Below are 48,332 nucleotides of genomic sequence, written 5' to 3'. Positions count from 1 at the left end.
TTGCCGTCAAGGAGCGGCGTCCGGTGCGTGCTCTCGGCGTGCCGGCCGGAAGCCCTCGTACTGGGTGTACTTGGGTTTTCGGCCGGTGCGGCGAGAGTGGGTGCCGGGCGTCGCGACGGGCGAAGGTTGCCTGACGCGGCACTAGGATGCGGGCAGCCGCGCCGGCGGCCAGCGGCTGGGCGGCGGGGCCGCGGACGTCGGGTTCCAGGCCGTAGGCCCAGCCGCCGCCGGGGGCGCAGTGGGCGTCCAGGGCGGCGAGGACGCCGACCGGGTCGGGGGCGGGGCCGAAGTGGTGGGCGAAGCGCCGCTGTTCGAGGACGCGGCCGGCCGTCCACAGGTAGGTAGCGGCCCGTTCGATCATGCTGTCGTCGATCCATGCCATGCCCCGACGGTAGGCCGTCGGAGCACGGCCGGCGCCGAGCGGACCGGCCCGCCGGGGAAGTCGGCGGAAAAAGTTCGGCGGGCACCGATGAGTCCGGTCGGCGGGGCCCGTCCACCCTTGTGAGGACGCACCGGGACGACACACCGGGACGACAGACCGAACGCACCTGTGGAGCGAACACCATGACCACCCCCGTCAAGGGCCCGGCCAGCTACTTCCCGTCGATCGAGCAGAAGTACGGCCGGCCGATCGCCGAGTGGCAGCAGCTGATCGCCGAATCGCCGCTGAGCAAGCACATGGAGCTGGTGGCCTGGCTGAAGGCCGAGCACGGCCTGGGCCACGGCCACGCCAACGCGCTCGTCGCGCACACCCTGGCCACCACCGGGAAGGGCAACTGAGATGACCGACTTCATGATCTCCGCCGACGGCACCGCGCTCGCCTACGAGGCGGTCGGCGAGGGCCCGGCCCTGGTGGTCGTGGACGGCGCGCTGTGCCGGATGGAGTTCGGCCCCTCGGCCGGGCTGTCTGCCCAACTCGCGGACGACTACCGGGTGTTCCACTACGACCGGCGCGGCCGGGGCGGGAGCGGGGCGGGCGGCCCGTACGCGGTGGAGCGGGAGGTGGAGGACCTGGCGGCGGTGATCGCGGCGGCCGGCGGCGCCGCGACGGTGCTGGGCCTGTCCTCCGGCGCGGCGCTGACGCTGCGGGCCGCGGGGGCGGGCGTCGGGGTGTCCCGGGTGGTGGCGTACGAGCCGCCGTTCAGCACCTCGGAGGAGCAGCGCGCCGCGTTCGAGGACTACCGGGCGGGAGTCGAACAGGACGTCGCCGCTGGGGAGTTCGGCGCTGCGGTGGCCCGGTTCATGGCCTTCGTCGGGTCGCCCGCGCCGATGCTGGAGCAGCTCCGGCAGTCGCCGGTGTGGCCGCTCTTCGAGGCGGTGGCGCCGACCCTGGTGCACGACGCGGACGTGTTGGACGGGGCGGAGGGCGCGCCGGTGCCGGTGGAGCGGCTGGCGGCGCTGGACGTGCCGGTGCTGGTGCTGGACGGCGGGCTCAGCCCGCGACTGCTGCGCGATGCGGCGGCCGCGGCGGCGGCCGCGGTGCCCGGGGCGGAGTACCGGACGCTGGCGGGCCAGACCCACGAGGTCGACCCCGGGGTGCTGGCCGCCGAGCTGCGGGCCTGGCCGGCCTGACGACGCGGCCCGACGGTGCGCTCCGACGCGGCGGCCCGACGCGTCCTCAGCCCTGCCGGCCGCCCCCGGCCAGGCGGCGCAGCAGGGTGCTGAGCGCGGGGCCGTCGAGGGCGGGTTCGCCGGTGGCGGCGCGGGCGAAGAAGGCACGGTCGACCGCTTCGACGGCGGGGATCGCGGTGCGGGCGAGGTCGATGCCGCGCGGGGTGATCCGCAGGCGGCGGGACCGGGTGTCCTCGGGGTCGGTGGTGCGGTCGAGCAGGCCCTTGGCCTCCAGCTTGCGGACCACCTGGGAGGTGGTCCGCACGTCGGTGCCGGCCTGCCGGGAGAGTTCCTGCTGGTTGGGCGCCTTGCCCTGCTCGTTGAGCCACCAGGCGCAGGAGAGCAGGACGAACTGCGGGTGCGTCAGGTCGAGCGGGGCGAGCGCGGCGGTGACCTCGCGCTGCCAGCGCAGGGTGGTGTGCCACAGCCAGAAGCCGGGGCTGTTCGCCGGGCCGTCGGTCAGTCCGTCCATGGGAGCCACCCTCTCACGCGCCGTCAGGCGTCCCGGTCGTCCTGCCCGTCCCGCCCGGCCCGCCCGGCCCGCCCGGCGCGTGCGGCCCGCCCGGCCCGCCCGGCCCGCTCGGCGTGCGCGAGCAGGCCGGCCATCGCCGCCGGGAAGTCCTCGGTGATCATCGGCCCGAGTTCGGGGGCGAGCCGCCCGGCCTCCGGGCCGTCGATCTCCAGGCGGTGCACCACCCGGGTGCCGCCGCACGGGAGTTCGGTGAGGGTGTGCGAGAAGCGCAGGGTGACGCCGCCGAACTCGGTCGCGTCGGCGTAGGCGCGGTCCTCCTCGATCCGGGTGATGACGGAGACGATCGGGTCCTGGCCGGTGGGCGTCATGGTGACGGTGCCGCCGACCTCGAACGGGCCGTCCAGGGCGACGGACTCCATCGAGGTGTCCCAGTCGGTCCAGCGGTCGAGGTCGGCGAGCACGGCCCAGACGGCGTGCGGCGCGGCGGTGGTCTCGGCGGTGTGCTCGTGCTCCCACATGGCGGGTCCCCTCGTTCGGCGGTGCGCTCCGATTTGCTCTATGCAGAGATTATCTATGAACAGAGCATCTGGCAAGGAGCGCTCCCGCACGCCGTCACCCCCACGGGGAAAGGCGCTGCACCGCGTTCTGCGGCTTTGCTACCGTCGGGACACATTCCACCCTTGGCAGTACCGAGGAGAGCAGACTCCGATGCATGATGCCCGCGTCCTGATCGACCTGGGGGACGAAGCCGTCCGGCTTCTCGCACGTCGCGGCTACCGGCTGGACCTGTCCGCGCTGGAGTCGCTGCAGTCCCGCCGCAACAGCGGCATCCAGGCCGGCGACGAGCTGCGGGCCCGCGCCAAGCAGGTCGCCCAGGAGGTGCAGCGCACCGCCAAGCAGGGCGGCGACGTCACCGAGCTGAAGGAGACCGCCCGTGCGCTCAAGGAGCAGGTGCAGCAGAACGAGGCCGAGCTGGAGCAGGTCCAGCAGGAGCTGACCGACCTGCTGCTGACCATCCCGAACCTGCCCTCGGACGACGCCCCCGACGGCTTCTCCGACGCGGACGCCCGCGAGGTGCACCGGGTCGGCGAGGTGCCGCGCTTCGACTTCGCGCCGAAGGACCACGTCGACCTCGGCGAGGCCATGGGCATCATGGACTTCGGCCGGGCCACCAAGCTCTCCGGCTCGCGGTTCAGCGTGCTGCGCGGCGCGGGCGCGGCCCTGGAGCGGGCGATCACCGCCCTGCTGCTGGACCTGCACACCCGCCGGCACGGGTACGTCGAGCACGCGGTGCCGTACCTGGTGAACCGCCGCACCATGACCGGCACCGGGCAGCTGCCGAAGTTCGAGGAGGACCTGTTCCGGACGGGCGTCGCCGACCGCGACCTGTTCCTGATCCCGACCGCCGAGGTCCCGCTCACCAACCTGTACGCGGACGAGATCGTGCCGCCCGCCGAGCTGCCGCTGGCGCTCACCGCGCACACCCCGTGCTTCCGCTCGGAGGCCGGCTCGTACGGACGCGACACCCGCGGGCTGATCCGGCTGCACCAGTTCTCCAAGGTCGAGATGGTCCGGATCTGCGCGCCCGAGCAGGCCCGGGAGCAGATGCTGCTGATGGTCCAGCACGCCGAGACCTGCCTGCAGGAGCTCGAACTCGCCTACCGCGTCGTCACGTTGGCGGCCGGCGACACCGGATTCTCGGCGCGGCTGACGTACGACCTGGAGGTCTGGCTGCCCAGCCAGGACACCTATCGGGAGATCTCCTCGGTCTCGGACTTCGGCACCTTCCAGGGCCGCCGGGCCGGCATCCGGACCCGCGACGAGAACGGGAAGCCGACCCCGGCCGCCACCGTCAACGGCTCCGGCCTGCCGCTGGGCCGCACCATCGCGGCCGTCCTGGAGCAGCACCAGCAGGCCGACGGCTCGGTGCTGCTGCCCAAGGCGCTGCGCCCGTACCTGGGCTTCGCCCGGATCGCCGCCGACGGCACCCCCGCGGACGAGTAGCCGAGGCGTAGGAACCGCCCGCCCGGGAAGGCGTGCGGCGACCCCCGACCGGGGCCGCCGTGCGCCTTCGTGCTGTCGGCGGTCCGGACGGGCGGGATCGCTGACGGAGCGTTACCTTCGGGGCATGGGAGTGGCGGTGCGGACGAAATGGCTGGCGCGGGCCTCGATCGGCTGCGGCCTGGCGGCGGTCGCGCTGCTGGCCGCGGGCGCGGGGCTGCGCGGGGCGCTGGTGGTGGCGGTCGGGCTGGTGGCGCTGGTGCTGATGGGCGCCGGTGCCTGGTGGGCGCTGTCGCGGCGCGGGCCGCTGCGCTGGCTGGGCGTGCTGCTGGCGGTGGCCGCGCCGGTCGCGGCCGTGGTGCTGTACATCAGCGCCGGGACGTGGCCGTGGGTGCTCAGCGCGGTGGCGCTCTGGGCGGCCGGGCTGGCACTGGCCCGCGCGGCGCTGCGGGCGGCCGGACCGCCCCGGCCGATGCCGGAGCGCGAGGTCGACCCGCCGCGCAAACCGGTGCTGATCATGAACCCGAAGTCGGGCGGCGGCAAGGTCGAGAAGTTCGACCTGGCCGCGAAGGCCCGGGCGCTCGGCGCCGAGGTGGTGCTGCTCGACCCGACGGAGCACCAGGACGTGGCCGCGCTGGCCGAACGGGCCGTCGCCGAGGGCGCGGACCTGCTCGGCGTGGCGGGCGGCGACGGAACCCAGGCACTGGTGGCCCAGGTCGCGGCCCGGCACGGGCTGCCGTTCCTGGTGGTCTCGGCCGGCACCCGCAACCACTTCGCGCTCGACCTCGGCCTGGACCGCGCCGACCCCGCCCGCTGCCTGGACGCGCTCACCGACGGCGTCGAACTCCGGGTCGACCTCGGCGAGGTGGACGGCCGGGCCTTCGTCAACAACGTCTCCTTCGGGACGTACGCGGAGATCGTGCAGAACCCCGAGTACCGGGACGCCAAGACCTCCACCGTGCTCACCATGCTGCCGGACCTGCTGGTCGGCTACGCGGGCGCGAAGCTCGCCGCCGAGACCGCCGGGGAGCGGCTGGAGCAGCCGCAGGCCGTCCTGGTCAGCAACAACCCGTACGACGCGGGCGACCTGCTCGACCCCGGCCGCCGCTCCCGGATGGACCGGGGCCGACTGGGCGTGCTCGGGATCCGGGTCGACGGCGCGGCGCAGGCCGCCGACCTGGCCCTGCGGGGGACGAGCGCCGAGGCGGTGCGCCTGCTGATCGGCCGCGAGGTGGTGGTGACGGCCGACCTGCCGCGGATCCCGGTCGCGGTGGACGGCGAGGCGCTGGAACTGGACGTCCCGGTGCGGTGCGTGATCCACCCCGGGGCGCTGCGGGTCCGGGTGCCCCGGGACCGCCCCGGCACGGTGCAGCCCGCGCCGCCCGTGAAGTGGAGTCGACTGGCCCGGCTGGCGGCCAACGGAGGAGCACAGCGGTGAAGAACTGGACGCAGTGGGTGCGGGACGGCCGGGAGACGGTGGCCGACCTGTCGGCCATAGACCTCGCGGTGTACACGGCCGTGGCGGCCACGCCCACCCCGACCCTGGACGCGAACCTGCGGCGGCTGTCCACGGCCGCCAACCACTCGAAGATCTCGATCGCGATCGCCTGCGGGCTGGCCCTGGTGCCGGGGCGGCCGCGGCGGGCCGCGCTGCTCGGCCTGGGCTCGGTGGCGCTGGCCTCGGCCAGCGCCAACCTGCTCGGCAAGCGGCTGGCCCGGCGGGCCCGCCCCGACCGGGTGGCCGGCAAGGTCCCCGAGGCCCGGCACGTCCCGATGCCCGCCTCGGCCTCCTTCCCCTCCGGCCACACCGCCTCCGCGTTCGCCTTCGCCACCGGCGTCTCCGCCCAACTCCCCTGGGCTGCCGCCCCCTTGGGCGCGCTCGCGCTCTCCGTCGGCTACTCCCGGGTGCACACCGGCGTCCACTACCCGGGCGACGTGCTGGCCGGGGCCTTCCTCGGCACCGTCGCCGGCAGCCTGGTCGCCGGCCTGGAGGAGTGGCGCCCCGACCTCTTCCGCTGACGTTCCGTCACTTCAGTGCTGCCACCGCTTGGTTGAGGGTGACGACGTTGACGCCGGGCTGTCCGAGGAAGCCGAGCGAGCGGCTGTCGGTGTGCTTGGCGATCAGCTGCTTCAGCGTGTCGGTGGACAGGCCGCGTTCCTTCGCGACCCGGGCAACCTGCTCCTTCGCATAGGCGACGGAGATGTGCGGGTCGAGGCCGGAGCCGGAGGCGGTGAGCGCGTCGGCGGGGACGCTCGCCGGGTCGACGCCGTCGAAGGCGGCGACGGCGGCCCGGCGGTCGTTGACGGCCTGGGTCAGCTTCTCGTCGTTGGGGCCGAGGTTGGAGGCGCCGGAGGCTTTCGGGTCGTAGCCGCCCGCGGAGGGGCGGGGCTGGAAGAACTTCGGGTCCGGCCGGGCCTGTTCGTCGGCGTTGTTCGGGTCCTGCTTGGGGAGGTTGTAGTTCTGGCCGAGCAGGCTGGATCCGACCTCCTTGCCGTCGGACCTCACGATCGAGCCGTTGGCCTTGTCGGCGAGGGCGAGTTGGCCGATGCCGGTGACCAGCAGCGGGTAGGCAACGCCGAGGATCACGGTCAGCACCAGCAGCATCCGCAGGGCGGTGAGGTGGGTGCGCAGAACGGTGGGCATGATGGCCTCTCTCAGCTCAGGCCGGGAATGCTGAGCTGACTAACTGCGTGGACGACCAGGTCGATCGCCTTGATGCCGATGAACGGCACGATCAGGCCGCCGATGCCGTAGATCCCGATGTTCCGGGCCAGCAGCGAACCGGCGTCGGTGGGGCGGTACTTGACGCCGCGCAGGGCGAGCGGGATCAGGCCGACGATGACCAGGGCGTTGAAGACGATCGCCGAGGTGATCGCGGAGGTCGGGCTGTGCAGGCCCATGATGTTGAGGTGGCGCAGGCCCGGGTAGACGCCCGCGAACATCGCCGGGATGATCGCGAAGTACTTGGCGACGTCGTTGGCGATCGAGAAGGTCGTCAACGCGCCCCGGGTGATCAGGAGTTGCTTGCCGATCTCGACGATCTCGATCAGCTTGGTGGGGTTGGAGTCGAGGTCGACCATGTTGCCGGCCTCCTTGGCCGCCATGGTGCCGGTGTTCATCGCCACGCCGACGTCGGCCTGGGCGAGGGCGGGGGCGTCGTTGGTGCCGTCGCCGGTCATCGCGACCAGCTTGCCGCCCTCCTGCTCCTTCCTGATCAGGGCCATCTTGTCCTCGGGGGTGGCCTCGGCGAGGAAGTCGTCCACGCCCGCCTCCTCCGCGATCGCCTTGGCGGTCAGCGGGTTGTCGCCCGTGATCATCACGGTCCTGATGCCCATCCGGCGCAGCTCGTCGAAGCGCTCGCGCATGCCCTCCTTGACCACGTCCTTGAGGTGGATGACGCCCAGCACCCGGGCCGCTCCCCCGTCCTGCCGGTCCGCCACCACCAGCGGGGTGCCGCCGGCCGCCGAGATGCCGTCGACCAGCTCGGCGACGTCCGCACCGACCGAACCGCCGTTCTCCGTCACCCAGTTGGCGACCGAGGCGGCCGCACCCTTGCGGACCTCGCGGCCGTCCACGTCGACGCCGGACATCCGGGTCTGGGCGGTGAACGGCACCCAGGTGGCGTGCGCCAACTCGCCCTGGGCGCGGGCCCGCAGGCCGTACCCGGTCTTGGCGAGGACGACGATGGAGCGGCCCTCGGGGGTCTCGTCCGCGAGCGAGGAGAGCTGGGCGGCGTCGGCCAGTTCGGCCACGGTGACGCCGGTGGCGGGCCGGAACTCGGCGGCCTGCCGGTTGCCGAGTGTGATGGTGCCGGTCTTGTCGAGCAGCAGGGTGTTCACGTCGCCCGCCGCCTCGACCGCGCGGCCGGACATGGCCAGCACGTTGCGCTGCACCAGCCGGTCCATGCCCGCGATGCCGATCGCCGAGAGCAGGGCGCCGATGGTGGTCGGGATGAGCGCCACGATCAGCGCGACCAGCACGATCATCGACTGCGGGGCACCCGCATAGGTGGCCATCGGCTGCAGGGTGACCACCGCGATCAGGAACACGATCGTCAGCGACGCCAGCAGGATGTTCAGCGCGATCTCGTTCGGCGTCTTCTGCCGGGCCGCGCCCTCCACCAGGGCGATCATCCGGTCGATGAAGGTCTTGCCGGGCTCCGAGGAGATCCTGACGACGATCCGGTCGGAGAGGACCTTGGTGCCGCCGGTCACCGCGCTGCGGTCGCCGCCGGACTCGCGGATCACCGGCGCGGACTCGCCCGTGATCGCCGACTCGTCCACCGACGCGACGCCCTCGACGACATCGCCGTCACCGGGGATGACCTGCCCGGCCTCGACCACCACGTGGTCGCCCAACCGCAGTGCGGTGCCCGGGACTTCCTCCTCGGCCCGCGAGGCGGGCCAGTCGGTGAGGCGGCGGGCCACCGACTCGGTCCTGGCCTTGCGCAGGGTGTCGGCCTGCGCCTTGCCGCGGCCCTCGGCGACGGCCTCGGCCAGGTTGGCGAAGACCGTGGTCAGCCAGAGCCAGACGGTGATCGCCCAGGCGAACACGCTCGGGTCGGCGATCGCGGCGACCGTGGTGACGACCGAGCCGACCTCGACCACGAACATCACCGGGTTCTTCACCATCACCCGGGGGTCGAGCTTGCGCACCGCGTCCGGCAGCGCGGCCAGCAGCAGTTTCGGGTCGAGCAGGCCACCGGCGGACCGGGGCGGCGGAGCCGGTTGCGGGGCCGCGGGTCCGGCCGGGTCGGCGGGTTCAAGGGTGCTGGTGGACATCAGTGGAGACCTTCTGCGATCGGCCCGAGGGCCAGGGCCGGGAAGTAGGTGAGGCCGACGACGATCAGGATCACGCCGGACAGCAGGCCGACGAACAGCGGCTTGTGGGTGGGCAGCGTGCCCGCGCTCGCCGGGACCGGCTGCTGCCGGGCCAGCGAACCCGCCAGCGCCAGCACGAACACCATCGGCAGGAACCGGCCGAACACCATCGCCAGGCCCAGCGCCGTGTCGTACCAGTCGGTGTTCACCGTGATGCCCGCGAACGCCGAACCGTTGTTGTTCGCCGCCGAGGTGAACGCGTACAGCACCTCGGAGAAGCCGTGCGCACCGGAGTTGAGCATCCCGGCCCGCTCGCCCGGCAGCGCCGTCGCGGTGCCCGCGCCGATCAGCACGATCGCGGGGGTGGTGAGGATGTAGAGGGAGGCGAACTTCATCTCCCGGCCGCCGAGCTTCTTGCCCAGGTACTCCGGGGTCCGGCCGACCATCAAGCCCGCCACGAACACCGCGACGACCGCCAGGATCAGCATGCCGTAGAGGCCCGAGCCAGTGCCGCCGGGCGCGATCTCGCCCAGCATCATGTTGAAAACCGTGAGCCCGCCGCCGAACGGCGTGAACGAGTCGTGGAAGGAGTTCACCGCACCGGTCGAGGTCAGCGTCGTCGAGGCCGCGAACAGCGAACTGGCCGCGACGCCGAAGCGCTGCTCCTTGCCCTCCATCGCCGCACCGGCCGCCTGCAGGGCACTGCCGGCGTGCTGCGCCTCGAAGAAGGTGATCAGCGCGGCCGAGGCCGCCCAGAACAGGCCCATCACGGCGACGATCGCGTAGCCCTGGCGGTGGTCGCCGACCATCCTGCCGAAGGTGCGCGGCAGGGCGAACGGGATCACCAGCAGCAGGAAGATCTCCAGCCAGTTGCTGAAACCGGTCGGGTTCTCGAACGGGTGGGCCGAGTTGGCGTTGAAGAAGCCGCCGCCGTTGGTGCCCAGGAGCTTGATCACCTCCTGCGAGGCCACCGGCCCGCCCGGTATCGACTGGGTGTCGCCACCGAGGGTGGTCACCTCGTGGAAGCCGTGGAAGTTCTGCACCACGCCGCTCGCCACCAGCACCAGGGCGAAGACGACCGACAGCGGCAGCAGCAGCCGCAGCGAGATCCGGGTCAGGTCGACCCAGAAGTTGCCGACCCGGTCGGTCCGGTTGCGGGTGAAGCCCCGGATCAGCGCCGCCATGACGGCGATGCCGACGGCGGCGGAGACGAAGTTCTGCACCGCCAGGCCGGCCATCTGCGCCAGGTGGCCCATCGCGGCCTCGCCGCTGTAGGACTGCCAGTTGGTGTTGGTGGTGAACGAGATCGCGGTGTTCCAGACCTGGTGCGCCTCCATCTCCGGCACGCCCAGGGACAGCAGCAGGTGGGTCTGGAGGCGGATCAGCCCGTACAGGAACAGCACCGACAGCGCGGAGAACGCCAGCACCGACCGCAGGTAGACCGGCCACCGCTGGTCGGCGTCCCCGTCGACGCCGACCACCTTGTACAGGGCCTTCTCGGCTCTCAGGTGCTTCGCGGAGGTGAGCAGGTGGGCGAGGTGGTCGCCCAGCGGGCGGTAGCACAGGGCCAGCGCGCCGACCAGGGCGAGCGCCTGCGACCACCCGGCAAGAGTGTCGCCCATGTCAGAACTTCTCCGGGTGGATCAGCGCGAGCACGAGGTACCCGACGAGTGCGGCGGCGACGAGGAGACCCACGACGTTCTCGGTGGTCACAGCTTCTCCACCCCCCGCGCGATCAGGGCGATGACGGCGAACACGGCGACCGTGACACCGACGTAGAGCAGGTCTGACATGGCATCCACCAAGGTGGTTCGGAACCGGCGCCGACGAGGATTACGCCGACACCTCCGACCCAACCAGCGCTCCCACCCGCCCCCGCGCTCCCTGACGCCCCCCATACGGCCGCCCCCACGACCTTGACGCCCCTTTGACACCCCGCGCGCCGGTCCGCGTTCGGTAGCCTCGTGGAACGAGGAGAGGAGCCAACCCATGAGTCAGGCCTGGTCCGAACCGACCGAGCTCATCCCCCGGCCCGAGCAGACCCCGACCGCCCTCAAGGCTGCCCTCTCCGTGGTCGCGCCCGAGCGGCTCCCGGAGATGGTCGACGGGCAGACCGGCGCCATGGCCGAGGCCATCGCCAGCGGCAGCGTGCAGCCGATCCGCTCGTTCGTCGCGCACTGGGCGGCCGTCGTGGAGATCGAACGCCACCCGGCGACCGCCCGGGAGTACCACCGCGCCAACTACCTCGCCAACCACGCCGAATCGGTCGAGGACTGCCGCCGACACGCCCGCACCGTCGCCGAGTTGTACCGCACCGCCCACGCGGCGGTGAACGGGTGAGCTGGAGCTGGGAGTACCTCCCGGACGCCGCTCACGTCACCGCCGGGATGCCGGCGGACTTCCTCGCCGCCGTCGCACTGCGGGCAGACGAACTCGTCCGCGCCGCCGAAGCCCTCTACCTGGACGGAACCACCTATCAAGGCCGGTGAGCCCATGCGGTACTCCGACGTGGCCGGGGGCATGCTCGTCCACTACGGCGTTCCCCGCTTGGAGCTGGTGGTCGTCTGCCAGCTCACCGCGCCGCTCAAGGGCTGACGCGCCGCGCGCGGTCAGGCGGTGGCGGCCAGGGTGGTGAGGGTCTCGCCGAGGGGGCGGTCCAGGCGGACGGTGGCGAGGGCGTCGCCCCGGGTGGTGCCGCGGGTGACGATGGCGACCGGCTTGCCGGTCTTCGCGGCGTGGCGGACGAAGCGCAGGCCGGACATCACGGCGAGGGAGGAGCCGAGGACCAGCAGGGCGCGGCCCTCGTCGACCAGGCGGTAGCAGAGTTCGACCCGGGGCTTGGGAACGCTCTCGCCGAAGAAGACCACGTCGGGCTTGAGGACGCCGCCGCAGGCGGTGCAGGGGGCGACGGCGAAGGACTCGACCAGGGCGTCGGGGAGTTCGACGTCGCCGTCCGGGTTGATCCGCGAACCGGCGTCCCGGAAGACCGGGTTGAGGGCGGCCAGCCGGACGTCCAGCTCGGCGCGGGGGGTGCGGGCGCCGCAGTCCAGGCAGACCACCCGGTCCAGGCCGCCGTGCAGTTCGACGGCGTCCGGGGTGCCGGCGGCGCGGTGCAGGCCGTCCACGTTCTGGGTGATCACCGCGGAGATCCGGCCCGCCGTCCGCAGCCGGGCCACCGCGAGGTGCCCCGCGTTCGGGCGGGCCCCGGCGATCACGCCCCGGCCCGCGTGGCTGCGCGCCCAGTAGCGGCGCCGGGCCGGCTCCCCCGCCACGAACTCCTGGTACGTCATCGGGGCCCGGTTCCGCCGCACCCCGTCCGGCCCCCGGTAGTCCGGGATGCCCGACTCGGTGGACAGCCCGGCCCCGCTCAGCACCACCACCCCGCCGCCGTCCAGCAGCCGGGCCACCGCGGCCAGTCCGTCCTCGTGCGCAGTCATGCCCCCATTGTCCCGCTGTCCCGCCGTCCCGCGCCGGACGTGCCGGACGTGCCGGACGTGCCGGACGTGCCGGACGTGCCGGACGCGCAACGGCCCGGGCGGTGCCCCCACGCACCCACCCGGGCCGCCCCGGTCGCGGGAAGTTCCGGCCCCCACAGCCCGAACTCCCGCCGTCTCCTTTGTACTTCCGTCGGCCGCCGGCGCAGAAGCCGTGTGCCGATCTTTCCTACCGGCGGTTCCGGCCCGCCCCGCCGAGCAGCGCCCCGAGCAGGGCCGCGCCCGCGAGGAGCACGAACCGCCCGGACTCCGGCAGCCATCCGTCCCAACCGAGAGCGGCGTACCGGTGTTCCGTGCAGCCGTTGTGGAACAGCCAGGCCGCCAGACCGAGGAACGGGGCCGCGACCGGCCGGGAGCGCGCGCCGAGCGCCCAGCAGCCCGCCGCGTAGGCGGCGAGGCCGAACCAGCCGCCGTGCGCCTCCCCGAGCAGCGCCAGGACGGCCGCCAGCGCGGCGGCCCCGGACAGCGCGAGGGCCGCCGAGAGCCCGGTCGGCAGCCGCTCCGGGGTCATCCGCGCCCGCCGACCAGCTCGCGCAGCTCCGCGTCCACCCGGCGGGCCGTCAACCCGCCCAGCGCCGAGGCGAGTTCGGGTCGCGGCACCACCAGCACCGGGCAGCTCGCCCGACGCAGGCAGCGCGCCCCGACCGCCCCGCGCAGGCCGCGCCGCAGCCAGGAGCCGGACGGGCCGAGGACCAGCAGGTCACCGGGGCGGTCCGCCGCAGCGAGCAGGGTGGCGACGGTCTCGCCGCGCACCGTGCGGGCGGTGCAGGCCACCCCGGGGTGGGCACCGCCGAACGCCGCCCCGATCGCCCCGGCGAGCCGTTCCGCCGCGGCCTCCCGGACCGCGGACAGCAGCGGCGGGCAGGGCGAGCGGCGGTACCCGAACTCGCCGCCGGGCGGCTCCCAGGCGTGCAGGGCCAGCACCTCGCCGCCCGACCGCCGCGCCTCGGCCACCGCCCGGTGCAGCGCGGCCAGGCTGCCGAGCGAGCCGCTCACCCCGACCACGACCCGCATCCGCTCCGCCATCACGTCCTCCGTCCAGGTCCGCACGGGCCCCGGCCTTCCGGTCGCCGGGGCCCGCAACACACCCAGCACACCCCCGGAACCGCTCCCCGAGCGCTTCCTTGACGCCTACCTGACGCCGGACGCCGCTTTCCGCACACACCCTTGACGCCCGCCCCCGGCACCACCCCCGACTGCGCGAATGGCCGCTTAGTCCCCACCCCGACACACCCCTCCTCATATGATCGGAGCGACATGCGTCATCCTTGGTGGTGAAGTAGCACTGCCCAGACACCAGCAGGAGGAAGCTCGTGGACGACGTTCTGCGGCGCGCCGCGCTGTTCGCGGCACTCGACGACGACCAGGCTGCCGAGCTCCGCGCTTCCATGACCGAGGTGACGCTCGCCCGCGGCGAGTCGCTGTTCCACGAGGGCGACCCCGGCGACCGGCTGTACGTCGTGGTCGAGGGCAAGGTCAAGCTGCACCGGGCCTCGCCCGACGGCCGCGAGAACATGCTCGCCGTGCTCGGCCCCTCCGAGATGATCGGCGAGCTCTCGCTCTTCGACCCGGGCCCGCGCACCGCGACCGCCACCGCGCTCACCGAGGTCAAGCTGCTCGGCCTCGGCCACGGCGACCTGCTGCCGCTGCTGCACGCCCGCCCCGAGGTCTCGATCGCCCTGCTGCGCGCGATCGCCCGCCGCCTGCGCCGCACCAACGACGTGATGTCCGACCTGGTCTTCTCCGACGTCCCCGGACGCGTGGCCAAGGCCCTGCTCGACCTCTCCCGCCGCTTCGGCGTCCCCTCCGAGGAGGGCATCCACGTCGCCCACGACCTCACCCAGGAGGAGCTGGCCCAGCTGGTCGGTGCCTCCCGCGAGACGGTCAACAAGGCGCTCGCCGACTTCGCCGGCCGCGGCTGGCTCAAGCTGGAGGCCCGCGCCGTCGTCCTGCTCGACGTCGAACGGCTCTCCCGCCGCTCGCGCTAGGCGCGGAGGCACGCAGCAAGAGGCCACGAGGAACGGCAGGTCACTGCCCTCCCCGTGGCCTCTTCGGCGTGCGGGCCCCGGCCGTCGGCCGTCAGATCAGGCCGTGGTCCTCCAGGTACATCAGCTGGGCGCGGACCGAGAGTTCCGCCGCCGGCCAGAGCGCGGGGTCGACGTCCGCGTAGACCCGGGCGACGACCTGCTCCGCGGTGCGGCAGCCGGCCTCGACCGCCGTCTCGACCTGGGCCAGCCGGGAGGCGCGGTGCGCCAGGTAGTAGTCGACGGCGCCGAGGGCGTCCGCGAGGACCGGGCCGTGGCCGGGCAGCACGGTGCGGACGCCGTGCTCGGCGGCCATCGCGTGCAGGCGGCGCAACGAGTCCAGGTAGTCGCCGAGCCGCCCGTCGGGGTGCGCGACCATCGTGGTGCCGCGGCCCAGCACGGTGTCGCCGGTGAGGATCGCGCCGTCGGCGGGCAGGTGGAAGGTCAGCGAGTCCGCGGTGTGCCCGGGCGTGGCGACCACCCGCAGGTCCAGGCCGCCGACGTCGATCCGCTGGCCGCCGCGCAGGCCCTCCTCGCCGAGGCGGTGCGCCGGGTCGAGCGCCCGGACGGCGGTGCCGGTCAGCTCGGCGAACCGGGCCGCGCCCTCCGCGTGGTCGGCGTGCCCGTGGGTGAGCAGGGTGAGGGCGATCCGCTTGCCCTGCTGCTCGGCGGTGCTGACGACCCGTCGCAGGTGGGTCTCGTCGAGCGGGCCCGGGTCGACCACCACGGCGAGGTCGGAGCCGGGCTCGGAGAGCAGCCAGGTGTTGGTGCCGTCCAGCGTCATCGCGGACGGGTTGGGCGCCAGCACGCACTGGGCACGCGGGGTGGCGACCCCGCCGACGGTGTCGGCGGGGTCCCCGGGAAGCAGACCGCTCATGCGCCCGCCTCGCCGGCGCTCGGCCGGCGCTTCGCGCACGCGCACCTCAGGAGGGTGAGCCCACTCCGTTCGCTCACGCGGCGTCCGCCTCGGCCCGACTCAGCCGCCGCGACGGCAGCGACCGGAGCAGCGGCCGGGTCAGCTCGCGGACCAGGGTGCGGGAGGTCTCCCCGGACGCGGAGCCGTCGCAGGCGGCGGCGCGCGGGGTGACGGTGCGGGCGGGCATGGCCGAGGTCCGGCGAGCCACGTCGTTGTGGGTCATCGGAGGTCTCCTTCCGGGGTCTTCGGGATGGTGTTCGCGGGGTGTCGGGGCGTGCCCCGGCAGGGGGAAGGATCGGGGCCGGAGCGGTCCGGCCGATCGTTCCGGGGGTAGGTTCTCACGCCGGAAAGACTCCGTCGATAGTCAGCTCGTCATACCCTGACCAGCGCACTGTCATGCGATCGCCGTCGACCTCGGCCCGTCCGAGCACCGGTTCCACCTTCCGGTCCGCGGCCGCGCCCAGCGCCTCGGCGGGGGTCCGCACCGGGAGCAGCTCGCGCAGCACCGTGACGGTCGGCGGCAGCATTCCGAACTCGCCCGCGGCGAAGCCCGCGACGGCCGCGGCGGGCGTCAGCCAGGCCACCCGGTCGGCCTCGCCCACCGTGTCGGCGGCGGCCTGGCCGGGCGGCAGCGCGGCGACGAAGAACCAGGTGTCGAAGCGGCGCTCCTCGAACTCCGGGGTGACCCAGCGGGCCCAGGCCACCAGCAGGTCGCTGCGCAGCACCAGCCGGTGCTCCGTCAGGAACTCGGCCAGCGACAGCTCGTGGGACTCCAGCGCGGCCCGCTCGGCCGCCCAGTCCCGGGGCTCGACCAGCGTCCGGCCGTCCGGCCCGGCCAGCAGCACCCCGGCCTCCTCGAAGGTCTCCCGGACGGCGGCGCACACCACCGCGCAGGCGGTGGCCTCGTCCACCCCCAGCCGCTCGGCCCACTCGGCGGTCGACGGACCGGCCCACGGCGGGCGCACCTCGCGGTCGCGCGGGTCGACCCCGCCACCGGGGTAGGCGTACATGCCGCCGGCGAAGGCCATCGTGCTGCGGCGGCGCAGCAGGTACGCCTCCGGACCGGCCGCGCCCTCGCGCAGCAGCACCACGGTGGCGGACGGCCTGGCCGGGGGCGGGACCAGCTCGCCGGTGGTCAGGGCGCGGATTCGGGCGGGCCAGGAAGGCGGCATCTGCGGCATGCCCACGGATGTTAACGGCCGTTCGCCCGCACCGGAACCACCGCCCGGACCGCGCCCGCGGAGGCCACATCGGCGGGCCCGCGAAGGGCCGCGGCGCGCGCGAAGGGCCCGTCACCGCGAACGGCGACGGGCCCTCGGAAGTGTCGGGAGGTCAGTCCCGGACCCGGACCATCAGCTCGACCTCGACCGGGGCGTCCAGCGGCAGCACGGCCACGCCGACCGCGCTGCGGGCGTGCACGCCCTGCTCGCCGAAGACCTGGCCCAGCAGCTCGCTGGTGCCGTTGACCACGGCGGGCTGGCCGGTGAAGTCGGGGGCGGAGGCGACGAAGCCGACCACCTTGACCACCTGCTCGACCTGGTCCAGGTCACCGACCACGGACTTGATCGCGGCCAGCGCGTTCAGCGCGCAGACCCGGGCCAGCTCCTTCGCCTCCTCGGGGGTGACCTCGGCGCCGACCTTGCCGGTCAGCTGGAGCTTCCCGGCGACCATCGGCAGCTGGCCGGAGGTCATCACGTAGTGGCCGGTACGCAGCGCCGGAACGTACGCGGCGACCGGGACGGCGACCTCGGGCAGCGTCAGCCCGAGCTCGGCGAGCTTCTGCTCGACCTGGCCCACGACTACTCCTTCTCCCGCTTCAGGTACGCGACGAGCTGCTCCGGGTTCGGCCCGGGGACGACCTGGACGAGCTCCCAGCCGTCCTGGCCCCAGGTGTCGAGGATCTGCTTGGTCGCGTGCACGAGGAGCGGCACGGTGACGTATTCCCACTTGGTCATGGGGGTGACTCTAGCCGCCCGCGCCGGTGTGAGGTGGCGCACAAAGCGGGCATGATTCGCCGGGGTCGCCGGGATGCTCCCGGCATCCGGCCCGCGCGCTGGTTACCCTCGCGGTGAGGGGTGCCCCGGGGCGCCCCGCGAGCAGCGGCGGACAACCACCGGCAGCGACGGACGGAGAACGGGCGTGGCGGGCAGCAGCGGCACGGCGGAGCCGACCGGGCAGGCGTCGCCGCCGGACCCGGACTGGGAGGGCGTCCGGCTGCACGTGGTCAGCGGCAAGGGCGGCACCGGCAAGACCACGCTGGCCGCCGCGCTGGCGCTGGCGCTGGCCGCCGAGGGCGGCCGGGTGCTGCTGATCGAGGTGGAGGGCCGGCAGGGCATCGCCGAGCTGTTCCGGATCGCCGCGCTGCCCTACGAGGAGCGCCGGATCGCCACCGTGACGCCGGCTCAGCTCGGACTGCCGGGCAAGGGCCACGGCGAGGTGCACGCGCTGGCGATCGACACCGAGCAGGCGCTGCTGGAGTACCTGGAGATGTTCTACAAGCTGGGCCTGGCCGGGAAGGCCCTGCAGAAGGTCGGCTTCGTCGACTTCGCCACCACCATCGCCCCGGGCGTCCGGGACGTGCTGCTCACCGGCAAGGCCTGCGAGGCGGCCCGCCGCAAGGGTTCGGACGGGCGGCGGCGCTACGACGCGGTGGTGATGGACGCCCCGCCGACCGGCCGGCTGACCCGCTTCCTGAACGTCAACTCCGAGGTGGCCGGCCTGGCCCGGATCGGCCCGATCCACACCCAGGCGCAGGCCGTGATGCGGGTGCTGCGCTCGCCGGAGACAGCCGTGCACTTCACCACCCTGCTGGAGGAGATGCCGGTGCAGGAGACGGTGGACGGGATCGCCGAACTGCGCGAGGCCGGCCTGCCGGTCGGCGGCGTGCTGGTCAACATGGTGCGCCCGCCGATACTGGACGCGGCGGCGGTCGCGGCGGCGGACGGCGACCACCGCGAGGCGGTGGCGGCGGCCCTCGGCGAGGCCGGGCTGGGCGGGCGCTCGCGCAAGCCGGAGACGGTGCGGGCCACCGTCGAACCGCTGCTCGACCCGCTGCTGGAGCAGGCCCGGGAGCACGCCGAACGGGTCGAACTGGAGCGCGCCCAGCGCGTCGACCTCCAGCAACTGCGGCTCCCCACCTACGAGTTGCCGCTGCTGGGCGAGGGCGTGGACCTGGCCGGGCTGTACCGGCTGGCGGGCGAGCTGAAGCGGCAGGGCGCGGCGTGACGACAGGGAGCGGCATGACGGCGGGCAAGGGCAGGACTGCGGCCGGGGACCGGACCGCGGTCGAGGGGACGGCCGGGCTGGACGTCGACACGCTGATCGACGACCCGGCGACCCGGATCGTGGTGTGCTGCGGCTCCGGCGGCGTCGGCAAGACCACCACCGCCGCGGCGATCGGCCTGCGGGCCGCCGAGCGCGGCCGCCGGGTCGTGGTGCTGACCATCGACCCGGCCCGCCGGCTGGCCCAGTCGATGGGCCTGACCGAGCTGGACAACACCCCGCGGGTGGTGAAGGGCACCGCCGGCACGGGCGAACTCCAGGCGATGATGCTGGACATGAAGCGGACCTTCGACGAGGTCGTGCTGGCCCACGCGGAGCCCGAGCGGGCCAGGGCGATCATGGAGAACCCGTTCTACCAGGCGCTCTCGGCCGGGTTCGCGGGCACCCAGGAGTACATGGCGATGGAGAAGCTCGGCCAGCTCCGGGCCGAGGACCGCTGGGACCTGATCGTCGTCGACACCCCGCCGTCCCGCTCCGCGCTGGACTTCCTGGACGCCCCCAGCCGACTCGGCTCCTTCCTGGACGGCCGGGTGATCCGGCTGCTGACCGCCCCGGCGAAGGTCGGCGGGCGGTCCGCGATGAAGTTCCTGAACGTCGGCATGGGGATGCTCACCGGCACCCTCGGGAAGATCTTCGGCGCCCAACTGCTCACCGACGTCCAGACGTTCGTCTCCGCGATGGACTCGATGTTCGGCGGGTTCCGGGAGCGCGCCGACCGCACCTACCAGCTGCTGAAGGCCGAGGGCACCGCGTTCCTGGTGGTCGCCGCCCCCGAGCGGGATGCGCTGCGGGAGGCCGCCTACTTCGTCGACCGGCTCGCCGCGGACGAGATGCCGCTGGCCGGACTGGTGCTCAACCGGGTCCACTCCACCGGTGCCCCGCAGCTCACCCCGGAGCGCGCGCTGGCCGCCGCCGAGGCACTGGAGGAGAACGGCACCCACTCCGCGGGCGTCGAGGCCGAGACCCTGGCCGCCGGACTGCTCCGGCTGCACGCCGAACGGATGCAGGTCATGGCGCGGGAACGGCGCACCCGCGACCGCTTCGTCTCGGTCTACCCGGACGTGCCGATCGTCGAGGTGCCCGCGCTGCCCGGAGACGTCCACGACCTGGACGGCCTGCGGGCCATCGGCGACCGGCTCGGCTCCCCCACCGAGCGCACCGACGACCCACCCACCGCCACGGCCCTGAACACCGACCGCCCGAACAGCGAGCAGCAGAAGGCAGATTGACGGAGCGTCAGCCCGCCTGGGCGTAGTCCCGGAGGATCACCCCGGTCGCCAGCGACTCCTCGTACTCGGTGCGCGCGGTCTCCAGCAGCCGGCGCCAGGAGCCGACCGTCGGCCGACGGCGCAGCAGCGCCCGCCGCTCGCGCTCGGTCATCCCGCCCCAGACGCCGAACTCGACCCGGTTGTCGAGCGCGTCCGCGAGGCACTCCGTCCGCACGGGGCAGCCGCTGCACACCGCCTTGGCGCGGTTCTGCGCCGCCCCCTGCACAAACAGTTCATCCGGATCGCTCGTGCGGCAGGCCGCCAGTGCGCTCCAGTCGTCCACCCAGCCCATTCCGGCGCCGTCCTCTCCCGATTCGGGGCTCCCCCACGGCGGCAACGGCATATTCACCGCTGCCAGTTGAGGACGTTACGGAAGAACGGCACGGCGCAACAGCCCCTGTATGCCCAATCTCGAATGACCCGATCGGACTATGGGTGTCCAACAGCTCACTCGTTGGAGTGATCGCAGGTCGGGGGCCTTGCCGGGGGCGAATGGTGCGCTTTCGTCACGGTGTGCCACGACAGCCCGCCGTGCACACGCCCGCAAAGTGGTCACAATGCGGCGAAACGGACAAAGCTCATCACTCACAAGAGTGATGACGATGCACAGAACGAAGCTGTCGCAGTTCTGTGACAAGGGTAGGCGAACACCTGCCCCCCTGTACGGGATTCCGCGACGTAGGGTTCTCCCCATGGCACCTTCCCGATCCACGGACTCGCTACTGGACAAGGCGGGGCTCGGCGTCAAGCTCCTGGGCGGCTCCGTACTGGCCGGCGTCCTGGTCGCCGGAATGGCCCTGCCCGCCGTCGGCGCCTTCGGCCTGACCGCCAAGGACACCGCGGAGTCGTTCGACAACATCCCCGACGACTTCAAGACGCCCACCCTGTCCCAGGCGTCGATGATCTACGACGCCAAGGGCGGTCTGATCGCGAAGGTCTACGACCGCGACCGCACCATCCTGACCGCCGAGCAGATGGGCCCGGTCATCCGCCACGCCCAGGTGGACATCGAGGACGCCCGGTTCTACGAGCACGGCGCGGTCGACCTCAAGGGCGTGCTGCGCGCCGCCACCAAGAACGCCGAGGCCGGCACCGCCGCCCAGGGCGCCTCCACGCTCACCCAGCAGTACGTGAAGAACGTCTTCGTCGAGCAGGCCGGCGACGACCAGACCGCGTTCCTGGAAGCCACCAAGAAGAGCCTCGGCCGCAAGATCCAGGAACTCAAGTACGCCATCAAGCTGGAAGAGGACCTGAGCAAGGACCAGATCCTCACCAACTACCTGAACATCACGTTCTACGGCCACCAGGCGTACGGCATCGAGGCCGCCTCGAACCGCTACTTCGGCAAGAGCGCCAAGGACCTCACCATCGCCGAGGCCGCGATGCTGGCCGGCCTGGTGCAGAACCCCACCTCGTACGACCCGATCGCCCACCCGCAGGCGGCGCAGACCCGCCGCAACACGGTGATCAACAAGATGCTGGAGTTCAAGCACATCTCGCCGGAGGACGCCAAGGCCGCGCTCGCCGCCCCGCTCGGCATCAAGTACTCCGAGCCGCAGAACGGCTGCATCACCGCGCAGAACGGCATGGGCTTCTTCTGCGACTACGTGCGCCACGTGATCAAGCAGGACCCGGCGTTCGGCAAGACCGCGGCGGAGCGGAAGAAGCTCTGGTCCCAGGGTGGTCTGAAGGTCTACACCACGATCGACCCGGACAAGCAGCGCGCCATGTACGACGCCGTCACCAAGAAGGTCTTCGTCAACGACCCGGTCTCGGCCGCCGGCACCATGGTCAAGCCCGGCACCGGCGAGATCCTCGCGATGGCGCAGACCCGCCCGTACGGCCTGGACGAGAGCAAGAAGCAGACCGTCCTCAACCTGAACGTCGGCGCCGCGATGGGCGGCGGCAACGGCTTCTCCCCCGGCTCGAACTTCAAGCCGATCATGGCGGCGGCGGCGCTGGAGAACGGGACTCCGATCACCCAGGAGTTCCCCTCGCCGAACAAGATGGACTACCCCCGGATGTCGACCTGCACCGGCTCGACGTACGACCCCGGCAAGTCGCTGACCAACGAGAGCCCGGACGAGAAGGGCCCGTACAGCCTGCAGGTCGCCATGCAGAAGTCGGTCAACACCTACTTCATCCAGCTGGAGGAGCAGGTCGGCCTCTGCCCGATGAAGCAGATGTCCGACAAGCTCGGCCTCGGCACGCTGGCCAGCGGCAATCCGCTCCAGGAGGTCGCCTCCATGGTGCTCGGCACCCAGGAGGTCAGCCCGCTGCAGATGGCCACCGCGTACGCGGCGTTCGCCGCCCGCGGCCTCTACTGCGCGCCGGTCGCCCTGACCTCGGTGATCGCCTCGGACGGCAAGAAGCTCGACGTGCCGAAGGCCAACTGCAACCAGGCGATGTCCCAGACCACCGCGGACGGCGTCAACACCCTGCTGCTCGGCGTGACCGAGAAGGGCACCGGCTCCGCCCTCGGCCTGGACGACGGCCGCCAGATCGCCGGCAAGACCGGCACCACCGACGAACGCTACGCGGCCTGGTTCACCGGCTACACCCCCGAGCTCTCCACCTCGGTCTGGATGGGCGGCGTCGGCGGCAACGTCTCGATGAAGAAGATCACCATCGGCGGCAAGTACCGCACCGCGGTCTACGGCGCCGACGGCCCCGGCCCGATCTGGCAGCAGGCGATGAACAGCGCCCTGGACGGCACGCCCGTCACCCGCTTCCAGACCGTCAACATCCCGGCCCCGCAGCCCACCGCCCCGCCCACCGACGGCGCGACCCCGCCGACCTCCGGCGACAACGCCCAGGGCGGCAACGGCTGGCCGATCGGCGGCGGCAACAATGGCGGCTTCACCATCCCGCCCGGCATCATCGGCGGCAACAACGGCGGCAAGCCCGGCCACCGCTGACGGTCCGTCACCGCACGCGACGAAGCCGCCCGCCCCGGAGGAAATCCCCTCCGGGGCGGGCGGCTTCTCCGCGTTTCGTCCGGCTCGCCCGACGGGGCGTCAGCCGGCCAGCGCGGCCTTCACCGCGGCGGCCACCCGGCCGCCGTCCGCCCGGCCCTCGACCTGCGGGCGGACCAGCTTCATCACGGCGCCCATGGCCTGCGGGCCGCTCGCCCCGGACTCCGCCACCGCGGCGGCCACGATCCCGGCCAGCTCCTCGTCCGTCAGCTGCTGCGGCAGGTAGGCGTCCAGCAGCACGCCCTCGGCACGCTCCCGCGCGGCCTGCTCGGCCCGACCGGCGCCCTCGAAGGCCTCCGCGGCCTCGCGGCGCTTCTTCGCCTCCTTGCCGATCACCTGCAGCACCTCGGCGTCGGACAGCTCCTTCTTCTGCTTGCCCGACACCTCCGCGCTGGTGACGGCGGACAGCGTCAGCCTGATGGTCGACGAGCGCAGCTCGTCGCGTGCCTTGATCGCAGCCGTGAGGTCCTCCTGCAGCTGCTCCTTGAGCGTCGTCATGCCGCCGATTCTGGCACCTGGCCCGACCGGACGCCGCTCCTTTACCGTCCGACCGCCGCCCGGCCTCCCCCACCACCCGTCCGCCCCGGCCCTCCCCCGGGCCCGTCCGGACGGTCTGAGACCATGGACCGATGCGACCGCTGTACTCCGTCCCGCTCGGTGTCGCCGCCACCGGTGCCGCCTGTCTCGTCTACGCCGCCGGGTACGAGGTGCGCTCGTTCCGCCTCCGCCGGGTCGAGGTCCCGGTGCTGCCCGCCGGGGCACGGCCGATCCGGGTCCTCCAGGTGTCCGACATCCACATGGTCATCGGGCAGGAGAAGAAGCGGCGCTGGCTGCAGAACCTCGCCGGGCTCCGCCCCGACCTGGTGGTGAACACCGGCGACAACCTCTCCGACCCGCTGGGCGTGCCCGCCGTGCTGGACGCGCTCGGGCCGCTGATGGAGTTCCCCGGCGTCTACGTCTTCGGCTCCAACGACTACTACGGGCCCACCCCGAAGAGCCCCACCCGCTACCTGAAGGCCCTGCGCACCGGGGCCCACGGCACCAACAACCGCGACGGCTCCGGCCGCCGGGGCATCACCGGTGCCGTCCACAACCCGTGGCAGAAGCTCCGCGACGGCTTCGACCAGGCCGGCTGGCTCGACCTCAACAACGCCCGCGGCCGCCTCACCGTCGCCGGCCTCGACCTCGCCTTCACCGGGCTCGACGACCCGCACATCCGCCACGACGACTACGCCGCGGTGGCCGGCGGCCCCGACCCGGACGCCGACCTCTCGCTCGCCGTCGTCCACGCGCCCTACCTGCGCTCGCTGGACGCCTTCACCGCCGACGGCTACCCGCTGATCCTGGCCGGCCACACCCACGGCGGCCAGCTCTGCATCCCCTTCTACGGTGCCCTCGTCACCAACTGCGACCTGGACACCGACCGCGTGAAGGGCCTCTCCACCCACACCGCCGCCGGCCGCCGCTCCCACCTCCACGTCTCCGCCGGCTGCGGCACCAACCGCTACACCCCCGTCCGCTTCGCCTGCCCCCCCGAAGCCACCCTCCTCACCCTCACCCCGACCAGCCACTAAACCGGATTTCGTCTCCGGCCCCACCTCCTGTAGAGTTCTACTCGTTGCGCCGGACACGGAGAGCAACACCGCAGGACCGGGGTATAGCGCAGCTTGGTAGCGCGCTTCGTTCGGGACGAAGAGGCCGTGGGTTCAAATCCCGCTACCCCGACCCAGAGAAGGACCCATCCGAGGAATCGGGTGGGTCCTTCTGCATTGTCACACCCCTTTGCCAAACTTGGATCATGGCAAAGGTCTTCGGTCACATCTCGGGGTACCCCGTTGGCACGTGGTTCGTGAACCGTGCCGCCCTGCGCAAGGCAGGACTGCACGCTCCGCTCGTCGGCGGCATCAGCGGCCAGGGCGATGAGGGAGCCGACTCCATCGTCATCTCGGGTGGCTACAGCACGGACGAAGACTTCGGCGACGTCATCCTCTACACCGGCCATGGTGGTAACGAAAACGGACGACAGGTCGGGGATCAGGACATCACCGCCCACGGCAACGCCGGCCTGGTCCGCAGTGAACTCGAAGGGCACCTGGTACGGGTCATCCGTGGGTCCGGCAACGAATCGCCGTACGCACCGGACACCGGGTTCCGCTACGACGGGCTGTTCCGGGTGGATTCGCACCGGAGCATCTACGTGAATGGCTTCCTCACCTGGCAGTTCCGCTTGGTCGCAGTGGACACGCTCCAGGGTTCCGACGACGACCGGACGCCAGAGGAGGAGTACGTCACCCCGTTCCACGGCGAAGAGGTGCACCCTCCGGTGCCCCGACAGTCCAGCCAGATCCAGCGGTCCGTCAGGAAGAGCGCCGTCAAGCAGCGGGTGAAGCAGTGGCACCGAGGTCAGTGCCAGATGTGTCATCAGCTCCTGTCCGTGCCAGGAGGGCTTTCCTACAGCGAGGGCGCGCACATCCTGGCGATCGGCCAGCCCTACAACGGCCCCGACATCGTAGAGAACGTGCTCTGCCTCTGCCCCAACTGCCATGTGCTTTTCGACTACGGGGCTCGATACCTCACCGACGACCTCCGTGTCGTCGACGGTCTCGCCCATGAGCAGATCGGTGAGCTGCGGACGGTCAGGCAGCACCGCATCGATGTCCGTTTCGTCCAGGCTCACCGTCGGCGTTGGGTGCCCGGAAGCTGAGTGCTGCTCATCGGCAAGAAGTCACAGATCGGGCACGAAGGGAGGCTCAGGCAGGACTGATCGGGACAATTGGCGAATGAAGCATGATCACGTGGACTCCGACTTCGGCCCCGTTCCCGGCGTTGACCTCGGCCAGATCTTCGCCAGTCGTAGGTTGCTCTTCGATGCGGGCGTGCACCGCCAGTTGCAAGCGGGTATCAGCGGCAGGAAGGAACACGGCGCCCAGTCGATCGTGGTCTCCGGCGGGTACGAGGACGACGAGGACTACGGCAACGTCATCATCTACACCGGTCAGGGAGGACGGGACGCCGCCACTGGCCAGCAGGTGAAGGACCAGGAGCTCACTCGGGGAAACGCCGCCCTGGTGACGAGCCTGAGCACCGGTTGGCCCGTCCGGGTGGTGCGTAGTCTGACCGAGCATCGGCGAAAAGCGGTGGACGGGTACCGCTACGACGGACTCTTCCGGGTGGAGGACTACTGGTCGGAGCTCGGCCGCTCGGGCTTCCTGGTGTGGCGTTACCGGCTCGCCCAGCTGGAAGAAGGTGAGAAGCCCGACCGCGCACCGCACCGGCCCGCGGGGCGGACCACGCTGACCCGGGTGGAGGTCAAAGTCCAGCGCATCGTGCGCAGCACCTCGGTGGCGGATTTCGTCAAGCGCGTGCACGACTTCACCTGTCAGGTGTGCGGACTCCGGCTGCCCACGCCCACAGGCGCCTACGCGGAGGCCGCACACATCCAGGGACTCGGGAAGCCGCACAACGGGCCGGACATACCCGCCAACGTGCTCTGTCTCTGCCCGAACCACCACACGCTCTTCGACTTCGGGATGCTGAGCATCGATGACGATCTGTCGGTCATCGATCTGGCGACCGGTAGGTCCTTGGGGCGACTGACACTGCACGATGCCCATGAGATCGATCCGAAGTACCTGGCCTACCACCGGGCGCACCACTCCCGCGGATGGGTCCATGCACCCGTACCGGCTCCCGGCCCCGGCTCCACCCGCTGAGAGCGTCACAAGCGCCGTTCGGCGGGCCCGGCTGAGGGGTCGTCAGGGGGGTTGCTGGGCCGTTCCGGTGAGTCGGGGGCGGTGGGGGCGGGTTCTCGGATGCGGGGCGGGGGGCGGGGCCGGAGGGTGGGAGGGGTGGGCTCCCGTGGGCGGGGCCGGTGGTGGAGGTGGTGGATGAGCACGGCTGAGGTGCCGAGCCCGGGGGGCGGGGCGGCGGCGGTGGCGGAGAAGGCGAAGAAGGTGGCCGCGCCCAGGATGACCTGGGTGACGCTGGCGCTGATGACGACCAGTTCGGTGGCGAGCCTGCGGTCCTCGCCGACGATGGCGGTGTACGGCCTGGCCTGTGTGTTCCTGTACGTGGTGCCGGCGATCGTGTTCCTGCTGCCGACGGCGCTGGTCTCGGCGGAGCTGGCCTCGGGCTGGGAGGGCGGCGTCTACAACTGGGTGGCGCAGGGCCTGTCGAAGCCGCTCGGCTTCCTCGCGGTGTGGTGCCAGTTCGCCATGACGATCTTCTACTACCCGAGCCTGCTGGCGTACGTGGCGAGCACGATCGCGTACGTGGTGGACCCGAGCCTGGCCAGCAACGGCCTGTACACCGCGATCGTGATCATGGTGCTGTACTGGACCGGCGTCTGGGTCTCCTCGCGCGGGACGAACGCGGTGGCCGGCCTGGCCTCCTGGGGCCTGATCATCGGGACGCTGATCCCGGGCGCGCTGCTGGTGCTGCTGGGCTTCGTGTTCCTGGGCCAGGGCAACGGCTCGGCGGCGCCGATGGACACCGGCCACCTGCTGCCGGCCTGGACGGGCCTGGCCAGCCTGGTGCTGATCGTCAACAACTTCCTGAGCTACTCGGGCATGGAGATGAACGCGGTGCACGTCTCCTCGCTGAAGAACCCGGGCAAGGAGTTCCCGCGCTCGATGTTCCTGGCGGTCGGCATGGTGCTGCTGATCTTCATCCTGCCCGCGCTGGCGATCAGCTGGGTGGTGCCGGCCGACCAGCTGTCGCTGACGGCGGGCGTGATGCAGGCCTTCGACGCGTTCTTCCAGTACTTCCACATCGGCTGGCTGACGCCGCTGATCGCGGTCGGCCTGGTGGCGGCCTCGCTGGGCGGCATGCTGACCTGGCTGGCCGGCCCGTCGAAGGGCCTGCTGATGATCTCCCGCCAGGAGGGCTACCTGCCGCCGTCGCTGCAGAAGCTGAACAAGCACGGCGTCCAGCAGAACATCCTGGTCGCGCAGGGCGTGCTGACCACCGCCATCGCACTGATGTACGCGCTGATCCCGGACGTCTCCAGCGTGTACTGGATCTTCTCGGTGATCACCACGCAGGTGTACCTGATCGTCTACCTGCTGATGTTCGCGGCCGCGATCCGGCTGCGGAAGACCCAGCCGGACCACCCGCGCGGCTACCGGGCCCCGGCGCTGGTCGCGCTGTGCGTGGTGGGCCTGCTGGCCTCGGCGGCGGCGATGGCGATCGGCTTCGTGCCGTCCTCGCAGTTCGGCGGCGGCAGCGTGTGGTCGTACATCGGGATCGTCGGCGGCGGCCTGCTGCTGCTGGGCGTGATCGTCCCGTTCGCGTTCCTGAAGGCCAGCAAGCCGGAGTGGCGCGACCCGGCGGCGGCCGCGGCGATCGAGGCGGAGGCGGCATGAGCACCCGGATGGCGTCCCAGCACAAGTGGATCTACGTCGGCGCGATCGTGGTGCTGGTCGGCATGGCGGTGGTCGGCCTGCTGAGCTTCACCCAGCAGCACGCCACCAACGAGGCGTACCGGAAGGCCGACGAGCTGATCGGCAAGCTGCAGGCGACCGGCTACCCGGCGCCGGACCGCGGCCAGATCGCCCGGACCCTGGGCACCGACGGCGGCGCGGTGTGCGCCGACCCGGGCAGCGCGCTGAACCGCGCGCTGCAGCGGGTGCAGCTGTCGAACGGGGCGGGCGGCCCCGGGCAGCGCCCGGTCATCGCCAACGCCCGTACGATCGCGGCGGGTTCGGTCGTGCTGAGCGTCTACTGCCCCGACCGGCTGGCCGACTACCAGGAAACGATCAAGGACTACAAGACCGGTGACACGGTCAAGAACTGACAGACCGATGACCCGGTCGAGAACTGACGGACCGCCGAGGAGCTGCACCAGATGACCACCGACACCGAACTCGCCGCGCGGATCGCGGCCCTGATGCCCCGTGCCAAGGCCGACCTGGCCGAGCTGGTCGCCATCCCCTCGGTCGCGGACCCGCGCCAGCAGCCGCCGGAGCGCTGCCGGGAGGCCGCCGAGTGGGTGGCCGCCGCGTTCACCGACGCGGGCCTGCGCGACGTCCGGCTGGTCGAGACCCCGGACGGCAGCCACGCCGTCCTCGGGCACCGGCCGCCGCCGCCGGGCGCGCCGACGGTGCTGCTGTACTGCCACTACGACGTGCAGCCGCCGCTGGACGACGACGCCTGGACCACCCCGCCGTTCGAGCTGACCGAGCGGGACGGCCGCTGGTACGGGCGCGGCACCGCGGACTGCAAGGGCAACGTCGTCATGCACCTCACCGCGCTGCGGGCGCTCGGCGACGACCTGCCGGTCGGGATCAAGCTGGTCGCCGAGGGCTCCGAGGAGCAGGGCACCGGCGGCCTGGAGGCGTACGTCCCGCAGCACCCCGAGGACCTGCACGCGGACGTGCTGCTGGTCTGCGACACCGGCAACGCCGCGGTCGGGGTGCCGACCGCGACCACCTCGCTGCGCGGCCTGGCGAACGTGGTCGTCACGGTGCGGACACTGGAGTCGGACATGCACTCCGGGATGTTCGGCGGCCCCGCCCCGGACGCGCTGGCCGCGCTGATCCGGATGCTCGACTCGCTGCGCGACGCGGACGGCGGGACGGCGATCAACGGCCTTCCCGCGGACGGTGCTTGGGACGGCGTCGGGTACGACGAGCAGCAGTTCCGGGCGGACGCGGGCGTGCTGGAGGGGGTCGCGCTGACCGGCTCCGGGACGGTCGCGGACCGGCTCTGGGCCCGTCCCGCGGTCACCGTACTGGGCATCGACTGCGCGCCGGTGGTCGGCTCGGCCGCCGCGATCCCCGGGACGGCCCGGGCCCGGGTCAGCCTGCGGGTGCCGCCCGGCACCGACCCCGGCACCGCGCAGGACGCGCTGACCGCGCACCTGGTCGCGGCCGCGCCGTGGGGCGCGCAGGTCACGGTGGAGCCGGAGTCGAAGGGCTCGCCGTTCAAGGCCGCCACCGACGGCCGGGCGTACGCGGCGCTCGACCGGGCGGCCCGCGAGGTCTACGGCAAGCCGCTGTCCTTCCTCGGGCAGGGCGGCTCGATCCCGCTGTGCAACGTGCTGGCCGCGCAGTACCCGGAGTCGGAGATCGTCCTGATGGGCGTGGAGGAGCCGCGCTGCCTGATCCACGCGCCCAACGAGAGCGTCGACCCGTCCGAGATCCAGCACATGGCCCAGGTCGAGGCGCTGTTCCTGCGCCACTACGCGACCGCCGCCCACCGCTGAGCCGAGAGGGAGCCCATGCCCGAGCCGTTCACCACCGCCGACTTCCAGGCCCGGATGGCCCGTGCCGCGACCGCCGCCGCGGACGCGGGACTGGCCGGACTGGTCGTCACCCCCGGCCCCGACCTGCAGTACCTGACGGGCTACCGGCCGACCGCGATGACCGAGCGCCTGACCGCGCTGGTGATCGCGGCCGGTGTCGAACCCGTGCTGCTGGTACCGAAGTTGGAGCGCCCGGACGCCGAGCACGCACCGGGCGCGGAGGCCGTCCGGATGGCCGACTGGACCGACGGCCAGGACCCGTACGCGGCGCTCGCGCCGCACCTGGACCCGGACGGCCGGTACGGGATCTCCGACAACGCCTGGGCGATGCACCTGCTCGGCCTCCAGCAGGCACTGCCCGGCAGCTCGTACGCCTCGCTGACCGCAGTGCTGCCGATGCTGCGGGCGGTGAAGGACCACGACGAGCTGGAGCGGCTGGCCGCCGCCGGGGCGGCCGCCGACCTGGCGTACGGGGAGATCCTGGCGGTGCCGTTCGCCGGGCGGACCGAGAACCAGGTGGCCGCCGACCTGGCCGCGCTGCTGACGAAGCACGGGCACAGCCAGGTCGACTTCACCGTGGTCGGCTCCGGTCCGAACGGCGCCAACCCGCACCACGAGGCCGGGGACCGGGTGATCCAGCTCGGCGACACCGTGGTGCTGGACTTCGGCGGGCTGAAGGACGGCTACGGCTCCGACACCACCCGCACCGTCTTCGTCGGCACCGAGCCGCCGGCCGAGGTGCTGGCCGTCCACGACCTGGTGCGGCGCGCCCAGCAGGCCGCGTTCGACGCCGTCGCGCCCGGGGTGACCTGCCAGGAGATCGACCGGGTGGCCCGGAAGGTGATCACCGACGGCGGGTACGGCGAGTACTTCGTGCACCGGGTCGGCCACGGCATCGGGCTGACCACCCACGAGCCGCCGTACATGGTGGAGGGCGAGACGCAGGTGCTGGTGCCCGGCATGTGCTTCTCGATCGAGCCCGGGATCTACCTGCCCGGGCGGTTCGGCGTCCGGATCGAGGACATCGTGACGGTCACCGAGGACGGCGGGCTGCGGTTCAACGGGACGCCGCACGAGCTGGCCTTCGTGAGCTAGGCGGGTGCGGGACGGAGGGCCGCCCGGGGGCGGCCCTCCGTCAGGTCGGCAGGTGGAAGGCGCGGCGCAGTTCGGAGAGCAGGGCGCGCAGGGCCGGGGGCGGGGCGGGCCGGTTGACCAGGGTGAGCAGGGCCGGGACGGTCAGGTCGGTGACGGCGACCGGGCGGAGCGCGGGGAACGCGGCGGCCATCGAGCGGCTGAGCACGGCGACGCCGAGGCCGCGGACCGCCAGGTCGGCGATCGCGGAGGCGGCGGTGGCCTGCAGGGCGATGTGCGGGGTCAGGCTGCGGGCGGTGCAGCCGCGGTCGAGGACGGCGCGCAGGCCGGTGCCGGGCGGCATGCAGATCAGCGGGTGGGCGAGGAGTGCGGCGAGCGTGGTGCGGCCGGTGTCCAGCGGGTGGCCGGGCGGGACGGCGGCGACCAGCGGTTCGCTGATCACGGTGTGCGCGTCCAGGCCCTCCGGGGTGTCGGCGGCCCGGCCGATCAGCGCCAGGTCGAGGGCGCCCGCCCGGACGGCCTCGGTGAGTCGCTCCGAGTCGTCCTCCAGCAGGGCGAGTTCGACGCCCGGGTGAGCCCGGTGGAAGGCCGCCAGGCCGTCGAACAGCGGGGTCAGGGTGCAGCCCGCGACCATGCCGATCCGCAGGCTGCCGCGGATCAGGTCGGTGACCTCGCCGACCGCCTGCCCGACCGCGCGGGCCGCGGCCAGCGCCTGCCGGGCGTGCTCCAGGGCGGCCTTGCCCGCGACCGTGAGGGTGACGGCGCGGGCCGAGCGGTCGAACAGCTCGGCGCCCAACTCCTTTTCCAGCTGCCGGATCTGGGCGCTGACCCCGGACTGGCTGATGTGCACCCGCTCGGCGGCGCGGGTGAAGTTGCGCTCCTCGGCGACGGCGAGGAAGTACTCCAGCTGCCTCAGTTCCATGAGTGAGAATTCTAGCTCGGAGCAGAACCAGCTGTTGGATTTCTGATCGGGGCGGCGGGAGACTGGAGGCGCAGGAAGCGACCAGGAGCACGGAGGCCGGCATGAGCGAGTACGAGAAGGCGATGGCACCGGAGGACCTGACCCGGCTGTTCGTGGAGCGCTCCAACGCGGGCGACGCCGCCGGGGTGGCCGCCCTCTACGAGGAGAACGCCGTGATGGCCTACCCGCCCGGGCAGTTCACGGTCGGCCGGGCCGCGATCCGGGCGCTCTGGGAGCAGGTGCTGGCGCACCGCCCGCAGTTCGCCCCCGAGCCGCCGCTGCCCACCCTCGCCGCCGACGGCATCGCGCTGACCGCCACCCCGCCGAAGGACGGCAGCGGTGCCCGGGCCCAGGTGGTCCGGCAGCAGCCCGACGGCAGCTGGCTGCGGCTGCTCGACCAGCCGGAGTTCCAGCGCCCGCAGGGCTGACGGCGGGGGCAGGGCCCGTGACGGGTCGTCAGCGGGTGCGGCGGCGGTAGTCGGCCGGGGTGGTGGAGAGGGTCCTGGCGAAGGCCCGGCGCATCGCCTCGGCCGAGCCGTAGCCGCAGGAGCGGGCGACCTGCTCGACGCCGTCGCGGGAGTCCTCCAGCCGGCGGCGGGCCGCCTCCAGGCGGGCGCTCGCCACGTAGCGGCCCGGGGTGACGCCGACGTCCGCCGTGAACACCCGGGCGAACTGCCGGGGCGAGAGGGCCGCCCGGCGGGCCAGCGCCTGCACCGACAGGTCGTCCTCCGGGTGCTCGGTGATCCAGCGCTGCACCTCGCGGACCTGGTCGCGTTCGGCGAGCTGGGCCGAGAGCTGGGTGGAGAACTGGGCCTGCCCGCCCGGGCGGCGCAGGAACACCACCAGGGTCCGGGCGACCGCCAGCGCCGCCTCCCGCCCCAGGTCCTGCTCGACCAGGGCCAGCGACAGGTCGATGCCGGCCGTCACCCCCGCCGAGGAGAAGAACCGCCCGTCCCGGACCCAGATCGGCTCCGGGTCCACCGTCAGTTCCGGGTACCGGGCCGCCAGCGCCGCGCTGTGCCGCCAGTGCGTGGTCACCCGGCGGCCCGCCAGCAGGCCCGCCTCGGCGAGCAGGAAGGTGCCGGTGCAGACCGACACCACCCGCTCGGCACCCGCCGCCAACTCGGCCAGCCGGGGCGGCAGTTCCGGCCCCGACCGGCGCGCGCCGCTGCCGCCGGGCACCACCAGGGTGTGCACCGGCCCGACCTCCGCCAGGTCCGCGTCCGGCAGCATCCGCAGGCCGCTGGACGCCCGGACCGGCGCCCCGCCCGGCGAGGCGGTGGTCACGGTGTACGCCGCGCCGCCACCGCTGAACACCTCCAGCGGGCCGGTGACGTCGAGGCTCTGCACGCCGTCGAACAGGACGATCAGGACGCTGCGGGTCTGCATCCTCCCAGGGTGGCCGGGCGGGGCGGTGGCAGCAAGGACACGTACCCCACCTTTCCTGCCGTCCGGGTCCGGTGGCCGTTCGGCGGTCAGGGGTGCAGCTGCTTGTAGTAGTGGGTGGTGTCGGCGAGCACCCCGTCCGGGGTCGCGGCGTGGCCCGGGACGGTGCCGAACGGCGTCCAGCCCGCCGTCCGGTACAGGTGCTCGGCCGGACTGCCGGCCTGGGTGTCGAGCAGCAGCAGGGTGACGCCCGCCGCGCGGGCCGCGTCCTCGGCGTGCGCCAGCAGGCGGCGGCCCAGGCCCGCGCCCCGGGCGTCCCGGTGCACCAGCAGCTTCACCAGCTCGGCCCGGTGCCGGCCGTTCGGCTTCGACTCGCGGACCAGCGCGACCGTCCCCAGCACGCGGCCCGCGCCGTCCCGGGCGATCCAGAGCAGCCGGCTGCCGTCCGCGACCGACGGGCGCAGCGAGGCCCACCAGGCGGCCGCCTCACCGTGGGTGACCGCCGCCAGGAAGCCGACCGAGGCGCCGTCGGCGACGGCGTCCAGCAGCAGGGCGGCCAGGCCGTCGAGGTGGGCGTCCAGGCCGGCGGCGGAGAGCGGGTGGAGCTCGGCGCTCACGGCAGCACCACCGCGACCAGGTAGCGGACCGGCTCCGGGCCGGGGCAGTGGAACTCGGAGGCGCCGTGCAGCCGGAAGCGCAGGCAGTCCCCCGGCGCGAGGTGCTGCGGACCGTCGTCGAGGGTCAGCCGCAAGGTGCCCGCCAGGACCCACAGGTGCTGCTCCAGCCCCGGTACGGGCGGGCCGTCGTAGCGCACGGTGGCCCCCGGGAGGAGGGTGCCCTCGACCAGTTCGGCGCGCAGGCCCGGGTGCGGCGGCGAGACCGAGCGCCGGGAGAACCCCGCCTCCGGGTCCTGCCACACCGGCTGCTCCGCCGCCCGCAGCAGGCCCGGCGGCTCGGCCTCCACCTCGGCCAGCAACCGGGACATCGTCCGGCCGTACGCCGCGCACAGGCGGCCCAACTGGGCTGCGGTGGGGCTCAGTTCGGCGCGCTCCAGCCGGGAGAGGGTGGAGCGGCTGACGGCACTGCGGGCGGCGAGGTCGTCCAGCGACCAGCCGCGGTCGGCGCGCAGCGCGGCGAGGCGGGCAGCGAGGCGGTGATCGGCGTCGCCGGGGGGATCGTTTCTCACATCAGGGACAGTATCTCAACTGCGGGACGCGGCGGGCGGGCGCGCGTACCGCGAGGGCGCGGCGGGGCGGCCACCCGGTGGGATTCCCGGGTGTGAAGTGTGGTTACCGTGGTGGGGTGTACCGGTTCCTGTTCAGCCCGCGGTGGCTTGTCGGCACGGTCGTCGCGGTGGCGGCGATCGCGGTCTGCCTGATGCTCGGGACCTGGCAGTTGGGGCGGTTCGAGTCGCGGATGTCGACGCACCGGGAGAACGGGAAGGCCGCGGCGGGGACCGCGCAGGGCGAGGTGCGGCCGTTCGCGGCGGTGCTGCCGGACGGGGCGGCGAAGGTCGGGACGGACACGGTGGGCCGGGCGGTGCGGCTGACCGGCTCGTACGACGGGGCGCACCAGCTGGTGGTGCCGGACCGGACGGTGGACGGGCGGCAGGGGTACTACGTGCTGACGCCGCTGCTGACCGACGGGGGCCGGGCGGTGGCCGTGGTGCGCGGCTGGGCGGCGGGCGAGCCCGGGGCGGCGCCGGAGGTGCCGGCCGGGCCGGTGGACGTGACCGGCCGGCTGCAGGCACCGGAGAACAGCGGGAGCGGCGGCGCGGTCGCGGGCGGCCTGCCCGCCGGGCAGCTGGGGACGATCAGCCCGGCGACGCTGGTGAACGTGCTGCCGTACCCGGTGTACGACGGCTGGGTGGCGGCGGACGACGTCCCGGCGGGGCTGACGGCGGTGCCGACGGTGCAGCCGCAGGGCGGGGACGGGCTGAGCCTGCGGGCGTTCCAGAACCTGGGCTACACGCTGGAGTGGTTCGTCTTCGCCGGGTTCGTGGTGTTCATGTGGTTCCGGCTGGCGCGCCGCGAGGCGGAGGCCGTCCAGGACCGGGCCCTCGGACTGGATCCGGCCCTGGACTGACGGCCCGTCAGCGCTTGCTCGGGCTGGGCACCGGCTTGGCCGAGGGCCCGGCCGAGGGCTTCCCGCCCTGGGCGCCCGGGGTGCCGCAGGGCAGCGGCGGGGCGGCCGCGGCGGTCGGCGCGCCCGCCGTCGGGGCGGCGGCGCCCGGGACCGGCAACGCGCCCGGCGGGGGGCAGGCGTCGAAGGAGCCGAAGGACCCGGGCGCGGGCGACGGGTTGCCGCACTCGTCCACGTAGTCGTCGGTGCGGGTGGAGCCGCTGGTGCGGTGGTGGTAGTGGTGCACCACGGTGCTGCCGCCGCCGGTGTAGTGCGGGGTGGTGCCCGAGCTGTTCGAACTGCCGGAACCGGACCTGGACCTGCTGCCGGAGCTGCTGGAACTGCCCGAACCGCTGGAGCCCTTGGAGCTGCGACCGCTGCTGCTACTGCTGCCGCCGCTCTTGCTCTTGGCGAGCACCGTCAGCCCGGTGTCGGAGTGGGGCGCGCCGGCGGCCTGCACGCAGCCGCGGCGGTCGTCGCCGGAGGAGCAGCCCGCGGCGGTCAGCAGGACGGCGCCGACCGCGGCGGCGGCCAGCACGGCGCGCCCACCCATCAGTTCTTCCCCTCGTCGGTCGGTCCGCCGGTCATCGGACGGTGCCGGGCGCCAGGTGGCGCCGGACGAAGTCGATCTCCAGCCGGAGCTGCTTGATCCGCTCGTCGACGACGAGCGAACCGTGCCCGGCATCGTAGCGGTAGACCTCGTGGGCCTTGCCCAGTTCCTCCAGCCTGCGGACGTAGTTGTCGATCTGGCGGATCGGGCAGCGCGGGTCGTTGACGCCGGCCGAGATGTAGACCGGGGCCTTGACCTGCTCGACGTACGTCAGCGGGGAGGAGGCCCGCCAGCGGTCGGGGACCTCCTCGGGGGTGCCGCCGAACAGCGTGCGGTCCAGGGACTTCAGCGCCTCCATCTCGTCCGCGTAGGCGGTGAGGTAATCGGCGACGGGGACGGCGGCCAGGCCGAGGGTCCAGTGGTCGGGCTGGGTGCCGAGGCCGAGCAGGGTGAGGTAGCCGCCCCAGGAGCCGCCGGAGAGGACCAGCCGCTCCGGGTCGGCGAGGCCGCTCTGCACCGCCCAGGCCCGGACGGCGCCGATGTCCTCCAGCTCGATCAGGCCGACCCGCTCGGTGAGGGCGTCGGTCCAGGCCTGCCCGTAGCCGGTGGAGCCCCGGTAGTTGACCCGGACGACGGCGAAGCCGTGGTCGAGCCAGGCGGCGGGCCCGGCCGCGAAGGAGTCGCTGTCGTGGTGGGTCGGTCCGCCGTGCACCTCGAAGACGGTGGGGTGCGGGCCGTCCCCGGCCGGGCGCTGGACCAGGGCGTGCACCCGGCCGCCCGGGCCGTCCACCCAGACGTCCTCGACCGGGACCGAGCCGGGCGGGACGGGGCCGGGGGCGCGCAGCACGACCGCGCCGGAGGTGGAGCGGACCGCGGACGGCTCGGCGGCCGAGGACCAGAGGAACTCGACGGTGCCGTCGGGGCGGGCGGTGGCGCCGGAGACGGTGCCGCGCGGGGTGTCCAGCCGGGTCAGGGCACCGCTGTCGAGGTCGTAGGAGAACAGCTCGGAGCGGGCCTCGTACTCGTGCTCGATCAGCAGCGTCCGGGCGTCCGGCCGCCACTGCGCGGACAGGTCACCGGGGAACGCGCGGCCCTGCTCGTCGCGGAGGCCGAGTTCGGTCTCGGTACCGGTGGCGACGTCCCAGAGCATCGGCTCCCAGCGGCCCCGGCGCTGGTGGGCGACCAGCAGCCGGGTGTCGCCGGGGGCGGGCGCGAAGCCCAGGCAGGCGACGCCGCGCGGCTCGGCGCGGCCGGTGACCTCGTCCAGTTCGGCGACGGTGGCACCGTCCGCCAGGCGCAGCACCCGGATCGCCGAGTGCATCGCGTCGCCGTGCTCGGTGTGGTCGACGGCCAGCAGGGCGCTGTCGTGCGAGAGGTCGCCGACGCCGCCGTACTCGGCGTGGTGGTAGACCACCTCGGGCCCGGCCGCGCCGGGGCGGATCAGGTGGAGGGTGGTGCCCTCGTCGTCGGTGGAGGTGCCGACCACCACGGTGCCGTCCCGGCCGAGCGCCAGGCCGGCCGAGTAGGCGGCCGGGACGCCGGGGGCGGCCTCGTCGTCGGGGCCGCCCGCGAAGGGCTGGCGGCGCCAGACGCCGAACTCGTCGCCGTCGGTGTCGTCGAACCACCAGATCCACTCGCCGTCGGGGCTGAGTTCGGCGTCGGTGGTGCCGCTCCGGCGGTCGGTGACCCGGCGGTGCTCGTCGGTGGCCCGGTCCCACGCGTACACCTCGTAGGTGCCGGTGGCGTTGGACACGTACAGCGCCCGGTCGGGTGCCTCGTCCGCCCACTCGGGCAACGAGACCCGCGCCGCCCGGAACCGCTGCTCCCACGCCGGAACGACGTTCGTCTGCTCGTTCATGCACCCATCCAACCCGATACCGGGAGGGATCGGAACGGGGGTGCCGAACGGTCGGGCACGCAGCGGATGCGGTGCGGCTCCTGACGGTCTATCAAAAGAAAAGGTACAAATACGGACAGAACGAACACGAGGAGTCCGCCGTGCCCGTCCCCGCACCCGTTCCCGCGCCCCCGTTCGACCTGCTGGACCCGCACCGCCTGGCCCTGGAGCTGGGCCTGGAGCTGGGTCTGGTCGAGGAGATCGAGCAGTACCTGGCCGGCCTGCCCGCCCCGGCTCCGGCGCCCGCGGCACCCTCGGCACCAGCGGCACCCGCCCGGTACGGCTCGGTGCGGCAGCCCTGGAACCACGGCCACCCGCTCCCCCACCGCTCGCTGCTGGACCGGCTGGCCCGCCGCCCGGCCCGGCCGGTGGAGGTCAGCGTCGCCGGGCACCTGGAGCTGACCTCCCGCTACCTGGCCGAGGCGGGCTGGACCCAGGGCGCCCTCTGGGACGGCGCCGGGCGGGTCTGCCTGCTGGGCGCGCAGACCGCCGTCCTCGCGCACGGCTACGGCACCGCGTACACCGTCCGCCGGGCCCGCGCCCAGGTGATGGAGGTGCTGCACGCCACCGGACGGCCCGTGCCCTCCCCGGACGTCTGGAACGACCACCCCGGGCGGCGGCAGGCCGAGGTGCACGCCCTGCTCGACAGCGCCCGCGGCCGGGCCCGCTCGCTCGGCATCTGAGCGCCCGCCGAACAACCTCCCCGACGGCTCCTCAGCGTCGGCTTCCTGCGGCCTCTCGACCCCGCCTCCTGTCGGCCCCTCGGACCCGGACGGGCGCGGCCGGCCGGGCGACCCGCCACGTCGGCCTGCGCCGGCCGGTGGTACTCCCGGGGCGGTGTCAGGTCCGCAGCGTCGGGTGCGCGGCGCCAGGTGTGCGGCGTCAGGTGCGGGCCGTCGGGCTGGGGGCCGCGCCCGCCGGGACGGGCGCGGGCTCCGGGCCGGTGAAGTAGACGGTGCCGCCGCAGCCCGCCGGTAGCGCGGTGGCGGCGGCCGGGGCGGCGGCCCCGTCGGGCGCGTAGCCGAGGACCGGGCCGGTCGGCGGGGTCGGGCCGGCCGTCGCGCCGGGCGTCGGGGCACCCGTCGGGCTGGGGTCGACGGCCGTCAGCGGCTGCACCGGGCCCGGGCCCGGGTCGGCGGCGGCTGCGGCCGGCGAGGCCGCGGCGGGCACGGGCTGGGGGCTGCTCGACCCGCTGGGCGTCGTCGTGGGGTCGCCGCAGCGGGTCGGCACCCAGGCGAAGCGCACCAGGTAGGCGCTGCCGGGGCCGAGCAGCAGTTCGGGCGGCAGCGCGGCCGGGTCGGTCAGCGAGCCCGCCGGATCGCCGACGGTGTGGGCGAGCAGCCGGACGCCGGTGGCGCCGGTCCCGAGGTCGAGCCGGCCCGGGCTCTGGACCCGGCAGGCGTGGGCGGTGGTGTTGGTCAGCTGGAACCAGCCGTAGACCTTGCCCGCCGGGTCAGCTGCGGCCTGCTGGGCGTCGGCCCGGCCGAGGTCGACGGGCCCGCAGGCGGGCACGGCGGCGGCCGTGCCCGGGCCGGCCGCCGGGTCGGCGGAGGCACTGGCCGCGGGGCCGGTGCCGACGCCCTGGCCGACCACCGGTCCGCCGGTGCCGGGGCGCGGGTGCGGGCTGGGACCGCTCGCGGAAGGGGTGGGGCCGGGCTGCGGACCGGTGGCGGCCGGGCCGTCGGCCGGGACGCCGGAGAGGTCGAACGGCCGGGTGGCGTTCACCACCGGCAGCACCGCGACGGCGGCGGCCAGCACCGCGGCGCCGCCCAGGGCCCGCCGCCGGGCGGCCCGGCGGCGCGGCACGGCGGCGCGCAGCCGGGGCAGCGCGCCGGGGCCGGGTTCGACGGCGGCGACGGCGCGGTGCAGGCGGGCGCGGAGCTGGTCCTCGGTCAGTCCGGCACCGGGGCCGGGGTGGTGGGGTTCACTCATCGCCGGTCTCCAGCCGCACCCGGAGGGCGGCGAGTCCGCGCGAGCCGTACGCCTTGACGGAGCCGATGGAGATGCCGAGCACCTCGGCGACCTGAGCCTCCGTCAGGTCGGCGTAGTAGCGCAGCACCAGCACCTCCCGCTGACGGCGTTGCAACCCCCGGAGCGCGGCCTTCAGTGCGTCGCGCTCCAGCGCATCGTAGGCCCCTTCTTCTGCACTGGCCATGTCAGGCATCGGCTTGGGCAGCAGTCGCAGCCCGAGCAGGCGGCGGCGGAGCGTGGACCGGGACAGGTTGACCACGGTCTGCCGCAGGTAGGCGAGGGTCTTCTCCGGGTCGCGGACCCGGCGCCGGGCGGCGTGCACCCGGATGAAAGCCTCCTGCACGACGTCCTCGCAGGAGGACAGGTCGTCGAGCAGCAGGGCGGCGAGCCGCAGCAGTGAACGGTAGTGGGCCCGGTAGGTGTCGGTGAGCTGGTCGACGCTGGCCCCGGTCGCGTCCGCTGCCGCCGCAGCAAAGCCCATCCGACTACCGGCCCGCCGGGCCGCCCCGGGCAGGGTGACCGCCACCGCTGCCCCTGTCACGTTCCGCATGCTGGTTGGACACCCGATCCCCTGTCCTGGTTGCCCCCGCCGGAGGGCGTTCTTCGACCGAGAGGAAATCCCCCTCCGGAGCGCACTCGCTCCGAAGGGGGATTCTGGCAGACCCGGCGGACGGGCCGGGTCCGCTTCACCCGTCCCGCACACAACCGTCGCGCTGTGCGGGCCCCGGCTCGGCGGCCGGTGCCGGCTCAGCGGCCGGTGCCGCCGTAGACGATCGCCTCGTCGCCCGCGCTGTCCAGGCCGAACGCGGAGTGCACGGCGCGGACCGCCTCCGGCACGTCCTCCGCCCGGGTGACCACCGAGATCCGGATCTCCGAGGTGGAGATCAGCTCGATGTTGACGCCCGCCTCGGACAGCGCCTCGAAGAAGGTCGCGGTGACGCCCGGGTTGGACCGCATGCCCGCGCCGACCAGCGAGATCTTGCCGATCGCGTCGTCGAAGCGCAGCGACTCGTAGCCGATGCCCTCCTTGACCCGGTTCAGCGCGTCGATCGCCTTCTGGCCCTCGTTGGTGGGCAGCGTGAAGGAGATGTCGGTCAGGCCGGTGGCCGCGGCCGACACGTTCTGCACGACCATGTCGATGTTGACCTCGGCGTCCGCGATCGCGCGGAAGATCCGGGCCGCCTCGCCCGGCTTGTCGGGCACGCCGACGACGGTGACCTTGGCCTCCGACGTGTCGTGGGCGACTCCGGAGATGATGGCCTGCTCCATCTCGCCCCCTTCGGGCTTGTTCGGGTTGGTGCCGCTGACGATCGTCCCCGGGAGACCGGAGAACGACGATCGTACGTGAATCGGGATGTTGTAGCGCCGCGCGTACTCCACGCAGCGGTCGAGCAGCACCTTCGAGCCGGACGAGGCCAGCTCCAGCATGTCCTCGAAGGCGATCCAGTCGATCTTGCGGGCCTTCTTGACCACCCGCGGGTCGGCGGTGAACACGCCGTCCACGTCGGTGTAGATCTCGCAGACCTCGGCGCCGAGCGCGGCCGCCAGCGCCACCGCCGTCGTGTCCGAGCCGCCGCGGCCCAGCGTGGTGATGTCCTTGGAGACCTGCGACACGCCCTGGAAGCCGGCCACGATCGCGATGTTGCCCTCGTCCAGGGCGTTGCGGATCCGGCCCGGCGTCACATCGATGATGCGGGCCTTGTTGTGGGTCGAGTCGGTGATCACGCCGGCCTGGCTGCCGGTGAACGACTGGGCGTCGAAGCCCAGCGTGCGGATCGCCATCGCCAGCAGCGCCATCGAGATGCGCTCGCCGGCGGTCAGCAGCATGTCGAACTCGCGGCCGGACGGAATCGGCGTCACCTGCTCCGCGAGCTCGATGAGTTCGTCCGTGGTGTCGCCCATCGCGGAGACCACGACGACGACCTCGTGACCGGCCTTCCTGGTGTCCACGATGCGGCGGGCGACGCGCTTGATGCCTTCGGCATCCGCGACGGACGAGCCGCCGTACTTCTGCACGACAAGGCCCACGGGGGCTCCTCGACTCGGGGTGGTAGGTCGCCGCCAGTCTAACGAGCGGGGGTGGCCCGACCGACGCCTTTCACATGGTGAGATGCGCATATCGAACTGCGGTCACCGCCGACCGGCAGGTCTGCGGGCCCCGAGCGTCCGCCCCGAAGAATCGCCGCCCGCGCCCCGGTCCCCGTCCCGGAATCTTCACCGCCGCGCCCCGGGTGACTGTTGCGTCACACCGGGGCGCGGGGGCGGCGTCGTGCGCCGGTGGGTGCGTCCACCCGGCGTGCCTGGAGGCCGGGTTCGGCCGCCTACAGGCCGAGCTCGGCCGCCATCAGGTCGCCGGCCTGCTGCTCCAACTGCTCGTCGGTCAGCCCGTCGTCGTCGGTGTCCGCGCCGTCCGGCACCGCGCCCAGCGGCGAGTCCAGCCGCACGTGCGCGATCAGCGACTGCAGCGCCCGCAGCACCGCCGTGCAGGTCGAGCCCCAGTTGGACAGGTACGAGAACTGCCACCACCAGAGCGCCTCGGACACCCGGCCCTCGCGGTAGTGCGTCAGGCCGTGGCTCAACTCGCTGACCACGCCCGCAAGATCGTCCGAGATCCGGAACGCGCTCGGCTTCTCCGGCGGGCCGTACGGGTCGAAGACCTCGTGGTAGACGTCGATCGGCGCCAGCAGTTCGGCGAGCCGCTCGCGCAGCTCCACCCCGTCCGGCTCCGGGCCGGCGTCCGGCTCGAAGCGGTCCTCCGGCAGCACGTCCTCGATCGCGCCGAGTCGGCCGCCCGCCAGCAGCAGCTGCGACACCTCCAGCAGCAGCAGCGAGATCGCGCTGCCCGGCTCGTCGCCCTTGGCCACCTCGGTGACCGCGAGCACGAAGCTCTCCACCGAGTCCGCGATCTGCACCGCGAAGTCGTCCGGGGCGTCGGTCCGGCCCAGCGGACCCGGCAGTTCAGAGGTGTCGGTACGGTCAGACATCGAGCAGTCGTCTCCCTTCGAACGCCCGGCCGAGGGTGACCTCGTCGGCGTACTCCAAGTCCCCGCCGACGGGCAGTCCGCTCGCCAGCCGGGTGACCTTCAGACCCATCGGCTTGCACAGCCGGGCCAGGTAGGTCGCGGTCGCCTCCCCCTCCAGATTGGGGTCGGTGGCCAGAATCAGCTCGGTGACCGTGCCGTCCGCGAGCCGCGTCATCAGCTCACGGATCCGCAGGTCGTCCGGACCGACGCCCTCGATCGGGCTGATCGCCCCGCCCAGCACGTGGTAGCGGCCGCGGAACTCACGGGTCCGCTCGATCGCCACGACGTCCTTGGACTCCTCCACCACGCAGATGACCGCGAGGTCGCGCCGCGGGTCCAGGCAGACCCGGCACTGCTCGGCCTCCGCGACGTTGCCGCAGACCGTGCAGAACCGGACCTTCTCCTTCACCTGCTGCAACGCGTGCGCCAGCCGCCGGACGTCCACCGGATCGGCCTGCAGGATGTGGAAGGCGATCCGCTGGGCGCTCTTCGGACCGACCCCGGGCAGCCTGCCCAGCTCGTCGATCAGGTCCTGCACCACGCCCTCGTACACCCGCCACGCCTTCCTTCGGTCGGGGGCCGCACCCAGGTGCCGCCCTCCGGTGCCATCATCCAACGAATCGGGCGTCGGACACACCGCCCGACGCCCTACTCGCGCATAAATCACACAACCCCTGCTCCGGGAGCTTCCGCTTCCGGTCGGGCGTTGAACGGCCTCGGCCGTCGTCGGCCGGCCCTGTTGAGGACGGCCCGGGTCGGAAGAGACCGGGTCGGAACGGCCCGGGTCAGGACGGACCGGTCAGAACGGCCCGGGTCAGAACGGCCCGGGTCAGAACGGCAGGCCGGGGATGCCGCCGCCGCCCAGGCCCTGGGTCAGCGGGCCCATCCGCTCGGCCTGGAGCTTCTGCGCGGCCGCGTTCGCGTCCCGCACCGCGGCCACCACCAGGTCGGCCAGGGTCTCGGTGTCCTCCGGGTCGACCGCCGACGGGGAGATGACCAGCGAGACCAGCTCGCCCGCACCCGTCACCGTCGCCTCGACCAAGCCGCTGCCCGCGGACCCGGACACGTGCGTCTCGGCCAGCTCCTTCTGAGCCCGGCCGAGCTCCTCCTGCATCTTCTGCGCCTGCTTCAGCAGCTGCTGCATGTTCGGCTGGCCACCAGGGAACACGGAACTCTCCTCGATCCTTCGCCACTCACGCGCCGCCCCGGACCGCCCCGGAACCCCCGGGAGCGCCCGCGCCGGCACCTCGTCCCCGAGCCTACGCGGCCGCCCGTCGGCACCACGTCAGTTCGAGCCGTCGACCGCCCGCTCCTGTTTGCGGCTCAGCTCTGGCGGTGGTGGATCTCCTCCAGCACCGTCGCCCCCAGCTCGCGGACGATCAGCTCCTGGGCCGAGAACACGTCCTCGTTCAAGTCCGGGTCGTCCTCCTCCGGCACGTCGTCCTCCGGCGCGACCACCGGCTGGGCCTGCACCGGGGGCGCGGTCCGCACCTGCGGCGCGGGGGCCGGGCGGGCCGGGGCGGCGGGGGCCTGCTGCACGGGGGGCTGCTGGACCGGCGCGGCCTGCGGGGCCGACACCGGGGGGGCCGACGGCTGCTGGACGGCGGGCGGCGGGACGGGCGCGCCCGGGGCCTGCGCCGGGGGCGCGAACTGTGCCGTCGGGGCGGCCGGGCGGGCCGGAGCGCCCCACCCCCCACTCGCGGGGGAGGCGGCCGGGGCGGGCGCGGACTGCGCCGCGGGCGAGTTCGTCGCGCCCGAGGGGTCGACGATGCACTCCACCCGCCAGTCCACGCCCAGCGCGTCCGTCAGCGCCTGCCGCAGCACGTCGTCGCTGTGGCTGCCGACGAAGCTGTCCCGGGCGCCCGCGTTCACGAACGAGACCTGCAGGGTGCTGCCGTCGAACCCGGCCACCTGGCCGTTCTGGCTCAGCAGGATCCAGGTGAACCGGCGGCGGTTCTTCACCGCCTCCAGGATCTGCGGCCACATCTGCCGGATCTGCCCGGCGCCCTGCTGGGCCGCGGCGGACGGCTGCTGGGGCATCGGGGGCTGCGCGATCTGCTGGGTCACGTGTTGAGGGGCCTGCGGCTGGGACGGCTGGGACGGCTGGGCCTGCTGGGCCTGCTGCTGGGGTGCGGCGGGCTCCGGGTGCGGGGCGGGGGCCGGGGCCGCCGGGGTGTTCTGGGCCGCCTGCTCACCGGGGGCGAAGCTGCGCGGGATCGGCCAGGCGCCGGGGGCGGGGCCGGTCGGGGCGACGGGCGCGGGGGGCTGCTGGACCGGCGCGGCTTGGGGAGCCATCGGCGCGACGGGCTCGGGCATCGGGGCCGCGGGCATTGCAGCGGCGGGCATCGGGGCGGCGGACGGCTGGAAGGCCGTCGGCGGCATGGGCGCGGGCGCGGCGAAACCACCGGCCGACGCGCGGCGCTCCAGCTTGTCCAGCCGGGCCTGCGTGGACAGCTCGTCCCCGTACGCGCCGGGCAGCATCACCCGGGCGCAGATCAGCTCCAGCTGCAGCCGGGGGGCGGCGTTGCCGCGCATCTCGGTCAGGCCGGTGTTCACGATGTCTGCGGCGCGGCTGAGCTCGGCCGGGCCGAAGCGGTCGGCCTGGGCCTGCATCACGGCGATCCGGTCGGCCGGGGCGTCGATCAGGCCCTTCTCCCCCGCGTCCGGCACCGTCGCCAGGATCACCAGGTCGCGCAGCCGCTCCAGCAGGTCCGTGACGAACCGGCGCGGGTCGTTCCCGCCCTCGACCACCCGGTCGACCACCTGGAACACCGTCGCCCCGTCCTGCGCGGCGAAGGCGTCCACCACCTCGTCCAGCAGCGCGGAGTCGGTGTACCCAAGCAGCGAGGTGGCCATCCGGTACGTCACGCCGGCCTCGTCGGCGCCCGCCAGCAGCTGGTCCATCACCGACATCGAGTCGCGCACCGAGCCGGCGCCGGCCCGCACCACCAGCGGGAACACCGGGTCCTCGACCTGGATGCCCTCCCGCCCGCAGACCTGCGCCAGGTAGTCGCGCAGCGTGCCGGGCGGCACCAGCCGGAACGGGTAGTGGTGGGTGCGGGAGCGGATCGTCCCGATCACCTTCTCCGGTTCGGTGGTGGCAAAGATGAACTTCAGGTGCTCCGGTGGCTCCTCCACCACCTTCAGCAGCGCGTTGAAGCCGGCCGAGGTCACCATGTGCGCCTCGTCCAGGATGAAGATCTTGTACCGGCTGTGGACCGGCGCGAAGAACGCCCGCTCCCGCAGGTCGCGGGCGTCGTCCACACCGCCGTGCGAGGCCGCGTCGATCTCGATCACGTCGATCGAGCCGGGGCCGCCGGTCGCCAGGTCCCGGCAGGACTGGCACGCGCCGCAGGGCTCCGGCGTCGGGCCCTGCTCGCAGTTCAGGCAGCGGGCGAGGATGCGGGCACTGGTCGTCTTGCCGCAGCCGCGCGGCCCGCTGAACAGGTACGCGTGGTTGACCCGGTTGTTGCGCAGGGCCTGCTGGAGCGGGACGGTCACGTGCTCCTGCCCGATGACCTCCGCGAAGGTCTCGGGGCGGTAGCGGCGGTACAGGGCTAGGGACACGCCCCCGAAGATATCGGGCCCGGCCGACAAACGGGGCACCCCGCCGCCCCGGCCCCGAAAACGCAAGGACCCCTCGCGCACCCGCCAGAGCCCTCTTACCCTTGCTGCCTTCCGGCCCTGGGGGGGTTCAGAGAGATGACGCCACACGAGGGGCTGCCCCAAGAGTAGCGGATCCCCGCCCCCACTCCCCCCACCCACCCCCGAACTCCCCCGACTCCGATCCGCAGGCCACCCCCGGCCGCCCACCTGCGAGACCGTGGTCGCAACCACCCCTCGACATGTACTAAGCTCTCCCACGGAGGATTCGCCTAGAGGCCTAGGGCGCACGCTTGGAAAGCGTGTTGGGGGCAACCCCTCACGAGTTCGAATCTCGTATCCTCCGCCATGGCTGACCAGCCATAACGAAGGCCCCGACCGCCCAGCGGTCGGGGCCTTCGTCGTTGCGTGGTTGCAGTTGCCAGGATCCGCCAGGAACGGCTGACTGCTCGACCGCATCCGACGGTCGGACTCTCTGACCGAGCCATCGCATTCGCCCCCGCTGGGCACTGCTGCTCTGGCAGGGTGCTCTTCATAGCTGTGTCCAACAAGACCCGCAAGATCATCTGGTGTGAAGCAGGCGGCCGGTGCGCAATCTGCCGGGTCCAGGTCGTCACACCCGGAACTGACTGCGACGACCCCTCGGTCTTCGGCGAGGAGGCCCACATAGTTGCCCGCTCGAAGGGCGGGCCGCGAGCTGGCGGGCTAGATGATTGATGCGAAGGGTTAGTGGTCGTAGGCGGTCAGCGAGCGCATGACGGGCTGGCCGGTGCGGTCGTTGTGCCAGATCGCGCAGGTCAGGGCGAGGATGCGTTGCAGGACCCGGGCCATGACACCGCCCGGGGTCCGGCCCTGGTGGCGTTCGAGGTCGAGTTGGGCCTTGAAGGTCTGGTTGACGGACTCGATGACCTGTCGCAGTGGCTTGAACAGGGCAGATCCGGCTCGCGGGGGTTCGCCCCTGCGGGCCGGCCGCAGCAGGTGGAGTCCCCACTCTGCCAGTTCGTGCTCGAAGACGCGGCCGTAGTACTGCCGGTCGCCGATTACGGTCCGGCCGGGCCGGGCGGCGACGAGGCCGGGTTCGGTGTGGAGCATGCCGAGCAGGGTCGTTCGTTCGTCGGCCTTCGCTCCGGTCAGCGCGAAGGCGACGGGCAGGCCCTGCAGGGTACACACCAGGTGCAGCCGCAGGCCCCAGAAGTATCGGGAGTGGCTGGCCCAGTAGCCGTACTCGGCCCAGCCGGCCAGGTCCGAGCGCCTGGCCGTCTCGCGGGAGCGGCCGCACTCCACCGGGGTGGAGTCCACGACCCACACGCTGTCGCTCCACAGGGAGGTGTCCGTCGCGAGCAGGTGATTGACCTGTGCGACCAGGTCGGCGGCCTTGCGCAGGCGCCGGTTGTAGCCCGACTGCCCGGGCAGGTACGGGAACAGGTGCCGCAGGTGGGACGAGGCGTGGCGGATCCAGCGGCGCTCGGAGGTGAAGCCGAGCAGGGCCTGCATCACCGCGAGGGTGACCAGCTCGGCGTCACTGAGTAGCCGTTGTCGTACCGCTCGCGGGGGTTGTCGATCGAACGGGATTCTCGTTCGGGTGATCGCGGGATGGTGGGCGCATGAAGACAGGGCCTC

General features: G+C 73.2%; 51 protein-coding genes, 2 tRNA genes, 1 other RNA gene and 1 pseudogene. 23 read left to right on the top strand and 32 right to left on the bottom strand.

The genetic code is table 11. From position 1 onward, the window contains the following. Positions 1-382: pseudogene (locus ACIOHG_RS36615) on the bottom strand (hypothetical protein); the annotation flags it as partial. Positions 383-564: 182 nt separating this feature from the next. Between ACIOHG_RS36615 and ACIOHG_RS36610 the strand changes: the two are divergent. Together ACIOHG_RS36610 and ACIOHG_RS36605 are read left to right on the top strand one after the other, a co-directional pair. Then, positions 565-780 carry a DUF4287 domain-containing protein gene (locus ACIOHG_RS36610; RefSeq protein ID WP_400957716.1) on the top strand — a complete coding sequence of 72 codons (216 nt, stop codon included), beginning with the start codon at positions 565-567 and terminating at the stop codon, positions 778-780. 1 nt (position 781) lies between these two features. Beyond that, positions 782-1,573 carry an alpha/beta fold hydrolase gene (locus tag ACIOHG_RS36605; protein ID WP_400957713.1) on the top strand — a complete coding sequence of 264 codons (792 nt, stop codon included), beginning with the start codon at positions 782-784 and terminating at the stop codon, positions 1,571-1,573. Between the two features lie 46 nt (positions 1,574-1,619). On the opposite strand, the gene ACIOHG_RS36600 is transcribed toward ACIOHG_RS36605, so the two are convergent. After that, positions 1,620-2,084 (bottom strand): MarR family winged helix-turn-helix transcriptional regulator, encoded by a 465-nt coding sequence (locus tag ACIOHG_RS36600; protein WP_400957710.1) that lies wholly within the window; start codon positions 2,082-2,084, stop codon positions 1,620-1,622. A 23-nt stretch (positions 2,085-2,107) separates the two neighbouring features. After that, the gene (locus ACIOHG_RS36595; protein ID WP_400957707.1) at positions 2,108-2,602 is read right to left on the bottom strand and encodes an SRPBCC family protein; all 495 of its coding nucleotides are present in this window, start codon (positions 2,600-2,602) and stop codon (positions 2,108-2,110) included. Between the two features lie 190 nt (positions 2,603-2,792). Between ACIOHG_RS36595 and serS the strand changes: the two genes are divergently transcribed. The 3 genes from serS (at position 2,793) to ACIOHG_RS36580 (ending at position 6,104) form a co-directional block, all read left to right on the top strand. Then, entirely contained in the window at positions 2,793-4,088 is a 1,296-nt protein-coding gene (gene serS, locus ACIOHG_RS36590; protein WP_400957705.1) for a serine--tRNA ligase, read from the top strand. Between the two features lie 124 nt (positions 4,089-4,212). Then, entirely contained in the window at positions 4,213-5,523 is a 1,311-nt protein-coding gene (locus tag ACIOHG_RS36585; RefSeq protein WP_400957702.1) for a diacylglycerol/lipid kinase family protein, read from the top strand. Continuing rightward, positions 5,520-6,104 carry a phosphatase PAP2 family protein gene (locus ACIOHG_RS36580; RefSeq protein WP_400957699.1) on the top strand — a complete coding sequence of 195 codons (585 nt, stop codon included), beginning with the start codon at positions 5,520-5,522 and terminating at the stop codon, positions 6,102-6,104. The genes ACIOHG_RS36585 and ACIOHG_RS36580 overlap by 4 nt, the downstream gene beginning before the upstream one ends. 7 nt (positions 6,105-6,111) lie before the next feature. On the opposite strand, the gene kdpC is transcribed toward ACIOHG_RS36580, so the two are convergent. From kdpC to kdpF, 4 genes are read right to left on the bottom strand one after another with little or no spacing between them, the layout of a single operon-like run. Next, on the bottom strand, positions 6,112-6,729 hold the full coding sequence (gene kdpC, locus ACIOHG_RS36575; RefSeq protein WP_400957697.1) for a K(+)-transporting ATPase subunit C: 618 nt from the start codon (positions 6,727-6,729) through the stop codon (positions 6,112-6,114). Positions 6,730-6,740: 11 nt separating this feature from the next. Then, complete coding sequence (kdpB, locus tag ACIOHG_RS36570) at positions 6,741-8,867, bottom strand: potassium-transporting ATPase subunit KdpB (RefSeq protein WP_400957695.1); 2,127 nt, start codon at positions 8,865-8,867, stop codon at positions 6,741-6,743. Beyond that, entirely contained in the window at positions 8,867-10,528 is a 1,662-nt protein-coding gene (kdpA, locus tag ACIOHG_RS36565; RefSeq protein ID WP_400957693.1) for a potassium-transporting ATPase subunit KdpA, read from the bottom strand. Before kdpA ends, kdpB begins: the two co-directional genes overlap by 1 nt. A 1-nt stretch (position 10,529) precedes the next feature. Continuing rightward, on the bottom strand, positions 10,530-10,619 hold the full coding sequence (gene kdpF / locus ACIOHG_RS36560) for a K(+)-transporting ATPase subunit F (RefSeq protein ID WP_400957691.1): 90 nt from the start codon (positions 10,617-10,619) through the stop codon (positions 10,530-10,532). A gap of 276 nt (positions 10,620-10,895) precedes the next feature. Between kdpF and ACIOHG_RS36555 the strand changes: the two genes are divergently transcribed. Continuing rightward, the gene (locus ACIOHG_RS36555) at positions 10,896-11,246 is read left to right on the top strand and encodes a hypothetical protein (RefSeq protein WP_400957688.1); all 351 of its coding nucleotides are present in this window, start codon (positions 10,896-10,898) and stop codon (positions 11,244-11,246) included. Then, a complete protein-coding gene (locus ACIOHG_RS36550; protein WP_400957686.1) occupies positions 11,243-11,395 on the top strand; it encodes a hypothetical protein in 153 nt (50 codons plus the stop codon). The genes ACIOHG_RS36555 and ACIOHG_RS36550 overlap by 4 nt, the downstream gene beginning before the upstream one ends. Positions 11,396-11,515: 120 nt before the next feature. Here ACIOHG_RS36550 and ACIOHG_RS36545 read toward each other — a convergent pair whose 3' ends face one another. From ACIOHG_RS36545 to ACIOHG_RS36535, 3 genes are all read right to left on the bottom strand, one after another. Next, positions 11,516-12,343: an NAD-dependent protein deacetylase gene (locus tag ACIOHG_RS36545; protein ID WP_400957684.1), complete on the bottom strand. Its 828-nt coding sequence runs from the start codon at positions 12,341-12,343 to the stop codon at positions 11,516-11,518. 226 nt (positions 12,344-12,569) lie between these two features. Next, positions 12,570-12,911 (bottom strand): hypothetical protein, encoded by a 342-nt coding sequence (locus ACIOHG_RS36540; RefSeq protein WP_400957682.1) that lies wholly within the window; start codon positions 12,909-12,911, stop codon positions 12,570-12,572. Beyond that, a complete protein-coding gene (locus ACIOHG_RS36535; RefSeq protein WP_400957679.1) occupies positions 12,908-13,450 on the bottom strand; it encodes a universal stress protein in 543 nt (180 codons plus the stop codon). Before ACIOHG_RS36535 ends, ACIOHG_RS36540 begins: the two co-directional genes overlap by 4 nt. A gap of 263 nt (positions 13,451-13,713) precedes the next feature. Between ACIOHG_RS36535 and ACIOHG_RS36530 the strand changes: the two genes are divergently transcribed. Continuing rightward, positions 13,714-14,388 carry a Crp/Fnr family transcriptional regulator gene (locus tag ACIOHG_RS36530; RefSeq protein ID WP_400957677.1) on the top strand — a complete coding sequence of 225 codons (675 nt, stop codon included), beginning with the start codon at positions 13,714-13,716 and terminating at the stop codon, positions 14,386-14,388. Positions 14,389-14,479: 91 nt separating this feature from the next. On the opposite strand, the gene ACIOHG_RS36525 is transcribed toward ACIOHG_RS36530, so the two are convergent. The 5 genes from ACIOHG_RS36525 to ACIOHG_RS36505 form a co-directional block, all read right to left on the bottom strand. Then, on the bottom strand, positions 14,480-15,301 hold the full coding sequence (locus ACIOHG_RS36525) for an MBL fold metallo-hydrolase (RefSeq protein ID WP_400957674.1): 822 nt from the start codon (positions 15,299-15,301) through the stop codon (positions 14,480-14,482). A 73-nt stretch (positions 15,302-15,374) separates the two neighbouring features. After that, positions 15,375-15,563, bottom strand: coding sequence for a hypothetical protein (locus tag ACIOHG_RS36520; RefSeq protein WP_400957672.1), 189 nt, complete (start codon positions 15,561-15,563; stop codon positions 15,375-15,377). Positions 15,564-15,678: 115 nt separating this feature from the next. Then, positions 15,679-16,521: an NUDIX hydrolase gene (locus ACIOHG_RS36515; RefSeq protein WP_400957670.1), complete on the bottom strand. Its 843-nt coding sequence runs from the start codon at positions 16,519-16,521 to the stop codon at positions 15,679-15,681. A gap of 151 nt (positions 16,522-16,672) precedes the next feature. Then, entirely contained in the window at positions 16,673-17,137 is a 465-nt protein-coding gene (locus ACIOHG_RS36510) for a RidA family protein (RefSeq protein WP_400957667.1), read from the bottom strand. Between the two features lie 2 nt (positions 17,138-17,139). After that, positions 17,140-17,295: a DUF4177 domain-containing protein gene (locus ACIOHG_RS36505; protein WP_014136749.1), complete on the bottom strand. Its 156-nt coding sequence runs from the start codon at positions 17,293-17,295 to the stop codon at positions 17,140-17,142. 259 nt (positions 17,296-17,554) lie between these two features. Between ACIOHG_RS36505 and ACIOHG_RS36500 the strand changes: the two genes are divergently transcribed. Then, on the top strand, positions 17,555-18,565 hold the full coding sequence (locus ACIOHG_RS36500) for an ArsA-related P-loop ATPase (protein ID WP_400957725.1): 1,011 nt from the start codon (positions 17,555-17,557) through the stop codon (positions 18,563-18,565). A 14-nt stretch (positions 18,566-18,579) separates the two neighbouring features. Beyond that, complete coding sequence (locus ACIOHG_RS36495; protein WP_400957665.1) at positions 18,580-19,851, top strand: ArsA family ATPase; 1,272 nt, start codon at positions 18,580-18,582, stop codon at positions 19,849-19,851. A gap of 7 nt (positions 19,852-19,858) precedes the next feature. Here the strand turns inward: ACIOHG_RS36495 and ACIOHG_RS36490 are convergent, their stop codons facing one another. After that, positions 19,859-20,182, bottom strand: coding sequence for a WhiB family transcriptional regulator (locus ACIOHG_RS36490; RefSeq protein WP_400707385.1), 324 nt, complete (start codon positions 20,180-20,182; stop codon positions 19,859-19,861). 400 nt (positions 20,183-20,582) lie between these two features. Here ACIOHG_RS36490 and ACIOHG_RS36485 point away from each other — a divergent pair, with 400 nt between their 5' ends. Next, entirely contained in the window at positions 20,583-22,808 is a 2,226-nt protein-coding gene (locus ACIOHG_RS36485) for a transglycosylase domain-containing protein (protein WP_400957663.1), read from the top strand. 99 nt (positions 22,809-22,907) lie between these two features. Here ACIOHG_RS36485 and ACIOHG_RS36480 read toward each other — a convergent pair whose 3' ends face one another. Beyond that, entirely contained in the window at positions 22,908-23,363 is a 456-nt protein-coding gene (locus ACIOHG_RS36480; protein ID WP_400957661.1) for a GatB/YqeY domain-containing protein, read from the bottom strand. A gap of 131 nt (positions 23,364-23,494) precedes the next feature. On the opposite strand from ACIOHG_RS36480, the gene ACIOHG_RS36475 reads away from it, so the two are divergent. From ACIOHG_RS36475 to ACIOHG_RS36440, 8 genes are all read left to right on the top strand, one after another. Continuing rightward, positions 23,495-24,439: a metallophosphoesterase gene (locus tag ACIOHG_RS36475; protein ID WP_400957659.1), complete on the top strand. Its 945-nt coding sequence runs from the start codon at positions 23,495-23,497 to the stop codon at positions 24,437-24,439. A 77-nt stretch (positions 24,440-24,516) separates the two neighbouring features. Continuing rightward, positions 24,517-24,590: transfer RNA gene (locus ACIOHG_RS36470), tRNA-Pro, on the top strand. Positions 24,591-24,663: 73 nt separating this feature from the next. Further along, positions 24,664-25,569: a YDG/SRA domain-containing protein gene (locus ACIOHG_RS36465; protein ID WP_400957656.1), complete on the top strand. Its 906-nt coding sequence runs from the start codon at positions 24,664-24,666 to the stop codon at positions 25,567-25,569. Between the two features lie 76 nt (positions 25,570-25,645). Continuing rightward, the gene (locus ACIOHG_RS36460) at positions 25,646-26,578 is read left to right on the top strand and encodes a YDG/SRA domain-containing protein (RefSeq protein WP_400957653.1); all 933 of its coding nucleotides are present in this window, start codon (positions 25,646-25,648) and stop codon (positions 26,576-26,578) included. A 174-nt stretch (positions 26,579-26,752) separates the two neighbouring features. Further along, positions 26,753-28,228: an APC family permease gene (locus ACIOHG_RS36455; protein ID WP_400957651.1), complete on the top strand. Its 1,476-nt coding sequence runs from the start codon at positions 26,753-26,755 to the stop codon at positions 28,226-28,228. Beyond that, positions 28,225-28,659: a hypothetical protein gene (locus ACIOHG_RS36450; protein ID WP_400957649.1), complete on the top strand. Its 435-nt coding sequence runs from the start codon at positions 28,225-28,227 to the stop codon at positions 28,657-28,659. Before ACIOHG_RS36455 ends, ACIOHG_RS36450 begins: the two co-directional genes overlap by 4 nt. 51 nt (positions 28,660-28,710) lie before the next feature. Next, positions 28,711-30,069 (top strand): dipeptidase, encoded by a 1,359-nt coding sequence (locus tag ACIOHG_RS36445; protein WP_400957647.1) that lies wholly within the window; start codon positions 28,711-28,713, stop codon positions 30,067-30,069. A gap of 15 nt (positions 30,070-30,084) precedes the next feature. After that, complete coding sequence (locus ACIOHG_RS36440; RefSeq protein WP_400957645.1) at positions 30,085-31,203, top strand: aminopeptidase P family protein; 1,119 nt, start codon at positions 30,085-30,087, stop codon at positions 31,201-31,203. Between the two features lie 40 nt (positions 31,204-31,243). Here the strand turns inward: ACIOHG_RS36440 and ACIOHG_RS36435 are convergent, their stop codons facing one another. After that, a complete protein-coding gene (locus ACIOHG_RS36435; RefSeq protein ID WP_400957643.1) occupies positions 31,244-32,122 on the bottom strand; it encodes a LysR substrate-binding domain-containing protein in 879 nt (292 codons plus the stop codon). A 101-nt stretch (positions 32,123-32,223) separates the two neighbouring features. On the opposite strand from ACIOHG_RS36435, the gene ACIOHG_RS36430 reads away from it, so the two are divergent. Then, complete coding sequence (locus ACIOHG_RS36430) at positions 32,224-32,589, top strand: YybH family protein (protein WP_400957640.1); 366 nt, start codon at positions 32,224-32,226, stop codon at positions 32,587-32,589. 28 nt (positions 32,590-32,617) lie between these two features. Here the strand turns inward: ACIOHG_RS36430 and ACIOHG_RS36425 are convergent, their stop codons facing one another. The 3 genes from ACIOHG_RS36425 to ACIOHG_RS36415 all read right to left on the bottom strand — a co-directional run bounded on the left by ACIOHG_RS36425 (position 32,618) and on the right by ACIOHG_RS36415 (position 34,733). Then, entirely contained in the window at positions 32,618-33,550 is a 933-nt protein-coding gene (locus tag ACIOHG_RS36425) for a GlxA family transcriptional regulator (protein ID WP_400957636.1), read from the bottom strand. 86 nt (positions 33,551-33,636) lie between these two features. After that, complete coding sequence (locus ACIOHG_RS36420) at positions 33,637-34,164, bottom strand: GNAT family N-acetyltransferase (RefSeq protein ID WP_400957633.1); 528 nt, start codon at positions 34,162-34,164, stop codon at positions 33,637-33,639. Further along, on the bottom strand, positions 34,161-34,733 hold the full coding sequence (locus tag ACIOHG_RS36415) for a helix-turn-helix domain-containing protein (RefSeq protein ID WP_400957631.1): 573 nt from the start codon (positions 34,731-34,733) through the stop codon (positions 34,161-34,163). Before ACIOHG_RS36415 ends, ACIOHG_RS36420 begins: the two co-directional genes overlap by 4 nt. Before the next feature lie 116 nt (positions 34,734-34,849). On the opposite strand from ACIOHG_RS36415, the gene ACIOHG_RS36410 reads away from it, so the two are divergent. Then, positions 34,850-35,632, top strand: a complete 783-nt coding sequence (locus tag ACIOHG_RS36410) for an SURF1 family protein (protein WP_400957628.1) — start codon at positions 34,850-34,852, stop codon at positions 35,630-35,632. 7 nt (positions 35,633-35,639) lie between these two features. Here the strand turns inward: ACIOHG_RS36410 and ACIOHG_RS36405 are convergent, their stop codons facing one another. Together ACIOHG_RS36405 and ACIOHG_RS36400 are read right to left on the bottom strand one after the other, a co-directional pair. Further along, positions 35,640-36,221, bottom strand: a complete 582-nt coding sequence (locus ACIOHG_RS36405; protein ID WP_400957625.1) for a hypothetical protein — start codon at positions 36,219-36,221, stop codon at positions 35,640-35,642. Between the two features lie 31 nt (positions 36,222-36,252). Further along, on the bottom strand, positions 36,253-38,076 hold the full coding sequence (locus tag ACIOHG_RS36400) for a prolyl oligopeptidase family serine peptidase (RefSeq protein WP_400957622.1): 1,824 nt from the start codon (positions 38,074-38,076) through the stop codon (positions 36,253-36,255). 140 nt (positions 38,077-38,216) lie between these two features. Here ACIOHG_RS36400 and ACIOHG_RS36395 point away from each other — a divergent pair, with 140 nt between their 5' ends. Next, positions 38,217-38,798 carry a hypothetical protein gene (locus tag ACIOHG_RS36395; RefSeq protein ID WP_400957619.1) on the top strand — a complete coding sequence of 194 codons (582 nt, stop codon included), beginning with the start codon at positions 38,217-38,219 and terminating at the stop codon, positions 38,796-38,798. A 199-nt stretch (positions 38,799-38,997) separates the two neighbouring features. On the opposite strand, the gene ACIOHG_RS36390 is transcribed toward ACIOHG_RS36395, so the two are convergent. The 8 genes from ACIOHG_RS36390 to ffs form a co-directional block, all read right to left on the bottom strand. Further along, positions 38,998-40,047 carry a hypothetical protein gene (locus ACIOHG_RS36390; RefSeq protein ID WP_400957616.1) on the bottom strand — a complete coding sequence of 350 codons (1,050 nt, stop codon included), beginning with the start codon at positions 40,045-40,047 and terminating at the stop codon, positions 38,998-39,000. Continuing rightward, the gene (locus ACIOHG_RS36385) at positions 40,040-40,567 is read right to left on the bottom strand and encodes a SigE family RNA polymerase sigma factor (protein ID WP_400957723.1); all 528 of its coding nucleotides are present in this window, start codon (positions 40,565-40,567) and stop codon (positions 40,040-40,042) included. The genes ACIOHG_RS36390 and ACIOHG_RS36385 overlap by 8 nt, the downstream gene beginning before the upstream one ends. A gap of 266 nt (positions 40,568-40,833) precedes the next feature. Further along, positions 40,834-42,114 (bottom strand): aspartate kinase, encoded by a 1,281-nt coding sequence (locus ACIOHG_RS36380; protein WP_400957613.1) that lies wholly within the window; start codon positions 42,112-42,114, stop codon positions 40,834-40,836. Between the two features lie 293 nt (positions 42,115-42,407). Beyond that, the gene (locus ACIOHG_RS36375) at positions 42,408-43,070 is read right to left on the bottom strand and encodes a DUF5063 domain-containing protein (RefSeq protein WP_400707322.1); all 663 of its coding nucleotides are present in this window, start codon (positions 43,068-43,070) and stop codon (positions 42,408-42,410) included. Further along, positions 43,063-43,662, bottom strand: a complete 600-nt coding sequence (gene recR / locus ACIOHG_RS36370) for a recombination mediator RecR (protein ID WP_400957611.1) — start codon at positions 43,660-43,662, stop codon at positions 43,063-43,065. Before recR ends, ACIOHG_RS36375 begins: the two co-directional genes overlap by 8 nt. A gap of 276 nt (positions 43,663-43,938) precedes the next feature. Beyond that, positions 43,939-44,253 (bottom strand): YbaB/EbfC family nucleoid-associated protein, encoded by a 315-nt coding sequence (locus ACIOHG_RS36365; protein WP_400957720.1) that lies wholly within the window; start codon positions 44,251-44,253, stop codon positions 43,939-43,941. Positions 44,254-44,432: 179 nt separating this feature from the next. Next, positions 44,433-46,676, bottom strand: coding sequence for a DNA polymerase III subunit gamma and tau (locus ACIOHG_RS36360; RefSeq protein WP_400957608.1), 2,244 nt, complete (start codon positions 46,674-46,676; stop codon positions 44,433-44,435). Positions 46,677-46,740: 64 nt separating this feature from the next. Next, positions 46,741-46,831, bottom strand: an RNA gene (ffs, locus tag ACIOHG_RS36355) — signal recognition particle sRNA small type. A gap of 142 nt (positions 46,832-46,973) precedes the next feature. On the opposite strand from ffs, the gene ACIOHG_RS36350 reads away from it, so the two are divergent. Continuing rightward, positions 46,974-47,061: transfer RNA gene (locus ACIOHG_RS36350), tRNA-Ser, on the top strand. 377 nt (positions 47,062-47,438) lie between these two features. Here ACIOHG_RS36350 and ACIOHG_RS36345 read toward each other — a convergent pair. Further along, positions 47,439-48,299 (bottom strand): IS982 family transposase, encoded by an 861-nt coding sequence (locus ACIOHG_RS36345; protein WP_400957718.1) that lies wholly within the window; start codon positions 48,297-48,299, stop codon positions 47,439-47,441. Between the last annotated feature and the right edge of the window lie 33 nt (positions 48,300-48,332).

The sequence above is a fragment of the Kitasatospora sp. NPDC088134 genome (assembly GCF_044741705.1).
Classification (GTDB): domain Bacteria; phylum Actinomycetota; class Actinomycetes; order Streptomycetales; family Streptomycetaceae; genus Kitasatospora.
This window is presented reverse-complemented; position numbering and strand designations above follow the sequence as displayed.

What these genes read in the sequence shown, in the direction of transcription:
- ACIOHG_RS36610 (WP_400957716.1), top strand. Translation starts at nt 565, where the DNA reads ATGACCACCCCCGTCAAGGGCCCGGCCAGCTACTTCCCGTCGATCGAG.
- ACIOHG_RS36605 (WP_400957713.1), top strand. Translation starts at nt 782, where the DNA reads ATGACCGACTTCATGATCTCCGCCGACGGCACCGCGCTCGCCTACGAG.
- ACIOHG_RS36600 (WP_400957710.1), bottom strand. Translation starts at nt 2,084, where the DNA reads ATGGACGGACTGACCGACGGCCCGGCGAACAGCCCCGGCTTCTGGCTG.
- ACIOHG_RS36595 (WP_400957707.1), bottom strand. Translation starts at nt 2,602, where the DNA reads ATGTGGGAGCACGAGCACACCGCCGAGACCACCGCCGCGCCGCACGCC.
- serS (WP_400957705.1), top strand. Translation starts at nt 2,793, where the DNA reads ATGCATGATGCCCGCGTCCTGATCGACCTGGGGGACGAAGCCGTCCGG.
- ACIOHG_RS36585 (WP_400957702.1), top strand. Translation starts at nt 4,213, where the DNA reads ATGGGAGTGGCGGTGCGGACGAAATGGCTGGCGCGGGCCTCGATCGGC.
- kdpC (WP_400957697.1), bottom strand. Translation starts at nt 6,729, where the DNA reads ATGCCCACCGTTCTGCGCACCCACCTCACCGCCCTGCGGATGCTGCTG.
- kdpB (WP_400957695.1), bottom strand. Translation starts at nt 8,867, where the DNA reads ATGTCCACCAGCACCCTTGAACCCGCCGACCCGGCCGGACCCGCGGCC.
- kdpA (WP_400957693.1), bottom strand. Translation starts at nt 10,528, where the DNA reads ATGGGCGACACTCTTGCCGGGTGGTCGCAGGCGCTCGCCCTGGTCGGC.
- ACIOHG_RS36555 (WP_400957688.1), top strand. Translation starts at nt 10,896, where the DNA reads ATGAGTCAGGCCTGGTCCGAACCGACCGAGCTCATCCCCCGGCCCGAG.
- ACIOHG_RS36545 (WP_400957684.1), bottom strand. Translation starts at nt 12,343, where the DNA reads ATGACTGCGCACGAGGACGGACTGGCCGCGGTGGCCCGGCTGCTGGAC.
- ACIOHG_RS36540 (WP_400957682.1), bottom strand. Translation starts at nt 12,911, where the DNA reads ATGACCCCGGAGCGGCTGCCGACCGGGCTCTCGGCGGCCCTCGCGCTG.
- ACIOHG_RS36525 (WP_400957674.1), bottom strand. Translation starts at nt 15,301, where the DNA reads ATGAGCGGTCTGCTTCCCGGGGACCCCGCCGACACCGTCGGCGGGGTC.
- ACIOHG_RS36520 (WP_400957672.1), bottom strand. Translation starts at nt 15,563, where the DNA reads ATGACCCACAACGACGTGGCTCGCCGGACCTCGGCCATGCCCGCCCGC.
- ACIOHG_RS36515 (WP_400957670.1), bottom strand. Translation starts at nt 16,521, where the DNA reads ATGCCGCAGATGCCGCCTTCCTGGCCCGCCCGAATCCGCGCCCTGACC.
- ACIOHG_RS36505 (WP_014136749.1), bottom strand. Translation starts at nt 17,295, where the DNA reads ATGACCAAGTGGGAATACGTCACCGTGCCGCTCCTCGTGCACGCGACC.
- ACIOHG_RS36495 (WP_400957665.1), top strand. Translation starts at nt 18,580, where the DNA reads ATGACGGCGGGCAAGGGCAGGACTGCGGCCGGGGACCGGACCGCGGTC.
- ACIOHG_RS36490 (WP_400707385.1), bottom strand. Translation starts at nt 20,182, where the DNA reads ATGGGCTGGGTGGACGACTGGAGCGCACTGGCGGCCTGCCGCACGAGC.
- ACIOHG_RS36485 (WP_400957663.1), top strand. Translation starts at nt 20,583, where the DNA reads ATGGCACCTTCCCGATCCACGGACTCGCTACTGGACAAGGCGGGGCTC.
- ACIOHG_RS36480 (WP_400957661.1), bottom strand. Translation starts at nt 23,363, where the DNA reads ATGACGACGCTCAAGGAGCAGCTGCAGGAGGACCTCACGGCTGCGATC.
- ACIOHG_RS36475 (WP_400957659.1), top strand. Translation starts at nt 23,495, where the DNA reads ATGCGACCGCTGTACTCCGTCCCGCTCGGTGTCGCCGCCACCGGTGCC.
- ACIOHG_RS36465 (WP_400957656.1), top strand. Translation starts at nt 24,664, where the DNA reads ATGGCAAAGGTCTTCGGTCACATCTCGGGGTACCCCGTTGGCACGTGG.
- ACIOHG_RS36460 (WP_400957653.1), top strand. Translation starts at nt 25,646, where the DNA reads ATGAAGCATGATCACGTGGACTCCGACTTCGGCCCCGTTCCCGGCGTT.
- ACIOHG_RS36455 (WP_400957651.1), top strand. Translation starts at nt 26,753, where the DNA reads ATGAGCACGGCTGAGGTGCCGAGCCCGGGGGGCGGGGCGGCGGCGGTG.
- ACIOHG_RS36450 (WP_400957649.1), top strand. Translation starts at nt 28,225, where the DNA reads ATGAGCACCCGGATGGCGTCCCAGCACAAGTGGATCTACGTCGGCGCG.
- ACIOHG_RS36445 (WP_400957647.1), top strand. Translation starts at nt 28,711, where the DNA reads ATGACCACCGACACCGAACTCGCCGCGCGGATCGCGGCCCTGATGCCC.
- ACIOHG_RS36440 (WP_400957645.1), top strand. Translation starts at nt 30,085, where the DNA reads ATGCCCGAGCCGTTCACCACCGCCGACTTCCAGGCCCGGATGGCCCGT.
- ACIOHG_RS36435 (WP_400957643.1), bottom strand. Translation starts at nt 32,122, where the DNA reads ATGGAACTGAGGCAGCTGGAGTACTTCCTCGCCGTCGCCGAGGAGCGC.
- ACIOHG_RS36430 (WP_400957640.1), top strand. Translation starts at nt 32,224, where the DNA reads ATGAGCGAGTACGAGAAGGCGATGGCACCGGAGGACCTGACCCGGCTG.
- ACIOHG_RS36425 (WP_400957636.1), bottom strand. Translation starts at nt 33,550, where the DNA reads ATGCAGACCCGCAGCGTCCTGATCGTCCTGTTCGACGGCGTGCAGAGC.
- ACIOHG_RS36405 (WP_400957625.1), bottom strand. Translation starts at nt 36,221, where the DNA reads ATGGGTGGGCGCGCCGTGCTGGCCGCCGCCGCGGTCGGCGCCGTCCTG.
- ACIOHG_RS36400 (WP_400957622.1), bottom strand. Translation starts at nt 38,076, where the DNA reads ATGAACGAGCAGACGAACGTCGTTCCGGCGTGGGAGCAGCGGTTCCGG.
- ACIOHG_RS36390 (WP_400957616.1), bottom strand. Translation starts at nt 40,047, where the DNA reads ATGAGTGAACCCCACCACCCCGGCCCCGGTGCCGGACTGACCGAGGAC.
- ACIOHG_RS36385 (WP_400957723.1), bottom strand. Translation starts at nt 40,567, where the DNA reads ATGGGCTTTGCTGCGGCGGCAGCGGACGCGACCGGGGCCAGCGTCGAC.
- ACIOHG_RS36375 (WP_400707322.1), bottom strand. Translation starts at nt 43,070, where the DNA reads ATGTCTGACCGTACCGACACCTCTGAACTGCCGGGTCCGCTGGGCCGG.
- ACIOHG_RS36365 (WP_400957720.1), bottom strand. Translation starts at nt 44,253, where the DNA reads ATGCAGCAGCTGCTGAAGCAGGCGCAGAAGATGCAGGAGGAGCTCGGC.